Below are 46,381 nucleotides of genomic sequence, written 5' to 3'. Positions count from 1 at the left end.
AGCGCAACAAGTCCGTTCTGGAGATACAGTGACGATGGAACCCCCGTTTATTGTCAAAGCCAACTCCGAAGATAATTCCTTAGGCTTAACTTTAGTAAAAACCAAAGATCAAATTGCAGCAGCGTTACAGACAGGCTTTGCTTATGATGATACCCTACTCATCGAAGATTATATTCCCGGACGAGAACTGCGTGTGGGTGTGATTGAACGCGGAAATGGATTATATGTTCCCTCGATGATTGAATACTTATTTCCTAAAGACCACACTATTCGCACCACTCAGGATAAGTATGACCTACAAGCCGATGGAACGCCCGGAAAACAACCAGACCAACCTGTTGCGAAACCCCAATGTCCGGCAGCAGTTACGCCAGAATTATTTGAGAAACTCGCAGATGCAGCGAGAAAAGCCCATATCGCCCTAGGCTGTCGCGATTATTCCCTATTTGATTTTCGCGTTCATGAAGAAACCGGCGAACCTTATCTTTTAGAAGCGGGTCTGTTTTGGTCATTCGGAGAAATTAGCATGATTTCTCGGATGCTACTTGCAGATGGAGAGGTATTAGAAAATGTGGTAACTGAAGTTTGGCGTAGTGCTTCTCAACGGTCTCAGGCAAAACGTTTGGATGAGTCGATTATTTAATTGACTCGTTCAGCAAAACCCTGACCCTTTGGAAAATACTTTTAGCAGGTTTTTACAGTAGCAGTTAGCGCGATTCTTGAAATCATCATCCCTGTATTGGACTGTTAGCGCGTACGGCTTTGCTCGTATCGCAGACATCGCGCAACTCGTTTAATTCACTCTTGACCAAGCCTTTTCCGCGATTAATCATTACCAGAGACCACTTGCTTAAAGCATACAGAATCGTAGTTGCAATCAGTGTTAACTTAACTGGGGAAATCTCTTATTCCTGCTAGGTATTTATGAGTCAATCACCTTCTCCAAACTCTTCTCTAAGCAAGGGGTTTACTGCCATTCTTAACTCAATTGAACGCATTGGCAATCGTTTGCCGGATCCTTTAACTCTATTTGCCCTCCTTGCCTTATTGACGATTTTTGCGAGCGCGATCGCGTCTTGGAGTAATTTGGCAGTGGTTAATCCTGCGAAAAACGAAACAGTAGAAGCAGTGTCTTTACTAACAGCAGATGGCATCCGCCGCATTGTCAGTGAAGCGGTGCCAAATTTTGTGCAATTTCCCCCTTTAGGCACTGTATTAGTAGCGTTATTAGGTGTAGGGGTCGCACAAGAAAGTGGATTGTTAGCAACCGCATTACGCCGCTTAGTTCTCATGGCCCCTGCTCGTTTTGCCTCTCCCATGGTTGTCTTTGCCGGGGTTCTCTCGAATTTAGCAGCAGATGCCGGCTACGTGATTTTAGTCCCTTTGTCGGCTGTTGTCTTTCGTGCTTTTGGACGTCATCCCATTGCCGGGTTAGTCGCGGGCTTTGCGGGAGTATCGGGTGGTTTTAGTGCCAATTTAATTATTAACCCTCTCGATCCCTTATTAGCAGGCTTATCACAAAGTGCCGTCCGTTTAGTCAATGCAGACTATACCGTCAATGCTCTAGCAAACTATTACTTCATGGCCGTTTCTACCGTGTTAATTACACTGATTGGTTGGTATGTGACAGATTGGATTATTGAACCCAAATTAGGAACGGAGCGCGAAACAGAAATCTCTGAACCAGAAGAACTAACCATCTTGCAACGAAAAGGGCTACGTTGGGCAGGATATGCCCTCATTGCTTATTTAGTGTGTCTTGCCCTGTTAACCCTTCCCCCAGAAGCGGTATTGCGCGATCCGCAAACCGCTAACCTCATTTCCTCAATTTCTTCTCCTTTCATGGAAGGGATTGTTTTTCTAGTTGCCCTAGGATTTTTCTTTCCAGGCATTGCCTATGGCAAAGTCGCCGGAACCTTGCGTACAGATCGAGATGTTGCCAGTGCCATGTCAACAGCCATGAGTTCCATGGGATATTATCTCGTACTTGCCTTTATTGCCGCTCAGTTTGTTGCCTATTTTGACTGGAGTAATTTAGGCTTGATTTTTGCCATTAGTGGAGCCCAGTTTTTAGAAGCCACCAGCATTCAAGGATTACCTGCCTTATTCTTGTTTGTCGCTTTCAGCGTTTTCTTAAATTTATTTATTGGTTCCGCTTCAGCAAAATGGGCAGTTTTAGCCCCAGTTTTTGTACCGATGCTAGTGTTGGTGGGGTATTCTCCCGAAGCCATTCAAGCCCTTTATCGCATTGGTGATTCCAGTACTAATATTCTCACCCCACTGATGCCATATTTTCCGGTGGTTATTGCCTTTGGACAACAATATGATCCAGATTTGGGAATCGGGCGTTTAATTGCTTTAATGTTGCCCTATTCTGTGCTGTTTTTAGTCAGTTGGCTCGCCCTGTTTTTGTTATGGACCGTTTTAGGATTACCCCTGGGTCCCAATGCCCCCATCTATCTATCTTGAAAGGCTTCAGGGGCAATGTTTTTTTCAAGAAACCGTCAACCATTGCATAAGGTTTCTTTCTGAATTAGCTTCTTGTAGCACGACCTTTATGACTTGAATGAGGAAGGAATAACTTTATTTATAAAGTTGCCTGATAATTATTTTGATTAAAAAGCATATAGTCAAGTTCTTTTGCAAGCCAATTTTCAAACATTTGGTTCAGTAACATTTGATAAATTTCGTCTGTTAATTCAGCAGGAATAAATTCTTCAACTAAAAACAGATGATATCCTTGTTCAGACGCAAAAGGTGTGATCACTGTATCCTGTTTAGCTTGAAAAACAAGTGTTGCTATATTTTGTTTTAAGTCATAACGATGAACCTTACCGACATAACCACATTGAATTCTACGCTCAGGATCAATATCATATAAATGAGCAGCTTGATAAAAGCTCATTTCTTCTTCTTCTATTTGATAAAAAATTTCCCAAGCTAATTTTTTATCAGAAACAATAATTTGATAAAGTAATATTTTTTCAAAATTATGTTGATTTTGGTTAAAAAAATCTTTTACTGCTTGAGAAAAAAGATGATCAGAAAGTTTATGAGCTGCTAAATGATCGTAAATTCCTGCTTCCCAATCTTCAGGGGTAATTAATTCCTCAGCAAGCCAAGCAAAGGTATCTTCGGCTTGTTCTAAATGCCTTTGTCGTCGTAACCGATCTCCTTGCGCTTGAACTTCTTCAGGTTTAATCTGGACACCATAAGTTTTAAGGGCATGATTAATTATCTTCTGATGTAATATTTTGATACAAGTATCTTTCAGTTTAACTTGTTTCTTTAAAAAATCTATAACTTCATCTGTTTCAATTACTTGCCCTGAAAATTCAACCATAAGATAAGAATTAAAATGTTGAAATCGAGATTCAAGAAATTTTTAATGTATTAGGAAGAAGCTATAAGTTTCTATTCTAGCTTCTTCCATTCTGTTAACAAATTGAATCTAAAGGAAATCTCCAAAACTGACTCAAGAAATAACCATTTCAGCAAGATCAGTTGGTTTATTTATACTAATAATTATTCCTTAATCATTGATCAAATTAGCTTGTGCAACGGCAGCAGATTGAAAATTACCTTGACCTACTTGTATTTGAGTAATATTGGCTATATTAAAACCAACATTAATATCTGGTCCATTAACCACTGTACTAGAACTAGGAAGTGCAATCGAAACACCACCTTCTAAGTTAGTATCTTCAGATATATCTTCTAGGTAACTGAGATTGGAAATAACCATTATCCTCTCCTTAATGTGTGGTAAAAAAACTAGCTTTTAGTTCAGAGACAAAGTTTAATGAAGCAAAATTGGGAAGAAGCTAAAATAGCTTAGCTTCTTTCCCATAAGGAGGATTTAACGTTGTCGTATCCTTAATTTACAGTAGTATCCTACTCTGATGGAGTGAGGAAGATATCGGAGTTCTCAATAACATTGGTTTGCCCAATGGCAACTGATTGGATATTACCTTTTCCAAGTTGCCCTTGGCCTACTGTAGCTAAGTTCAAAGCAGCATTTAAATTGGAAAATCCACCTTGAACTTTAGTATCTTCAGGCATAGCTTCTAGGTAACTGAGATTGGAAATAATCATTGTAGTCTCCTTGATTTCTAGTGAATTGCTGGATTTTTAAATCAATACGTTGTCATTGATACTGTTAATTTGGGCAAGAACAACGCCTTGATTATTCCCTACGCCTGCTTGATCTTGACTTACTTTAGCCAAATTCAAAGCAGCATTTAAATCAGAAAATCCACCTTGAATTGCTTTGTCTTCAGACATAGCTTCTACATGTTCAAGATTGGAAATAATCATTGCAGTCTCCTTAATTTGTAGTGAATTGCTAGCTGTTTAATTAGGAAATTAATTACTCAAAAATCCAACAGCATCATTATCGGTGATACTATTAACTTGCGCAACAACAGCATTTTGAGCATTTGTGTCTCCATTTTGTAATTGAGACACGCTAGCTATATTTGCAGCGATGTTTTGATCAAAAATATTCAATCCACCTTGAATTGCGTTGTCTTCGGAAACAGCTTCTAAATGTTCGAGATTGGAAATAATCATTATTTCCTCCTTCATGATTTCTGCAATTGTGAATTAAGCCATGTGGCTGTTCACATTTAAAACTATAGTAAATTTGAAAGGTTTTGTGTGGTCAGACTGGCATTTTTTCTTTGTTTTTTTGCTGTACTTAAATTAGTTTATTAGTGAATTTTGGAGATTTACTCTACCATTTGAATTGGATTGAATTATTTGCCTAGACTGAGATTTATAGCTTGATGTGCGAGATTTACAGTGCTTCTTTATTAAGCGAGTATACGTCCGATATGGAATATGATTTAAGGGGTTATATCCAGCTGTTTCAAGCATCAATACACAAGCCCAAGAATATTCTCCCTCTGAAATAGCATTAATAATTTCTTCAAATTCATCTTCATTGATGACATTATCAATCTGTTTGTTAGAAAAATCTTTATGATCTGACATAGTTAACCTGTTTTTAATCGTTTTTATTAGGTGTGCATTTTCGCTTAAGTCATAGCTTTAAACTGATTGAGTGTTAACCAAAATAGTATACAGCAAAAATTCTGGAATTTCTGATATTTCGGTTTACGTGCCAAACGTTTATAAATTCAAGCCTCCTTCTTGTAATTTTTTAATTGGATCAAAAATTACATTAGCAATACGGCGACGACGAATTATAATTTCAGCATTAGCACTTTGACCCGCTTTAAATTTAATTTTCTCTTGATTGTGCTTAATGTAGTTGCGGTCTAGACCAATTTCAACTTGATAAAATGTTCCCTTTTTATTGGTATGTGAGTTAGGAGAAATTGATAATACATTGCCTTCAATTACACCGTAGTCTTGGTAAGGATAGGCATTAAATTTAATCTTGACTGACATACCTTTTTCTAAGAAGCCAGCTTCTTGAGCAGGAACTGCAGCATCTAAAACTAAGGGATTATTTTGAGGTGCCAGCTCAGCAATTGTTTGTCCTGGTTTAATCACCTGACCAATATTTTGCAAGTTGAGAGATAAAACTGTACCATTGATCGGTGATTTTAATAGAGTTTCTTTCTGTTTATTCTTGGTAATTGCTAATTCATGTTTAGTATTTTCTATTTTTCCTTTAAGTTGATTTATACTAATTTGAAGTTGCTGGATTTTTTGTTGAGCTTCTAGCTGAAGTTGCTTTTTTTTATCTTTTGCTTGACTGAGATTTACTTGTAAACGCTTGATTTCTTGTTGTGCCGTCTTAACCTCATTTTGAATACGGATTAGTTTCATTCTGCTTCTTTGCAAAGATTGCTGAGCTTGAAATAAATATTCTTGTGAAATTGCCCCATTTTGCTGAAGAGGTTTCAGGCGTTTTACCCGCTTTTGATTTTGGGATACTTCTAATTGTATAGCTTGGAGCTGTCTGGTTTTCGCGGAAATTTTTTCTTTGGTTTGCGCGATCGCGATTTTTTTTGACTCTATTTCAGTCGTGGCAATCTTTTTACTATTTAAAAGTTCTGATTTTTTCGTTTCTAATAAATTTTCTTTTTGTTGTAACTGATTTTCATGATTGGCTAACTTTTCATTTAATTGATTAATATTTTGCGTAATTTTTTCAGCATTTAATTTAGCTAGAGTTTCTCCTTTTTTTACAGTATCTCCTTCTTCAATCAAAAGTTTTTTGATTTTACCATTACGGGTCGGTTCAATTTGATAAGTATCACCTTTAGGGATTAACTTCCCTTGTGCTTGTCCTACTTTATCAATATGCCCGAACCAAGCCCAACTTGCAATAGCAATACAAAAGACCAAACTGCCGAAAATTGAACGTAAGGGAAAAGAAGCCGGGGGTTTATCCAAAAGATTTTGTACAGAAGAAGACCATTCCTCTGAAGGTTGCTCTAAGGATGAAGTATGTGTAGTTGTACTAAGGGCTGAAGAATTAGTTTTATGATCATTCTTATTTGTTAGCTCAGTCTTCTGAGAATCAGTCTGTGACTGATATTTTTCCATAGCAGAAGATGAGTTTTCTGAAGACATAATATCTTGAATAGTCCATCTTCATTTCCATATTTTATTATATTTTTTGAGATTATATTGGCCAAATTGGCATTTTTTTGAAATTAATTTATTTATCTGAACCCTTTCATTTTAATTAGTTAGATGTTGATTAAATATCGAGTTGCTGTTGTGCTAAATGATAGTATAATTTCTGTTCTCCAATCAATTCTTCATGAGTCCCTTTTTCCACTAATAAGCCTTGATCTAACACTAAAATACAATCAGCATTACGGACAGTTGAAAGTCGATGGGCAATAATAAATGTTGTTCGTTCTTGAGAGACCCGTTTTAGGTTATCTTGAAATCGTTGCTCTGACTCAGTATCAAGAGAACTCGTTGCTTCATCGAGAATTAAAATTTTAGGATTATCCAGTAAAGCCCGCGCGATCGCGATCCGTTGTCGCTGTCCTCCTGATAAATTGGCACCCCGTTCTCCGACTTTTGTATTGTAACCAAGCGGCATTGCTTGAATAAAGCTATGAGCTTCAGCCAGTTTCGCGACTTCAATCACTTCTTCTAACGTAAAGTCCGGTCGATAAAGGGTAATATTCTCAAGAATTGTTCCTGAGAAGAGAAAACAATCTTGGGAGACAACACCCAACTGCGAACGCAAAGACTGAGGAGAAACATTGGCTAAATCATGACCATCGATATAAATATGCCCAAAATCTGGTTGATACAAGCCTTGTAGTAGTTTAGCCAATGTTGTTTTGCCCGAACCACTCCGTCCGACTAAAGCAATCGTTTCTCCTGGATTGGCTTGGAAAGTAATGCCATCAACAGCATTACGGTCACTATCAGAACTATAACGAAATGTAACATGGTCAACATTGACTTCACCCATGAGCGAAGGTAAAGCTAACAAATTTTGTTCGGCGGTTTCTTCTGATTGCACTGTAAAGACATCATTAAGTCGTTCAACTGAAATCAGAACTTCTTGTAATTCATCCCAAACATTAGCAAGAGTCAGAATTGGATTAATCACTCTTCCCAATAGCATATTAAATGCCACCAATTGTCCAATACTCAGCTGACCTTGAATCACTAATTTTGCGCCGTACCATAACAAAGCAGTTGTACCAATAACATTGATCAGTTTATTCGCCGCTTCAAGCTTCACGACTAATTTTTGTCTTTGGAAGCGAATATTTAAAAAATCAGTCAGATAATCTTCCCAACGCCAGCGCATTTCTTGTTCTGAAGCCGTAGTCTTAACTGTTTCGATACCAGTCATCGTTTCAACTAAAGCTGAATTTTGCTCTGCCGACTGATTGAAAACTTCTCGCGAAATTTTGCGAATCCAAGGTGTTGCAATTAACGTCAAGATAACAATGGGTGGAATTAGGGCAATAATTAAAAGGGTTAAACGCCAGTTGTAATAAAACATTAACCCTAAATAAACCACACTCATTAGGATATCTAACCACGCAATCATGCCCTTGTTCAGTAAAAAACGTTGAATTTTCCTATTTTCACTGACTCGCGTAATAATATCTCCGACATGACGCGATTCAAAAAACTTTAAAGGCAGTTTCATTGTATGGCGAATAAATCCCCCAATCATGGTCAAGTCCAAGATATTGGATAAATAGCTCAGTAAATACTGCCGAGTTCCGGATAAAATGACCTCTGCCATGCCAAAAAACAATATGCCGAGAGCAAAAACATGCAACATCGTGAGGCTATTATTGACCACGACTTGATCAAGAATAATCTGAGTAAACAGAGGGGTGACTACACCAAACAGTTGAATTAACAGTGAGGCAACAATAACTTGAAACGCAGTAGATTTATAAGGTAAGAGTAACTTAAAGAATTTTCCTAAAGACGGTTTTTCTTCTGGGAATTCTTCTAAATCGGTTGTTGGTTCCAGTAGCAGTGCATATCCAGTCCAACTTTCTAAGAATTGTTTACGAGATAAACGCTGCTTTCCCCGCGCTGGATCAGCAATCAGTACTCTATTTCTATTGACTCGATAGACAACAACATAATGATCCCCTTGCCAATGAGCAATCCAAGGATTATTCTGCGTTGTATTCACCAAAGCCCCTAAACTGGCTCGTACTGGTTTAGTGATATAACCTAGCTTTTCCGCTACTTTCGCAAGAACCGATAAAGAAGCTCCAGAACGACCAATATCACCTAAACGTCGTACCGAGTTAATACTAAACCGTTTCTGCCAATACCGACTAATCATGACTAAGCAAGCCACCCCACAATCGGAACTACTATGTTGCTCGACAAAAGGATAGTGACGCCAAAAGTTCTGCCGTTTTTTTTGCGGTTGGGGAAACTCTACTTCAACCGTTTCTGTTGGCAATAGAGGAGAACTCTCCGTAGGGGAGGGAATATCAGGATTTTTGACAGTAATCGGAGAAGAAGAAGGATTTTCTTTCAAGCTAGTGCTTGTTGCCTCTTCAAAAGTGGGAAGTATCGTCAAATATTCTTTCGGTAAATGATATAACCATAAAGTACTCTGCGCAAACCAATCTGACGGAACAACATCAGGGTATCCCCAAGCCTCTACAGAAGAGGGTTCAATGTGTCCTTGCCTTAACCAAAAACGTCCTGCTTCAGCAGGAGCAGCTTGGGCTAAAGATTGTCCCGCCGGAATTTGTATTTTTTGGATATAAGGTACCAGCTTTTCCAAACGATGACTGGGAAATTTGCGTAATTCAGTTAAAGTTTTCAAAAAAATTAAGGCTTGCCGCTTTTGAGCCGCATTGAGCCACGGTACTTTCAGTTGTGAGTTTTCTTGAAACCAATGTTTTTGTTGGAAAGGAGCAAGACGAGCCACCTGAACTGTTTCGGAACTTTGCGCAGCAACGACCTGATAGGATGAGCAAGTTTCCCTCATCAACGTATCGCCACCAAATAACTCTCCTTTGCCTAAAACTTGGATAGACACTGACCTTTGTTTTTCTGGATCAAAGCTCAGTAATCTCACCTTTCCTCGACACATTAAATAACAATCTGAAAAGTTATTTGCCTCTTGCACTTCACGTCCAGGAGGAGCTGAGAATTCATGAACTAAGTCACCCAGTTGAAAAGAGAAGATTTCAAATCTATCACTAAAAGTAGCAAGCTGCTCCTGATCAATTTCCGTAAAGACTGATTTTTTAGTCAGTAAGCTCTGTAGAATAATGTCTTGGTTAGAAAGGGTTACCGATGCCATTTCCCCATTATTCTCTAGATTTGCCGTCATATTAATTGTAGCTAGTTAATTTTAGCTAGGAACTCTTAATTGAAGAGCCTAACATAACCATTTTGTACCAAATTGCTTTCAAGGCTTGATTTTTCGGAGGCTAAAATGACGGAAATCCCTGAACTTTATCGATAATAACCCAGCAGAATATAGTAGAAATATTTACAAAATTCTGTCATTATATTTATTTTTAAAGTGTTATTTGTTATCAAATAAACTGTAAAAATACCACAATAAATTCAGTATTAATTCTGTTGACAAAATAACAAATAGAGTGGATGTGTAAACTCGCCCGGAGGCTCCCATTTGTTGTCTTGTGCAACAGATGGAGGGCTACTGAAAGCGCACATCTCAGGCGAAGCCGGATGTGCGTAGTTCACTCACTAGGAACGACTCATTGCTAACTCCCGTTGTTTTTGACGAACCGATTCTCCGGTGAGTAATTCCACAACATCCATCCCATTACTAATCACTCCCGGAACACTGGGATAGCCCGCACTCGCCCCCACTAAGAAGAGATTGAGTAATTCCGTTTTATACCCAAGACGATTTAAGCCAATTTGTTGGGGAATCAGATTGGCTCCATACATATTCCCTTCGGGTTGTCCAAGATAATATTCGCTAGTTGTGGGAGTCCCGAAAACTTTCATGCGAATGTATTGATTAATATCAGGGACTAAATCTTGGACGCTCGCCATGACTTGCTGATACGTAGCTCGTTTTTTGGCTTTGTACGCCTTGACATCAGTCTCGTGCAGTTCTTTAAAAGGTTGGTAGGGACAGACAGTGGCAATTTCTAAAACATGATGACCAGCCGGAGCCATACCAGGTTCCTCTGATTTGAGGGTGGGACAGGATAAAAAGAGCCAGGGATGTTCTAAATTCCCTTGCAATTGGTTTTGATAGGCTTGATTGAGGTCGTTATTGGGATAGTACCAAATATTCCAGCTGCCAATTCCATAGCGACTCGGATCAAAGCGGGTATCCAAACCAAGATAAATATTAAACGCACTGGCGGAGTATTCATAATTCGTCAGGCGGTTATACTCCGAGCGGCTGAGTGCTTGCGGTGCGTGCATCAGTTCGACGGTCAGTTTGGGATCAAGGTCGCTGATATAAGCAAGATTGGCGTGATAAATTTCGTCCCCGGCGATAACTCTTTTAATTTGATGATTTTCAACTTCAATGTGCTCGACCGGAGTAGAATAATGGATGCTTCCTCCCGCTTCAGTGATCGCCGAAACGACCGTATCGACTAAGTGTTTGAAATGGTGTTGAGGATAGTAAGCGCCTTCAGCATAGTCAGAAACTAACGAAGCATGAGTGAGCAAAGCAATTTCTGAGGGAGGTAAGCCATAATCTCCACTTTGACCGGCTAATAGAGCTTGCAGTTTCGGAGATAGCCCAATGTGGTCATAAAGGTCTTGTAAGGTCCAGTTCCGTCTCCTAAATAAATGCCAATGCTTCGGTAAGGACAGCCAGTCCAACCAGTTAAAATCGAACCAGCGGATATCGTTGTTTACTTGTTGTATCTCTTGATGAAGTTGTTTAATTTCATCACAGTAAAGATTGATGCCCCGTGCTTCTTCTGGAAAATGAGCCAGGAGACGATCGCGGAATTTTTCCCAATTTAAAGGAATCCGAAAATCGACTTCTGGGGTAATCACCCGGTCAATACAATCCGCAGCCAAGGAATTAAAGGGAACATGGCGACCGATATAGTTGAGAAATTGGGAGACGGTTTGACCTTGGGCACATTGGTAAATATAGTGAACATCGGCACAGAAGCGATACTCGCCATATTCAAAAGTATGACAACACCCGCCCGGAAGGTAGTGCTGTTCTAAGACGGCGACTTGATATCCTTGCTGCGTTAAACAAGCGGCTGCGGACAAACCGCCTAAGCCAGCTCCTAAAATGACATAGTCATACGTTTTCATAGTTTCTCCTCCTGAAGCGCTAAGACAAATGCGTTTTAAATCGTTCTTTTTTCTTCTCCAACCCCTTAAAGCAAAGCAACAGCTTCATCGAATCCTCTTTGTGGGATTACAGCAATTGGTCGTGAGCTAGTGCTCTTTGAGAAACAGAATGGACGCGATGAGGCTAGAAGGGGATGATGACTCGGGACAGTTGATCTCTTTCCTTTATTCCTATCTTAAAATGGATGACTTTTAATCATATTAATAAAGCTCTAATTTCTGTAGATTTTGTTACAAAAAAGGCTGAATTAAGATTAAGAATATTAAACAATAAAGACAAAAAATATAAAATTGTGTTAAAAATCAGACCACTATCCAGCCCTTATCGACCAGTGATGTTGTGAGGAGATGGGCACTTGCGAGGAAAAATTAAAATTAGGTGATCTGAATCTAAAAACCAGTTAAACTCCCTTTAAAATTAAATTATGTTGGGTTTTAGTTAAAAGCGATCTGACAGCAAATGGCAACGCTCTACAGTGAAATTTGCTTGTCGGAGTGATCAACTTGGAGGGAATCATGATGAATGGCAAAGTGTCGAAACAATCAAGAAATATTGCGATTGTCGGTCCGGCGAGCAGTGGTAAAACGACTCTGTTAGAAAGTTTATTGTTTGTCTCGGAAAACATTAAACGTAAAGGCAGTATCAAACAGGGAAATACGGTTGGGGATAATCTTCCCGAAGCGCGCGATCGCGCAATGACCGTTGAAATTAATACTGCTTACACCACCTTTGAAGATTTACAATTCACGTTTCTTGATTGCCCTGGTTCCATTGAGTTTGCTCAAGAAACCCAAAATGCTCTGCTGGGAGTTGATGCAGCCGTTGTTGTCTGTGAGCCTACAGTGGAGCGAGTTTTAACTCTTGCTCCCATCTTAAAATTCCTTGATGAGTGGGAAATTCCCCACTTGGTTTTTCTCAACAAAATGGATCGCGCCAATCATCCCTTTACTGAAATTTTGGCCGCCATTAAAGCCGTTTCCCCGCGCCCCTTACTCCCGCAACAATATCCCCTTTACCAAGGTCAAACCCTCCTCGGTTATATTGATCTAATTACTGAGCAAGCTTATCAATACCATGCCGGAACAGAGGCCGATCCCGTACCGCTACCGGACACAGCCACAGCAGAAGAGAAACTCGCTCGTGACGATCTCTTAGAAGGACTGGCTGAATTTGACGACCACCTCCTGGAAGAACTCCTCGAAGACATTAATCCTTCCCTCGAAGAAATCCGACAAGATCTCAAGCAAGATGTCAGTGCTGATTTAATCGTTCCTGTTTGCTTTGGCATCGCTGAACAAGATTATGGGGTCCGTCCCTTATTATCGGCTTTAATCGCAGAAGTGCCGGCGCCAGAGATCACGGCAAAACGGCGCGGACTCGATCCCGTCGCCACTGAATCCCCCACAATTGCTCAAGTGCTGAAAACTTACTATTCACCGCAAGGGGGAAAACTGTCCCTGATCCGAATTTGGCAAGGACGACTCACTGATAATATGATTCTCAATGGGATACGCCCAGGGGGAATGTATCAACTTCTCGGACAACAACAAACCTCAGTTCCAGAAGCCTTTGCCGGAGAAATCGTTGCTCTCTCTCGCCTAGAAGGGATCCAAACGGGAGATACCCTGAGCAGTGGCGATGCTCAAATCTCGCTTCCGACCCCGGAAAAAATGTCTTTTGTCTATGCTTTGGCAATTACTCCGCAAAACCGCAAAGATGAAGTGAAACTGACCGAAGCGATGGCAAAACTCCTCGAAGAAGACCCTGCTTTGTATTGGGAACAAAAGGGCGATACCCAAGACGTTGTACTGTGGGGACAAGGAGAAATTCATCTGAAAGTCGCGTTAGATCGCTTGCAGCGTAAATATAACTTGTCGATGAAAACCGATTTACCCCGAGTGCCCTATCAAGAAACAATTCGCAAAGGCACTCAGGCGCACGGGCGGTATAAACATCAAACCGGTGGACATGGAGCCTTCGGTGATGTTTATCTCGATATCCAGCCCTTACCCCGCGGGGAAGGCTTTCAGTTTGACGAGACAATTTTTGGGGGAGCGATTCCCAAACAGTATATTCCCGGTGTTGCCGCCGGTGTAGAAGAATACCTCCATCAAGGTCCCCTCGGCTTTCCTGTAGTTGATGTCGCAGTGACGCTGACTGATGGCTCTTATCATTCCGTTGATAGTTCGGAACAAGCGTTTAAGCAAGCTGCCCGCCTCGCCATGAGTGAGGGAATGCTCAATTGTGAACCGATTTTGTTAGAGCCGATTTTAGAAATTCAAGTGTATGCCCCAAGCGATTTTACGGCGAATGTCCTGCAATTGCTCAGTGGACACCGGGGACAGATTATGGGTTATCAAAGCTGTAGCGATTGGCTCAATTGGGATCAAGTGACTGCTTATCTGCCCCAAGCGGAAATGCAGAATTTTATTATCGAGCTGCGATCGCTGACGTTAGGAGTGGGCTTTTTTGACTGGCAACCCCATCATCTACAAGAAGTGCCGGCGAAAATTACACAGGAAGTTCTAGCAGGGATGTAATCGTCATCAATTTAGAGATACCGGATGCTAGCAGATATTACACTGAAAGAATTTTTGCTGTGGTTGCTGAGAAAACGTAAACGGTTTCGTGTGGTTGGCCACTCGATGCTTCCGCTCTTAAAACCGGGAGAAGAAGTCCTAATTGACCCCGCAATCCAAGAAACTCAGCATCTCCAAATTGGAGATCTAGTAGTTGCCCAACATCCGACTCAAGGGAATCTCCAAGTGATTAAACGCGTGAGTTTTATTTCCGCAACCGGCAACTATTTCCTCGTGGGGGATAATCCTCAAGAAAGTACCGATAGCAGAAGTTTTGGCAGTGTGAGCTTAGAGCAAATTGTAGGGCGTGTCACTTGTCGTTTTGGTTAAACCCCGAGTTCGCCCTGTAAAAAGTCGATGAACTGCCTCGCACTGCGCCCAGAACGCCCGTTATGGCGAGTAGCCCACTGTTTGGCTCTAAATTCTAAGTCGTCTGGTTTGAGGGGGATTTGGGCGAATTGAGCCAAATGATGCACAATTTCCAGATAGCGATCTTGGTTAGGCGGTTCAAAGGTGAGGGTTAAACCGAAGCGATCGCTGAACGATAATTTTTCTTGTACTGTATCCCAAGCATGAACTTCGTCTTGATCGCTGGGACGAGGGCGATCCTCGAAAAACTCGCGAATGAGATGACGGCGGTTGGAGGTGGCATAAACGACCACATTGCGCGATCGCGCGGTAATATTTCCTTCTAAAACCACTTTCAATGCTTTAAACGAGTCGTCATCTTCTTCAAAAGACAAATCATCGACAAAAATAATAAACTTCTGGGGTAAGTCCCGTAATTGCTCTAAAATCAAGGGAAGATTGCGCAATTCTGATTTGGGCACCTCTACTAATCGCAAGCCATCACGGGCATATTCATTGAGTAAGCCTTTCACCAAAGAAGATTTTCCCGAGCCACGGCTACCATAAAGGAGAACATTCAGGGCAGAATAGCCTTTCAAAAGGAACTGGGTATTTTGCACCAGCTTTTCTTTCTGCCAGTCATACCCCACAATTTCTGTCATTTGCACGGGATCAGGATGGGCAATGCCTACTAATTGCCCGGCTTGCCAAGTAAATGCTTGATATTGAGCAAAAATCCCACAACCATAAGTTTGATAATGGTTCGCCAGTTCCGGTAATACAGACCGCCAATCCTTGTGGTGATGGAGGAAATGATCGCTGGCAATGGGCTGTTTCCAAGCAATGAGCGGATGATTCAACTGACAACCCGCTTGAACCCACCGACTCAGGGTCGCACTCCCACAGCGATAAAGTTCTTGTAATGCTCTCAGGTCCACTTGCGCTGCTTGAACGAGCGCTGGGGGTAACGCTTCGAGAGAGGTCGATTGCACTTGTTGCGAAAAGGGATTGTCATCATAGAGAATCCGATGGACGAGGTAATCTTCCCAACTTTGTTGGCTGGCGGCGAGAGATTTAAACCAAGTGCCGTAGGCTTGGAGACAAAGGTCGCGATCGCGCTGTTCTTTTAATCTTTGTAATAATTCAAGAAAGGCTTGTCCCACCTCATCTGCTAATACCGACTGATATAGCAATAAAGAGGCAGCTTGTTGGAGCAAAAAACTAGCAGAGGGACGGGACGAAGAGGAAGACATAATTACACTCAAAGGGATATCAGTCAGTTCTCAGCAATGACTCATTTTGATTGCATTTAATAGAACTAACCTGATCGATCATAACGGAGAAAAAGCAATGGCAGTTGATTACGATATCGTTCACGGATCGCGCTTCCTTAACAAATGCGCGGTAGTTGTTCGCCGCTTAACATATCAACGACACGGGTTGTTCCCATCATACTTTTCATGGTCACTAAAGCCTTTTTCTCACTGCTGACTTCTCCAATCACCCTTGCTTCGGGATTGATGTGTTGCAAGATCGAGCAGGCTTTCTCCACATCAGCAGACGGAAGAAAGAGAATAAATCGTCCCTCATTGGCGATATAAAGGGGATCCAGTCCCAGAATTTCACACGCCCCAGCCACATCTTCTCGCACGGGAATTGCAGTTTCAGTGATGGTGCTAGCCAATCTACTGCTGGTGGCAATTTCGTTTAAGGCGCTAGCTAAACCGCCACGGGTTAAATCGCGGGCACAATGAATGTTAATTCCCGCCTCAATCAGTTCTAAAATTGTACTGGCAACCGGTGCAGAATCCGTTGCAATCGGTTCTTCAAACTCCCAGCCTTCGCGCTGTGCCATGATGGCAATACCATGACGGGCTAAATCGCCGTTGAGTAAAATCTGATCGCCAGGTTCAATGGTAGAGGGGTTAATTTGAAGATTATGTTCAATGACGCCAATACCTGCTGTATTGATAAAAATGCCGTCTCCTTTGCCTTGATCCACAACCTTGGTGTCTCCGGTGACGATTTTGACATTCGCCCTTTCTGCAGCCGCTTGCATGGATTGGACAATTTGCCAGAGGGTGGACATGGGGAGTCCTTCTTCTAAAATGAAACTTGCGGTGAGATAAAGGGGTCGCGCCCCGGACATAGCAAGATCATTAACAGTTCCATAAATAGCCATGGAACCAATATCACCACCGGGGAAAAAGAGAGGATTCACCACATAAGAATCAGTCGTGAAGGCAATTTTATTGTGAGGGAGATTTAAGGCTGCTGCATCGTGAGGAATCGCTTGCGGGTCGCCAAACACGGGATGGAACATTTCTGAAATCAATTGATTCATTAGTTTTCCACCGCCACCGTGGGCGAGAAGGATATTGGGATATTGTTGGATCGGAATGGGGCAAGCGTTAAAAGTCACAAGAATTAATAATTAACAGCAATCAATAATGTAGAGACGTTCCATGCTTCGACTCTTCGACAAGCTCAGGGTAAAACAGGCTCATCTCCCCAATCAATTCTATATAAGATGTTGATTATTTCTGATACAGATAGTAAGCAGCACAAGCGCCTTCTGAGGAGACCATGGGCGCACCGAGGGGAGATTCAGGGGTGCAACGGATACCAAAGGCGGGACAATCGAGGGGTTTTTTCTGCCCGCGCATAATTTCCCCACTGATACATTCCGTTTCTGGAGTAGAAGTGGGAAGATCAAGCTGATTTTGGAATTTCTGTTCCGCATCAAACGCGGCATATTTGCTTTTTAGCGCCAGACCACTTTGGGGAATGGCACCAATACCCCGCCACTGACGGGGGACAATTTCAAAAATATCTTGGATGAGTTTTTGAGCGCGATCATTCCCTTGGTAGGAAACGGAACGCAGATATTGATTTTCTACTTCATAGCGCCCGCTTTCCAGTTGTTGAATACACAGGTAAATTCCTTGCAAAATATCCACAGGCTCAAACCCCGTCACGACAATGGGGATTTTGTACCGAGACGCGATCGCACTGTATTCGTGATACCCCATGACGGTACACACATGACCCGCAGCCAGAAAGCCTTGCACCCGACAATCGGGGGCGGATAAAATCGCCTCCATCGCCGGGGGAACAAGGACATGAGACACTAACAAAGAGAAATTTTGTAAGTTTTCTTGCTGGGCTTGATAAACCGCCATTGCCGTCGCTGGGGCGGTGGTTTCAAATCCGATCGCGAAAAAAACCACCTCCCGATCTGGGTTCTCTCTGGCTAGGGCAACCGCTTCCATGGGGGAATACACAATGCGAACATCTCCTCCTTGACTTTTGATCCAAAAGAGGTCTTTTTCACTCCCCGGCACTCGCAACATATCGCCAAAGGAGCAGAAAATCACTTCAGGTAGAGCCGCCAGCGCGATCGCACGATCAATCAGATGCATTGGTGTCACACACACTGGACAGCCCGGACCATGAATCAGCGTTACCTCCGGCGGTAAGAGCTGATTCAGCCCGTATTTAACGATGGCATGGGTTTGTCCCCCACAAATTTCCATCAGGGTCCACGGTTGCGTGACTGTTTGCGCGATCGCGTCCGCACAAGCTTGAGCCAGAGTTGGATTACGATATTCGCTAACGTACTTCACGTTATTTCTCCCACATACGTGCCTAGCGCCCGAGCCGTTTGCACTAAGTTACAGTTGGGGTCAACCAGGATCGGGCTGTTATCTACTACCTCTTGCAAGGGAATGCCAACTGTTTCGCCATCGCGCCAAGCCACCATTTGATCGTATTTTTCTTGAGCAACCAAATCAACGGCAGTTTTCCCTAAGGTTGCCCCGATAATACTGTCAAGAGCCGAAGGCAGTCCACCGCGTTGGACATGACCCAGTACTGTCACCCGACTATCAACATTACCTTTTGTATATTTTGAGATTTGTTGGGCAATCTGTTGAGAAATGCTAATGGCACAATTTTCATTCGCTTCTAGGGGAATATCAACGGGATTTTGCACTCCTTCGGCAACAACAATAATCGCAAACCGTCGTTCCTGTTCTTCTCGCAACCGATCAATATGCCGCACCATACTGGCGATGGAATAGGGAATCTCAGGGATGAGGATAATATCAGCCCCGCCGGCAATGCCAGAATTAAGAGCCAGATGTCCTGCGGTGCGTCCCATGACTTCGATGACGAGAGCGCGATCGTGGCTGGCTGCGGTAAAACTAAGACGTTCTAAAGATTCAGTAACGGTACTCACCGCACTATTAAAGCCTAAAGACTGACCGGCCATGGCAACATCATTATCAATGGTCTTTGGAATGACCACTAAATTCCAGTCTCCCTTACGGGCTAATTCCCGCAAGATAGCCATACTGCCATCTCCGCCAATGGCAATTAGGGCATCTAAGCCTAAATCTTTGTAACCCCCAATAATTTCATCAGCAGAAGCGAGGGTTTCATCATCCCCTTTGTTAATACTGCCCAGAATGGTGCCGCCAACGCAGAGCAATGGATCAATTCCGTGGAGATAACTCACACAATAGGAGGGAAAAGAAATCGCTTTGCGTTCCCGTAAGCCTTCTGTGGCATAAGGAATCCCTAAGACTTCGTAATCATAAGTGAGAGTGGCGTGACTGAGAACGGCGCGGATGGCACAGTTTAATCCGGGACAGTCTCCCCCGCTGGTTAAAATACCAATTCGTTTTTTTCCCATGATAGGCCTCGCTTATGATTGGGATGAAGATAATGTTGCTGTAGTGGAAACAGGATGCCACAAGGGCTGCGTTTCTTGAAGTAACCGCATATACTGCGCTCGTTCGTAAGCTGATTCATCAGCACAATAGAACTGAGACATCGTGCCCTGCATTTCTTTTACAGAGGCATATTCGTGCTCCGTCATCCAATGTTGGAGTTGACGTTCCATGTCTCGAAGGTAGTCAATACCATGCCGTAAGAGCGCTGAACAAATTTGGGTGGTTTTTGCCCCTGCCATCAGTGCTTTAATCACATCGCGCCCTGTATGAATACCACCAGTAGCCGCAAAATCAGTACCAATGCGACCGTAGAGAATGGCAATCCAACGGACTGCCAAGAGGGCATCAGCCGAATGGCTAAGATGCACTTGCGGTTGCACTTCTAATTCTTCGGGGCTGATTTCAGGTTGCAAAAAGCGATTGAATAATACTAAACCATTGGCTCCACTTTCGGCGCAACGTTTTGCCATATAAGCCATGTTGGTAAAGAACGGGCTGAGTTTCATCGCAATGGGAATATTGACCTCTGCTTTGACATCTTGGAGAATATCCAGATAGATTTGTTCTGTGTCACTGGCAGAAAAGTTAAAGTCGGTGGGAACAAAGTAAACATTCAGCTCGATCGCGCTCGCCCCCGCTTCCTCCATCCGTCGGGCATATTCAACCCAGCCGCCGCGAGAATAGCCATTGAGACTGGCAATAATCGGTAACCCGGTCGCTGCTTTGGCGCTGGCAATATGTTCAAGATAGAGTTCCGGTCCCACATGAAATTCATCGGGTTCGGGGAAATAGGTTAATGCTTCGGCAAAACTTTCGGTTCCGTATTCCAGGTGATGATGCAATTCAAATTTCTCTCGCATCAATTGTTCTTCAAAGAGAGAATGAAGGACAATGGCACCCGCCCCGGCATCAGCAAGGCGTTTAATGTTGTCGAGATCTTCTGATAAGGGGGCTGCCGCCGCAGAAATCAGCGGCGATCGCAGCTCAAGTCCGAGATAATTAGTTGTTAGATCCATGGTTCGTTAGTTATTCGTCATTGGTCATTCATCATTTGGAAAAGGGGATTGGGGGATAGGGAAGAGGAAATCAAAGATTCTGCTTGTCTCCCCCTCACTCTCTCTTCCGAACTTCACCGATCAGGGTGAAAGTTCTACCCCTTTAACTGAGTTAGATTACTGCTCACTGCTACCTTGAGAAGCAAGCTGCTGATACCGTTGCCAACGGGCTTCGGCATCTTCTTGGGCTTCTTGCAGTAACTGTTTCGCTGCTTCGGGATTAGTTTTCGTCAGCATTTGGAAGCGATTTTCTTTATACATGGACTGGCTCACCGGTTTTTTCGGGGTTCGCGAATCCATGTGCAACGGATTTTGTCCCTGTGCTTTCAGTTCTGGGTGATAGCGATACAGTAACCAGCGACCACTGTCCACCAAGTCTTTTTGATGACTCATGGCGGTTTTCATATTGATGCCATGAGCAATGCAGTGGGAGTACGCCAGAATTAACGAAGGACCGGGATAGGCTTCCGCTTCTAAAAAGACTTTTAGGGTGTGTTCATCCCGTGCGCCCATCGCGACGCTGCCGACATAGACATTGCCATAGGTCATCGCGATCGCGCCCAAATCTTTCTTCGATGTGGGCTTCCCACCGGCAGCAAATTTGGCAACAGCAGCGCGAGGCGTTGCTTTCGAGGCTTGTCCACCCGTATTGGAATACACTTCTGTATCCAAAACAAGAATATTCACATCGCGACCACTGGCAAGGACATGATCTAATCCGCCAAAGCCAATATCATACGCCCAACCGTCACCGCCAACAATCCAGACAGATTTTTTCACCAGATAATCAGCCAGGTTTAACAGTTGTTTTGCCTCTGGGGAATCGAGATTTGCCAGTTTTTCTTTCAATTGGTCAACCCGTTCCCGTTGTTCCCAAATATCGGCTTCTGAGCGTTGTTCTTGGTTCAGAATCCCCTCAACCAGGTTTTCCCCGATCTCCGCAGCTAGTTTTTTCAGGAGTTCTTTGGCAAAATCGGCTTGTTTATCAATGGAGATCCGGAAACCAAAACCAAATTCCGCATTATCTTCAAACAGACTATTGGACCAGGCGGGACCTCGCCCGTCTGCGTTTTGTGTCCAAGGGGTCGTCGGTAAGTTTCCGCCGTAGATGGAAGAACAACCTGTGGCATTGGCAACCACCATCCGATCCCCGAACAGTTGACTCGCCAATTTCACATAAGGCGTTTCTCCACAACCGGCACAAGCACCCGAGAATTCAAAGAGGGGTTCTTGCCATTGCTGTTGGCGCATCCGTTCCACATTTAACTGTTTGCGGTCAGGATTCGGCAAATTCAAGAAGAAGTCCCAATTTTCCTGTTCCTGATCCCGTATTGGCAACCGTTCTGCCATATTAATGGCTTTCCGTGAGGGCTGGGTTTTATCTTTTGCCGGACAAACATCCACACAAACGGCGCAACCGGTGCAATCTTCTGGCGACACTTGAATCGTAAATTTCTGTCCTTGGAAGGCTTTGTCTTTAATGTCAGTAAACTTAAACTCACTGGGTGCATTCCCTAACTCGCCTTCGTCATAGACTTTCCCCCGAATTACCGCATGGGGACAAACCATGATGCACTTGCCACATTGGACACAAACATCCGGGTCCCAAACCGGGATTTCTTGAGCGACCCCTCGTTTTTCCCATTTGGCGGTTCCAGTGGGATAGGTGCCATCGCAGGGTAAAGCACTCACCGGAAGTTCATCCCCTTGGCGGGCGATCATTTTTCCTAACACATCCTGTACGAAGGGGGGTGCTGTTTCTGGGACAGGCGGTTGACGATGAGTGGGACTGTTAACGGTCTGGACATCAATGCGGTACAGGTTATCGAGCGTATTATCCACCGCCGAGAGATTCATCTGCACAATCTCAGTTCCTTTCTTCCCATAAGTCTTCTCGATCGCGCGTTTGATTTGGGCAATCCCTTCGTCTCGGGGTAACACCCCAGACAGGGCAAAGAAACACGTTTGCATGACGGTATTAATCCGTCCGCCCATGCCGCTTTCGCGGGCAACTCGGTTCGCATCAATGGCGTAAACTTCTAAGCCTTTGCGAACAATTTCTTCTTGCACTTCCAAAGGCAAATGATCCCACACCTGATCGGGCGGATAAGGACTGTTCAATAAGAAGGTTGCCCCTTGGGCTGCCACTTCCAGTACATCCAGTTTTTCTAAGAAGGACCACTGATGACACCCGACAAAGTTCGCTTGATCGATTAAATAGGTGGAACGAATCGGATCGGGACCGAAGCGTAAGTGAGAGACGGTAACGGCGCCCGATTTCTTAGAATCATAGACAAAGTACCCTTGGGCGTAATTTTCGGTTTCGCTACCAATAATTTTGATCGAGTTCTTATTCGCCCCCACGGTTCCATCCGATCCTAAGCCATAGAATACTGCACGGGAGACTGTTTCCGGTTCTGTGGAGAATTCTGGATCATACGTTAAGGAGGTATGGGTGAGGTCATCGTTAATACCAATGGTAAAGTGATTTTTCGGTTTGTCTTGACTGAGATTATCCAGTACCCCTTTCACCATCGCGGGCGTAAACTCTTTTGAGGATAAGCCATAGCGTCCGCCGACGACTTTGGGTAGGGTCCCGGTCCAGGCTTCTTGCACTGCGGTGACCACATCTAAATAGAGGGGTTCACCACTGCTACCGGGTTCTTTGGTACGGTCTAATACCGCGATCGCGCGGGTGGTTTCAGGCAGGGCTTCCACAAAGCGATTCACATCCCACGGACGATACAACCGCACTTTTAAGACCCCAACTTTTTCCCCTTGGGCGGTCAAATAATCCACTGCTTCATGGGCGGTTTCACACCCGGATCCCATTAAAACGACCACGCGCTCAGCATCGGGGGCGCCATGATATTCATACAGTTGATACTGTCGTCCCGTTCGTTCTCCAAACTTGTCCATCATCGCTTGCACAACAGCCGGACAATCGTTATAAAAGGAATTCACACTCTCTCGCGCTTGGAAAAAGACATCGGGATTTTGGGCGGTTCCCCGCAAAACTGGGTGATCAGGGGAGAGGGCGAGTTGGCGATGATCAAAGATATCTGCTTTATCCACGAACGCCTCTAAATCTTCATTTTCGAGGAGTTCTATTTTTTGAATTTCGTGAGAAGTGCGAAACCCATCGCAGAAGTGAAGAAAGGGGATTCGTGTTTTTAGGGTTGCGGCTTGGGCAATCAGGGCTAAATCATGGGCTTCTTGTACAGACGCAGAGGATAAGAAAGCAAACCCGGTTCCCCGTGCTGCCATGACATCACTGTGTTCTCCAAAAATCGAGAGGGCTTGCGCAGCCACTGATCGCGCTGCTACATGAATCACTGCTCGACTTAACTCTCCAGCAATTTTATATAAATTGGGGATCATTAATAATAAGCCTTGGGAGGCGGTAAAGGTGGTGGTCAGTGCCCCTGTTTGCAATGATCCGTGAACTGCCCCGGCAGCCCCGCCTTCACTTTGCATTTCCACAACCGACGGCACGGTTCCCCATAAATTGGGCTGTCCTTGCGATGCCCAGGCATCCGGCCATTCTCCCATTGGAGAGGCGGGAGTAATGGGATAGATGGCAATTACCTCATTGAGGCGATAAGCCACCCGTGCAATGGCTTCGTTTCCATCCAACATTGCTGTTTTTTGAGCAGTCATTATGACAAAACCTCCTCTCGTTTTTTTGACTGTTACCGTCGCTGCTGGAAAGTTTTTGTCACAACCACTTTTTTCTTAATAAAACTTAAAATCTGCTCCTTCCTCGGCAAGGATTGAAGTCATTTTTCAGGAAGTTATCTTAAAACAACGAAAACACTTTCTTGCTGGAATAAGTTACGACTTTTAGTGATTGATTAGACTTTCAAGCTCACGACCCTTGTTTTTTTTATTTTGCAAGTTGTTTTTTAGGACTCAGTATTTATTTGCATCGCTGAAACAACTTTTCTACCTCCTATTTTCTAATAGAAGATTTGATTTTGAGGAATGATTTAACCCTTTTTAAAGAATTGCTTCTAATTCTTGTAAATCTTCCAGGGTTTTTTGTGCAGCTTCTGCATCGATCACGCTGAGGGCAAATCCCACATGAACGACGACATAATCGCCGACTGCAGCCTCTGGGACATAAGCCAGACTGACTTCTTTTGCGACACCGCTAAAGCTCACTTTTGCAGCTTTTAAGAGGGGATCATCCCCGGTTATACTCATTATTTTTCCTGGTATAGCTAGGCACATAATTACCTTTTTTGTATAGAGGTTTACGGTTCAATTTAATTCGTCATGTCTGACTCATTAATCAATGATAAAGTTGCCAAGAGATGGTTTTAATTTTACTTGCTAATTACTTGCAGTAATTAAGGCTTGGGTTATACTTTTTTAAAGAGAAAGTACATTTTCTTTACTTTAGGAAATAAGTCACAACATTAAATTTGATCGAACGAGGAATCACTAGCCTCTAAATTGATCTTAAATCGCTGCCTAAAATTTGTTAGAGAGTTTTAACAAAGTAGCAACAACTTGTCCGAAAGCGATTCCGCCATCGTTTGGAGGCAGGGTTTGACACCAGTAAGGTTGCAGGTTTTCGACTCGTGTGGTTTGCACTGCCTTTTCCAGTAAATATTGATTTTGAAAACAGCCCCCGGTCAAAACAATGGTGGGGGTATTAATCCGATGCGCGATCGCGCTAATGGCAGCAATCAGAGTATTATGAAACTGGGCAGCAATGAGACTGAGGGGGCGCTTGGCTTGAACATCCTTCAAAATGGCACGGACTAGGGGTTCCCAGTCTAGACAATCTGGTTGCTTCCCACGACCGGGGATCAACTGAAATGGATAAGTTTGTTCGGTCAGGTTGCCATTGATTGCAAATTCCAGCGCCATCGCCGCTTCTCCCTCAAAACTAACCGTTGGCGATAACCCGACAAGTGCCGCGATCGCGTCAAAGAGTCGCCCCACACTTGAGGTTCGGGGTGTATTCAACCCTTGCTTCAACATTGAGCGTAGGATTGTTAACTCTTGCGGGCTAAAATCAAATCCTGTAACCGCTGCTTCCCCATATATTTCATACAGTAGTCCTAATGCTGATCGGCGCGGTTCCTTAATCGCTTTTTCGCCACCGGGTAAACGAAATGTCCGCCAGTGGGCAACCCGTTGCCAAGTTTCTGGCGTGACTAAAATAAATTCTCCCCCCCAAATTGAGCGATCTAAGCCATATCCGGTACCATCCCAAGCAATCCCCAAAACCGGCGGTGTAAGGCGATGTTCGGCCATGCCAGCAAGAATATGGGCGAGATGATGCTGTACTGGCATTAGGGGAAGGTCTTTCTCGGTCGCGAGTTGTTGGGCATATTGACTAGAGTAATAATCTGGGTGACGATCACAAGTAATCTGGCTGGGTTGAAAGTCATAGAGATCCGCGAGACTCTGCATAGTTTCGGAGAAGGCTTGGCGCGATCGCGCTGTCTCTAAATCCCCAATATGTTGGGAGAGAACCACTTGTTGGTTTTGATACAGGGCAATGGTATTTTTGAGATGTCCGCCCACTGCCAGAATCGGGGATGAAGGTTGTCGATGGGGGAGTGCTAAACGAGTAGAAAAGGGGGCATATCCCCGCGCCCGTCGTAAGAGAGTTAGCTGATCTAAAATGATGCGAACGACAGAATCATCAACTGGACGCGCGATCGGGCGATTGTGAACTAAAAAGCAGTCGGCAATGCCCTTTAAGCGTTCTCTGGCTTCTGTTTCCTCCGTACAAATCGGTTCGTTCGCAAGATTGCCACTGGTTGCCACAACCGGAAACTGCAATTCTGTTAGTAAGAGGTGATGGAGGGGCGTATAAGGAAGCATCACCCCTAAATTCGGATTATTCGGGGCAACAGAAGGCACAATCGACCTAGTGGTTGGTTTTTGGGTGAGGAGGACAATCGGTGCTGCTGGAGATTGTAAAATCTCAGCTTCGGTGTCTGAAACCTGACAATCGTCTTTCACGCTTTCCAGAGAGGGATACATTACTGCCAAGGGTTTCGTCGGACGCTGTTTCCGTTGTCGCAGTTGAGACACCGCTGACTCATTCCTGGCATCCACCATCAGGTGAAATCCACCCAATCCTTTAACCGCGACAATCTTTCCTTGTCGTAATGCCTCTGCTGTGGCAATTAAAGCTTCATCCCCCTCGACTTTTTCTTGTCCCCAAAACGTTAACTGGGGACCACAATTGGGACAAGCATTGGGTTGGGCATGAAAGCGGCGATCGCGCGGATTTTCATATTCTGCTTGACAGGCGGGACACATCTGGAAGTGTCGCATCGTGGTCGTAGCGCGATCATAAGGTAACCCCTGGATAATCGTATAACGGGGACCGCAGTGGGTACAGTTCGTAAAGGGATAGCGATAGCGACGATGATTGGGATCAAAAATTTCTGCCAGACAATCCGAACAAGTGGCTAAATCTGGTAACACCCCTGCTGATTTCGGATCACGCTCAGTGCTGGGAGACGCTCGAATTTCAAATTCTTGGTACCCAATTGGATCCAGCCATGTTGCCTTCACCTCATCCACGCGCGCAATGGAGGGTTTGTCGGTTAAAAGTCGTTCTTGGAAGGTTTTAAGCGTCTCACCGTTGCCTTCCACTTCAATGAACACCCCACTCACCGTATTGTTGACCCAACCGCAAAGGGCTAACTCTGTCGCAAGACGATAGACAAAAGGACGGAAGCCGACCCCTTGGACGACCCCTTGCAGTTGCAGATAAAGACGAGAATAGGAAGCAGACGGTAATGGACTCACGGTTGTCGTTCAAAGCAAAGCACTGAGTTCAGTAGGGATTCTCTTTTGGTTAAGACCCCATGCTCTAGCTCAATTAAAGCTCTATTATCAGTGTAAACGGAAACCTTTACTGAACCACCGTTCCCTGAAACATGACTGTGAAATTAATTCAGACAAGATGGCAAAGATCGTTGATGACTTAACTTGAACAACAACTATCTCAGATTACACCACAGCGATCAATTCAATGAAGGAATTATCGTGAGTTTACTAGAATAACTGATTCCACCAAGAGGAAGAAGGTTGAATATCAGTATAAATTCGACCGAGCGTTCTTGAATCAAGAGGGGAAGATTGCTTAAAATCGCTACCCAGCATTTCATATAAGGCTTGCCCAGAGCTCTCTCCCTTGTTGAGGGGAAATAAGACATGAGCACTATAGTGGTCGCAACCAATTCCTCTCCGTCCAACGGTGCATACAGCCGGTTGGCCATTAAACTGATCGCCTGTCAAGTAATGGGCATTACCTTCTTCATACAGAGACTGTAAGCGACTTGCTGTCTCCTGACAGTTCTTGAGCGCTTCTGAAGGGGAAAAATATTTAGGGACAAAGTTCAAGACTGGTATATTTTCTGACGAATTTTGTTCTGGCAAAGTAGCCATGACAGTTGGAACGCTATCGTTCACCTCACAGGTGATATTGATGGTATTCGCTGTACTCGGTTTTGCCAAGATTCCTAGCGCTCCTAATGCCAAAAATGGCGTCACTCCCAAGAAAATTTTGCCGACTTGCTTTGTGTTCATAAGTTTGCCCCTCTCTTTAATTTCATCTCTCCTTTCATCTCAATCAGAGTTAAGAATCTTGATGAAGGAACTGCCAGCAGGCTGTCAGCAGCAGCAAAAGTTATGATAACACATAAATAGTTAACTAAGTATAAACTTAAATAGAGTTAATATATCTTTGGCTTCAAAATTTCTGATATTTTATGGAAGGGGCGGTCGTCAATCTTTAATAGTTAGAGTTTTGGGTCGCTCATTGACAGATTGCATGAGGAGATTTATAGATGAAACCGTTTGCCCGCCCAGTTTTAATCGCTGGTGTTGTTTATCTGAGCAGCTTAGCTACTATTAACGCTGCCCAAGCGCAAATCAGAGCTGATGGTACTGTTTCTACTGAAGTGACCCAGTCCGGTAATGTTTTTGAGATCACAGAAGGAAGCCAAGCCGGGGGCAATCTTTTTCATAGTTTCCAAGAGTTTTCTCTCCCGACCGGCAACACAGCCTTCTTTAAAAACGGAGGCAACATTACTAACATCATCAGCCGAGTAACAGGGGGGTCTATTTCCAGTATTGATGGTTTGATTCAAGCAAACGGTGGAGCAAACTTAATTCTAATCAATCCCGAGGGGATTTCTTTTGGTCCCAATGCTCAACTCGATATTGGCGGTTCTTTTTTAGGCAGTACAGCAAATAGCGTTAAATTTAGCGATGGCACAGAATTTAGTGCCACCAACCCGCAAAATCCTTTACTAACAATTGCCGTCCCGGTCGGCTTGCAAATGGGACCAGATGGAGGGGCGATTCGCGTGGAAGGGCAGGGGCATAATTTCACAGTAGCCGATCCGGTCTTTGCCCCAATTATTAGAGAGAATAATCCCAGGGGTCTGTCTGTGAATGCTGGCAATACCTTAGCGCTAGTGGGTAATGGCATTAACCTTGAAGGCGGAGTGCTCACTGCAGAGGGCGGAATGTTCACTGCAGAAGGCGGAAGGATTGAGCTGGGAAGTGTTGCCGAAGGGTTGGTTAACCTTGAGTCGTTGCCAAAAGGGTGGTCATTTAATTATGACAGTGTCTCTGCCTTTGGCAATCTACAGCTGCGATCGCGCGCTTTAGTCGATGCCAGTAGTGCTAGTATTGGATCCACAGCAGGAGCGATTCAGCTGCAGGGAAAAAACCTCTCCATTGCAGAGGGGTCACTGGTATTGATTCAAAATCAAGGCTTTACCACTGCCGGAAACATTACTTTAAATGCGTCAGACTCAATCACCGTGAGCGGGACGAATGCGGACGGGACATTTCGCACGAGCGTGAATAATCAAACTGATCCCCTGAGTGCGGGTCAAGGGGGAGATATTGACATTATTACCGGGCAGTTAGTTGTGGATGGCGGAGCAAGCATTGTCGCGACCACCTTTGGTCTAGGCTCAGGAGGTGATATTGATGTCACGGCGTCGGAATCGATACAAATGCTAGGCGCGAGTCCCCTCACACCACGAGCAGTGAGCTCCATTGCCTCAGCCACTTTGGGCACCGGAGATTCCGGCAATACAAGTGTGTCAACCCAGCGTTTAACAGCGACGGGAGGCGGAATTATTGCCGCTTCCAGTTTGGGCGCGGGTAGTGGCGGCAATCTGGATGTCACCGCTACTGAATCCATTGATATCGTTGGCGTGGAACCCAACCGGCTCATTCCTAGCGGTTTGGCTGTGACTAGCTTTAGTAGCGGTCAAGCAGGCAACTTAACGGTGGATACGTCACAACTCACGATTCTCGATGGCGGGCGAGTCGATGCCTCTGCTCTCGCCACTGGCGAGAGTGGTAGCCTGACCATTAACGCTTCTGAGTTTGTGGAAGTGAAAGGGACCGTTCCCGAATCGATTAATCCCAGTTTAATTTCCTCAGCTGCCAACCAAGTGGATGCCAGCTTACAAGAAGCTTTCCAATTACCTGCCTTGCCTAGTGGAACTTCTGGTAATGTGACGATTAATACTCCCCAATTAACAATCGATCAAGGAGCACAAGTGACCGTCAGAAATGATGGCTTAGGGGATGCGGGAATCCTTCAGGTCAATGCCAATTCTATTTCTTTAGACAATCAAGGGGGAATCAGTGCAGCCACCAACGGCGGCCAAGGGGGAACCATTGATTTACAAGTTCAAGATTCCCTAGAAATGAGCGGTTTTAGCCAGATCTCCAGTGATAATTTTGCTGGCGGAGACAGCGGAATCTTGCGGATTGAAACGGGTAAATTACAGATTGATGAGGGTGCGTTTATCTCGGCTACGACCTTTGGGGAAGGGCAAGGTGCAGATGTTGTTATCCAGGCGACGGAGGCGGTAGAAATCACTGGCACAGGATTTGAGGTGCTGACAGAAACGTTTCAAGCCGGGGTTCTATCCGGCACCCTTGAGGCTAGTCAGCGAGGGACTGGCATTTTTCTGGGGACTGCTCGTAGCGGTCCTTCAGGTCATCTCAGCCTTGAAACCCCTTCCCTACTGATGAATGATGGCGCAGCCATTTTTAGCCCAACTTTTACTGATGGGCAAGGGGGCAATATTCTCATCGAGGCTTCTGAATCAGTGGAACTCAGTGGCTCTGCGGTGCAAGTAGGAACAGCCCCCGCAAGTACGGGACCAGCTGGTAAAATCGAGGTTGATACGGGCCAGTTGGTTGTGCAAGATGGAGCAATAATTATTAATGCAAGCTTTGGGGATGGCCCCGGCGGGGATGTGGAAGTCAGTGCGTTGGAGTCGGTTGAATTAAAAAATTCTCCCCCAGGAGAGTTATTGCTCACAGGTATTTATGCGAACACAACTCTGGGTTCTGGAGAAGGAGGCAATGTCAGGATTGACACAGGACGGCTAAGTATACGAGATGCAGTTATTGTAACGAATACGGGAGCTTCCTTGCCAACAGGGGTGATTCCTTCAGGAGGTCCAGGGGGCAATATCATTGTTAATGCCAGTGAGTCTGTAGAAATTGCAGGCGTACAAACTGATCCCAGATTTCCCAGCGGTTTTGATACAAGATTTCCCAGCGGTTTAGGGACAACCAGTTTTAGCGAGTCTGCTTCAGGAGACTTGACGATCAACACTGAGCGCTTGGTTGTTAAGGAAGGAGCCGATCTCTCAACGGCTGCGTCAGGTTCAGGAGAGGGCGGAACTTTAACGATTAATGCGTCTGAATCCATTGAACTGATTGGGACGACCATTGGAGATTTAACCTTAGGAGGTTTGTTAGCGGCATCGGGACGGGAAAATATACGGGAATTAGAAGCAACGGGTAATGCGGGAGATATTAATGTAAGGACCCAAAATTTAATTGTCCGCGATGGAGCACGGATCGATGTACAAAGTTTAGGTTCTGGGACGGCGGGCAATGTGCAAGTGATCGCTGATTCAATCTTCCTGGATAACCAAGGAACTATCTCCGCAGCCGGTACCTCAGGAGAAGGCGGCAATATTAATCTTGAAACGAATTCCTTGCTGATGCGCCAGAATAGCCAGATCTCTGCTACCGCAGGGGGCACCGGGAATGGAGGCAATATTACGCTTGCTGGCACCAGTCCAGTTGACTTTGTTGTCCTGCTTGAAAATAGCACGATTTCTGCCAATGCCTTCCAGGGCAGGGGGGGGAACATTAATATCGAAACCCAAGCCCTTTTTGTTTGTCCCAATTGTGAGATTACTGCTAGCTCAGAACTGGGAGTCGAGGGTCTTGTCACGATAGATAGGCTACAGCCGAATACAGAGCTGGACGTCATTGATCTGCCCGAAGAGGTAGCTGAATCAGAAGAAGTCGTGGCTCTAGCTTGTTCAACCACTGATGGACAAGAACAGAGCGAGTTTATTATTACGGGACGCGGGGGATTGCCTCCCCGCCCCACTGACCCCCTCAGCAGTGAAAATCTCGTCGATTTTGACGCTTCCTCTACCAGCCCAGACCGTTTATCAGTGTCCGAGATATCGGCAGAGGAAGAAAATTTTGCACAGTTACCAACTCCAGCACAAGGTTGGTATGTTGATTCAGAGGGGGTCTTAATCCTGGCTGCTCAAGCTCCTTCCGCTGCTCCCTACAGTTCTGGCTTAAAGACTCCTGAATGTCATGGTAATTAGACAAAAATCAACAATCATCCTGTTCTATCACGTTTTTTGCTTGATCTTGGTTACTCCTTTGCCTGGAATAGCACAATCGACTTCACCGCAACAACCAGAGCCTGAACCTCTGCCCTCGGAGCAAGCCCCTTTTAAGTTAGATCCAAGTGCTCCGCCAACTGTAGAAGAATCAGTCGATATTCCAGGACAAATTGTTGTCGATCGGTTCAATTTTGTCGGGAGCACTGTGTTTAGCGAGGAGGAGCTCAACGAGGCAACGGCTGAGTTTTTGGGCAAGCCCATTACCTTTTCTCAACTCCTGCAAGCGGCGAATCAAGTTACCGAGCTTTATCTCGAAAAAGGATACATCACCTCCGGTGCTTATATCCCGAGTCAAGCGATTCAATCCGGTGAAATTACGATTCAGGTGGTTGAAGGACGCTTAGAAGAGATTGATGTGACCATTCTCGAGGGGCAACTTAAATCAGATTATGTGCGCGATCGAATTGCGATTGCTAGTTCTCAACCGCTCAACATCAATCGTTTGCAAGAGGCATTGCAATTATTGCAATTCAACCCCCTAATCGAAAACTTGAGTGCAGAACTGAGCGCTGGCACACAACCGGGTACGAATAGTTTGTCAGTGCAAGTGGTTGGTGCGAAAACATTCAGTGCCAGTCTGGATCTTAATAATAACCGTAATTCAAGCATTGGTAGCTTTGAACGTGGCATCAAGCTCTCAGATGCGAATTTGCTGGGACTGGGAGATAAACTGGATTTGAACTATGCCAATACTGATGGCAGCAATCAGTTTGAAGGCAGTTACACCTTACCTGTCAATCCTCGTAACGGAAGTCTTCGCTTCGGCTATCAGGTCTCAAATAACCAGATTATTGAAGATCCTTTTGACGACTTAGATTTGGAAGTCGATTATCGCCAGTACGAGTTAAACTTTCGCCAGCCCGTTCTGGCAAGAGCAACTCCAGAGTATAGTCAAGAACTGGCTTTAAGCTTGGGAATCGTGAGAAAGGAAAGCGATAGTTCCCTGCTTGGGATAGATTTTCCGCTATCTCCAGGAGCCGATGAGCAAGGAGAAGTTCGTATTTCCAAGCTGAATTTTGCTCAAGAATGGCTTCAGCGCAGCCCTCAACAGGTGATTAGAGCTCGCTCCGAGTTTGGGCTAGGGATCGATGCCTTTAATGCAACGGTTAACAACGAGGAGCCAGATGGCGAATTTTTTCTGTGGCGTGGACAACTCCTCTATTTACGCCTTTTGAGTGAAAGAAGCGACAATGATGTCGTGAATCCAACCTTATTAGTTCGTTCCGAATTGCAATTGTCAAGTGCTTCCTTGCTGAATCTTGAGCAGTTTAGTCTCGGCGGTTCGCCAACAGTAAGAGGCTACCGTCAAGATCGGATTCTCAGCGATAATGCTTTTTTTCTCTCAGCAGAAGCGCGACTGCCAATTCTGCGGGTTCCAGAGGTACAAGGAACCTTACAAATCGCACCCTTTATTGACTTTGGCACGGGTTGGAATGTTGATAGCGATCAACTCGATCCGAGCACCCTAGCTGGGGTGGGAGTGGGTTTGCTGTGGCAAATGCAAGAAACACTGAATGCTCGTTTAGACTGGGGGATTCCTCTGCTCGATGGGGACGACCCAAATTCTGACAGCAATACCCTACAACAAAATGGCTTATATTTCCAAATCGAATATACGCCTTTCTAAATTATTGTTACTGATTTTTATTGGGAATGATTGATGATGAATCGGACATATCAAAGTATATTCACTTTTATCCTCTTATTCGGATTGGGATTATTGTCTAGTTGGTGTCTTCCTGTCTGGTCACAACAAGCAACCCAAACCGAGATTGCTCTGGAACTGGTACAAGAAGGTCAACGTTACTACCAAGCGGGACAATTTGACCAGGCGGCTGAGCGCTGGCAGCAAGCTGCTGATACTTATGAGCAAGCGGGTGAAAAGGAGGGGAGGACAAAAAGCCTGATTAATAAAGCGCAAGCGCTGCAAGATTTAGGATTGGTTCCGAAAGCCTGTCAAACTTTACTGGAAGCGTTAGGGGCTGATCATTCCGATTGCTCTCCAGAAAATATTAATCAACTAATAGAAACACAGTCCTCGCAACAAGATGCTCTCGCTCCGTTTCATGCCATTGGCTTACGGAGTCTAGGCGATGTCCTCCGACGACAGGGACTTTTAGAGCAATCTCAGTCCGCTTTAGAGTTGAGTCTTGCTGTGGCAGAAGGCTCCCCCGAAGCCAGTGCCACTTGGCTGAGTTTGGGCAATACGAAACAAGACTTAGGGAACCGAATGCGCGATCGCTGGGACTATGAAGAAATTACAGCAATCATCGATCAAAAATCTTTAGACACTGCTTTAGAAATTTACCAGCCCGCTTTTGATAATTATCGGCAAGCGGCAACCCTGGGGTCTTCCCCTCCCCTACCGCCCATGCAAGCTCAACTGAATCATTTTCAGTTATTGCTCGATGTAGAACAATGGTGGATCACTCAGACCAATCAGCGCATTGCTTCTTGGTCTCGACAAGGGGAAGCTCAGTTAATTAAGCGAGCAGAAGAGTTTTTATCGGCTTTGGAGTTGGACCTCAGTCAAGATCAAACCGCTTTATCCGCTCAAATTGAGTCTAACTTGACCAACCTTCCCCCAAGTCATGGGGCGACCTTTGCCCGCATCAACTTTGCCCATAGCCTTATGGAACTTGAAAAAACCGACAACAAAGTTGAACGTTTGTTGAAAATGGCACGACAACAAGCAAAAACATTAAAAGATCAGCAATCGGAAAGTTATGCTTTGGGTTATCTCGCTCAGCTGTATAACAAGCAAGGTCAATTGAATCAGGCGACTAACTTGACGCGGCAAGCGCTAATGTTAGCTCAAGAACAGAACGTTAACGGCGATGCGCGAGAGATGACTTATCTCTGGCAATCCCAGTTGGGTGAATTACTCAAACAAAAAGGAGATCCCAAAGCCGCGATCGCGGCTTATGCCGCTGCCTTCAATACACTCCAATCTCTCCGGAATGATTTAAATGCGAATGCTAGTGTTGTTCAATTTGACTTTTTGCAGGAGGTTAAACCGGTTTACCTTGAACTGGCAGATTTACTTTTAAAGTTAGACATCAATGAGGAAGAACTCAATGCTCTAGTTTTGTCCAATCCCAATACTGCTACTGAAAAATCTGCAACAAAGATGCCTAAAAGTCGTTTAGCTTTGGCAAGAAGGGTGATGGAATCTCTACAGCTGGCAGAATTGGATAATTTCTTTCAAGATCCCTGTTCTCAAGAAGCTGATGTGGCAGTAGAAGTAGATGATATTGACCCCCAATCTGCTGTTATTTATCCTTTTGTTTTATCGGATCGCTTGGAACTAATCATTTCTCTGCCCGGACAACCCCTACACCAAGCAGCAATTCCCATCGGCGAAACAGAAGTTAACCAGACGCTCGATCAGCTTTATGATGCTTTAGATAATCTCACAGCTAACAACTCTGCTCGTAATATTCTTTCTACCTCTAACCCGAATCCTCAAGAGTTAAAAGAAAATTTGGAGAAGACGCTCCCTCTCTTGTCAAAAATTTATGGTTGGTTCATCCAACCTTTCCAAGCAGAACTAGAAGCCCAGGAAATTAAACACTTAGTCTTTGTGCTGAATGGCAAATTGCAGAGAATTCCTATGGCAGCACTCTATGATGGCGAAAAATATCTGATCGAAGAATATGGGATTAGTCTTGTTCCCAGCCTGCAACTGATCGATCCTCAGCAATTAAAACAGGAACAGATTAAAGTTCTTGCAGCTGGAGTTAGCCAGGAACTGCAGGTGGATGACAAAATTTTTCCGGCTTTAGAAAATGTTCCCCAAGAATTAGCAGAGATTCAGGAAGCGTTCCCAGCCTCAGAAAAGTTTCTCAATGAAGAGTTTACGCCAGCAACAATTAAAACTGAACTGCAAGGCAATTTCCCTGTGGTTCACCTAGCGACTCATGGTCTATTCAGTTCCAATCCCGAAAAGAATTTTATCCTGACTGGGGATGGCAACAAGATCGGGCTTGAGGAGTTGAGCCAATTACTCAAAGCAGGAGCAACAAGCGAGTTGGATTTGCTCGTTTTGAGTGCCTGTGAAACTGCTACAGGTGATGAAAGAGCTGTTTTGGGGCTAGCGGGAATGGCAGTCCGTTCTGGGGCTCGCAGTACATTGGCCACTCTCTGGCCCGTAGAAGATGATTCTGCTGCCCAGGTCATGGGACAATTTTACCAACATTTAAAACAGGGAAAGTCAAAATTAGATGCTTTCAGAACCGCTCAACTAGAGTTGATCGAGTCTTTTAAGGCTAATCCTCCTTTTGAGGAACTGAAGTCGCTTCCTCCTCATCCTTATTACTGGGCACCTTACGTTTTAGTCGGAGATTGGCAATAGGAGGGAGCCAACTCCCCTGGAATGATGGATGGATTTCGCACCGGAAAACGTAGTGCTATCGTTCAAATAATCACTCAACAATAGGGTTATTCATTCCTGGTCAGGCAATTTTGGGTGATCTAATGGGGATTGCTGACAATCCTCTGTTTAGCCTCTGCTGCTGCTTGATAGTCTGGTTTAAGCTTGAGTGCCTCATCAAAAGCAGCGATTGCCTCTTGGTGTTGGGAAAGGTTAATGAGGCTTAAACCTTGATAGAACCAAATTTCAGCTTTTTGGGCAGCCGAGAGTTGTTGATTTTTTAGCATTTGCTGGAAGTTGGCAAGTGCTTCCTCAGAACGCTTGAGTTTTTGTAGTACGATTGCGCGATCGCGCTGAGCAGTGAAGTGATCTGGAGTATAGGTTAATGCTTGATCATAAGCTTGTAGCGCCTTTTCATATTCTTGCTTTTGCCAGAAGGCTTTACCTTGATGAGTAAAAGCGACAGATAGCTTGTGAATTTTTTCTTGTTCTCTGATATCTTGAGTTGATTTCAAAAGACGAATCGCTTTCTCAATCACTGCTAGGGCTTGATCATTTTCTTGGTTAGCCAGCAGAGCATCAGCTTTATTAATCTGGAAAAGCGGATTGTTAGTTTCGAGGGCAATCGCTTGGTTAAAAGCAGCGATCGCGTTGTCATATTGTTTCAAATTATAGAAAGCTTCTCCTTGGCAATTCCAGGCATAAACTGCTTGGTCTTCAATTACAGTTGCCGAAGTACATGATTCAAGCATTTTCTCGTATTCCCTAAGACCAGCAAAAGCATATCCTCGATTGGTCCATGCTTGATAGTAGTTAGCATTAGTCTTTAAGACCTCATTGTATTTGGTAACGGCTTCTTCATAATTTCCTTGAATATACAACTCATTGGCTTCGCGAAAGATTTGGGGATTGCGGCTTTGAGAGATCAATCGAAAACTGAGCACACTTGTACCGAGCAAAACCACTGCAAGGATTATCCATTTCCCTTTTTTCCTGCCTCGCTGGTTCGTGTTCTGGTCTCCTCCGGCAGCTGCTATCGATGAAATCGGTGGTTCTTCAACCACAGGAGGCGTTACCGACTGGTAGGAATGCCTGATTTTAAATAACTCTTCCTCTACCCATGAGGCATTAAAGACGGTTTGGTAAATCCGGTTAGCAATCTTTAACTGGCCTTCTTGTTTTGTGACTAATCCTAAATTAATTAACTCAGTTTCTTCCCAAGAATCCTCCGCAGCCAGTTTGACCTGTTGTAAGATTTGCTGATATCGTTTCAATAGATCAAAAGGGTCACACCGCTGGTTATTGAGCAAGCCATTGCGGATTTCCTTGAGGTGAGCACTAGCTGCCTGAGTTTCCCAATTTTTAATTAGATGAGTTTGTACCAACGCTTGAATCTGTTCCGGTTCTTGTCCGGCTGGAATGAATACTTGAGATTTCTGAAGGATTTGGCTCAGCTTTTGCACAAGAAAGGGTTGATTCCCTGTCCATGAAAGTAACTCTGTCAGTGCCCTGTAGGGTAAACTTGCCTTTTCATCTAATTTCAGCAATTTCAGTCTGATTTTGCTGTAAGGATCTAAACGGGTGAGTTCGCTATCAATCCAAGAGGCATTTAAGAGGACTGGCTCACTTTGGCTGGCAATTTTTAATTTATTCTTATACTGAGCAACCAGACCTAATTTGACTAATTCGGCTTGCTCTTTAGTGTGATCAAACGCGACTTCTCCATGCAGCAAAATTTCTTGGTACAATCGCAATAGATGAATCCCATCGCAATTTTGATTGTTAAGGAGGCTCTCTCCTATCTTTGCTAAACCATGAAGTGACTCGTCGCTAGAAGTGGTCTGGAGAAAAGCATTTTGCTCCACATTAGAGGAGTATTCAGAATCGAAGTAATTCACACTTGGAATTGATCCCTTTCAAAGACTTCTTGCGTAATTATTTTACGTGAGATTATGCAATTTGAAACACTTATGATTCAGTATAAACTTCTAAAACAGCAATTGTCAATTTTCGTGATGGCAAATCCTTCTTAATTGTTAGCCAAAGGATTCAAAACTCCTACGTGATCAAGGAATTACGACAGGCTAGGAATTTTCTGAAATGCTTTCAATATCAAGATAAATAATGAGACAATAATCACCGATTAAAGTCATTATCGGGGAGTGCTCATTTTAACAGGCTTATCCATATTACTGTTTGATAGTAGTCTGACGATGGTAGTGCCAGTACTTTGGACGCGATCGAGCATTTGTCGTCAACTTGCCATTGGTTTGGGGTCGAGATAGGCAGCGGGTTCATCCAGTAACAGCAGGCGAGGACGAATAATCATGACATCCGTGATCGCAACGCGCTTTTTTTGCCCCAAACTCAAATAAAATACATACAAAATCCCATCGCTACCAAACAAAGTTAAATGCCCAATGACGGCAACTCGATCGCGCAACTCAATCGTTTCTTGGATTTCCCAAGGATGACTTAGGGCATATTGATCCAAAATCTGTTGTGCTTCTCACCAGGGCAAATCCTCACGCAATCAGATTTCTAAAGTTTGCGCGATCGTCGCTTGTGGGGGTACGGTGAGTGCTGCTTTCTTTTCCGTAGCCAACTTTTTGCTGAGTGCAAAAGTCTTGACAGTCTCTCAGTCAGAGCTATACACTAACTCGAATTAATTCGCGCCCTCATTACTGACAAAGGACGCGAACAAAATTGGTTAACTTAGCTTTTAACCCCTTTGAGGTAAGCTAACATTGTGTCGGCATCAGATACTTCAAAGGGATCAGTGGGGCAATTGTCTTGGAAGTCTGGCTCAATGAAAATCTTTTCAATTTTACCGTCATCAACAACCATGGAATAGCGCCAGGAACGCATGCCAAAACCAAGATTGTCTTTATCGACCAGCATTCCCATTTTACGCGTAAAATCTCCATTGCCATCAGGTAACATAAATACCTTTTGTACTCCCTGCTGTTTTGACCATTGGAACATAACGAAGGCGTCATTTACAGAGAGACAAATCACTTCGTCAATACCTTGAGCGCGAATTTCATCATACAGCTCTTCGTAGCGAGGTAAGTGAGTCGAGGAACAAGTCGGGGTAAACGCCCCAGGAAGAGCAAAGACAACCACTCTTCTCCCCCCAAAAATATCCTGGGTAGTTTGATTTTGCCAACGGAAAGGGTTATCTCCGCCAACTGATTCATCACGGACTCGTGTCCGGAAAACAACATCAGGAACCGTTTGTTGAACAGCGACACTCATGATTATTTCTCCTTCAAGATGCTAGTACTTAACGAGTGTTAATATATCGTGTTCAGAAGCCCGATTAAAGCAGTGTTAGCAAGAATCATCCTCTAGGAAGAGAAACTTTACATTTGTTCTCTAACCCAATGGCGAAACGCTTTCATGGTTCGATTCCGCCCTTGGGTTTTACACTGACTCAGAAATTTGGGAATCGCATTAATTAAATCAAATTGCGGAAAAATCCGACTCTTAACAGAGCTTTGATAAGTTCCTTCTTGTAAAAGGCAAATGGATAACTGATCTTGTTTGAACTGCCATAATTCTGGCACCCCTAAAGCAGCATAAATTTCAGGATAACTTCGCGATGTTACCTCAATTTCTAATGCTAAATCGGGAGGTGGATCTAGGTTTAAATCGATTCGTTTTTTACCTCGAATTGCTGCTTCCTGCTGAATATAAAAGCAATTATCCGGTTCAATGCCTTGCTGCATTCCTTCATTTTTGAAGGTTGTTGAACCGAGAGGACAAAATTCAATATCGAGTTCTTCTAACAGAATTTCTACAAAATTAGTAATGTAATTTTTATTAATTTCGTGTTCCGGTAAGGGAGTCACAATTTCTAAAATCCCTCGGTTGTAAGCAATGCGAGAAGACCTTTTTTCTCCCCATTCCTTTAAAATTGCTTCTAAAGTGATCCAGTTAATATCTGTCAGTACAACTTTCCCGCCAGGAGAGACTGTCATTTGATTCATCTGCAGTTGTACCATTGTTTTTCTAGAGTTGATTACGAAACAAGGAGATGAGGCGAGAGGGTCATTAAACCCCGACTCCTCAACGTCTCTCTTCCTTTCATCTAACAATTACACCTGACTTAAGGCAGCTTCTAAACGAGGTTGATCGAGTCCTTTTTGGTTGAGTAATAACCAAGACTCCATCAAATCATGTCCTTTCACCTCTCCGGTTAAAGCAGCGCGGAGAGACTTCATCACTAATCCTTTTTTGACGCCGTGTTCTTTAGTCACTTGTTTAACGAGTTGTTTGGCGTCTTCTTCGGTCAGTTGCTCGTGCGGTTTCATGCCCTCGCAAATGCTTGTAATCACTGCTTTCGCACCATCTTGTTGCATTTGCGCTTGGGCATCTGCGTTGAGTTCAACCTTGTCTTGGAAGAAGACTTGGGTTTGTTCAACCGCATCAGTGAGACGGGTTAAACTAGGACCAATCAATGCAGTGACTTGTTCTAACCAGGGACGATTATTTTCTAGGTCAACCTGATATCCCGCTTCTTCCCAGAAGGGAACTAACATTTCTAGCAGCCGACTCGGTTCCATTGTATGGATATACTGGCTGTTAATCCAGTCCAGTTTTGACCAGTCAAATTTGGCAGCGGCTTTACTGACGCGATCAAGCGTAAAAGTTTTAGCGGCTTCTTCTAAGGTGAACAGTTCGGTTGTGGAATCAGGAGGTGTCCAACCGAGAAGGGTCATATAATTGGCCATGGCTTCGGGAACAAAGCCCATTTTATAGAAATCGGAAATGGCAGTGACATTATCTCGTTTTGAGAGTTTTTGTCCCCTTTCGTTGAGAATTAGCGGGGTATGGGCAAATTGTGGAACTGTTCCGCCCAAGGCTTCGTAGAGTAAAATTTGCTTAGCGGTATTGGCAATATGGTCTTCGCCACGAATGACATGACTAATGTTCATATCTATGTCATCAACCACTACCGCCAAGTTATACAGGGGTTGTCCTAAATCTTCGCGACTACTGGCGCGGGCTATGACCATATCACCGCCGAGATCGCTTCCTTTCCAAGTTAGCAATCCTCGAATGTGGTCAGTCCACGTAATTTCGCGAGGATCGTCAATTTTGAAGCGAATCACCGGTTTTCTCCCTTCTGCTTCAAAAGCTTTTTCTTGTTCCGGGGTCAGGTTACGGTGACGGTTATCGTAACGGGGGGCTTGATTGCGCGCTTTTTGCGCTTCTCGGAGTTCGTTGAGTTCTTCTTCTGTGGTGTAGCAACGATAGGCGTAGCCTTTGTCAAGGAGAGTTTGAACGGCTTGCTTGTAGAGGTCGAGCCGTTCCGATTGAAAATAGGGACCTTCATCCCAGTGTAGTCCTAACCAAGCTAGCCCATCTTTAATATTTTGCGTAAATTCCGGGCGCGATCGCGCTTGGTCAGTGTCTTCAATCCGAATAATAAAGGTTCCCCCTTCATGACGGGCAAATAGCCAGTTAAAGACCGCCGTGCGGGCGGTACCAAGGTGTAAATTACCAGTGGGACTTGGTGCAATGCGCACTCTTACTGTCACAGCTTTTCCTCGTTCCTTTTTCCTACAAGTTTGAGTCTTTACTTAATGGGGTGTAATCCTGATTTGGTCAGGCATTAACAGCATTTCATCTATTCTATCAGACCCATTGCGTTCCCGTAGGGTCAAGAATATGGAAGCTAAAAACTCAGTATTAACGTTTCCTTTTTCACTTTAATCTTTTACGCCTTGTGCATGTAATTATGCTGTAGTGCTCTTCTTGCCCTTGAGTTACAGTAGGGCTTAATTATTTCAATACCTAAGGATTTGCTCCATATCTTAAAATCAGACAAGAGTTAATTTCTTAAGAATAATGATCGCGCTGGCCAAGATTGCGTTGATCGAAAACTTTGTATGGTCAAACTCCCGACGCCTGATAAAGATCAACCTGATGCCCTAACTTCTCCTCCCAGTAGTCAAAAACTGGGGACATTTGGTGGCGTTTATACGCCTTCCATTCTTACGATTTTAGGGGTCATTATGTACCTCCGCTTTGGTTGGGTCGTTGGCAATGTCGGCTTATTAGGAACTTTAATTATTGTCACCCTTTCCACCTCAATTACATTTCTTACGGCTTTATCCATTTCCGCGATCGCGACGGATCGAGTGGTTCGGGGGGGTGGTGCTTATTACATGATTAGTCGTTCCCTGGGCATTGAAAGTGGCGGTGCAGTAGGGATTCCCCTTTATTTTGCCCAAGCTTTATCCGTTGCCCTGTATACGTTGGGGTTTGCGGAAAGTGTCGTGGATGTATTTCCCCAGTTCAATCAACTGTATGTGGCATTAGTGGTAACAGTACTGGTGGCAGTGGTGGCATTAGTCTCAGCAGATGCTGCCATTAAAGTCCAGTACATTATCATGGGCGCGATCGCGCTGTCTCTCCTCTCTTTCTTTTTCGGTCAACCCTTAGAACCCACCGAAATTGAGCTTTGGGGGGCATCAGATCGACTCTCAGAACCCTTCTGGCAGGTGTTTGCGGTGTTCTTCCCGGCGGTGACCGGCATTATGGCAGGGGTGAATATGTCGGGAGATTTAAAAAACCCGACCAAAGCGATTCCCATTGGCACCTTAGCTGCCGTGGGAACCGGATATGTCATTTATCTGGTGCTGCCCATTATCATGGCAATGCGAGCGGATGCACGAACCCTTTTAGCTGAACCGCTGATTATGAAAGAGATGTCTTTGTGGGGTCCTGCGATTCTGTTAGGAGTATGGGGGGCAACCCTCAGCAGTGCCTTAGGCAGTATTTTGGGGGCACCAAGAATTTTACAAGCCCTGGCCAGAGATCACGTCTTACCGCGTTGGCTACGGTTTTTAGGCAAAGGGAGTAAAGCCCATGATGAACCCAGAGTGGGAACTGCTGTGACATTGGCAGTGGTCATTGCAACGGTTTGCATTGGCGATTTAAATTTAATTGCACCCGTGCTAACGATGTTTTTTCTCACCACTTACCTGGTTTTAAACGTTTCGGCAGCCATTGAAGCGTTTTTACAGAGTCCCTCTTTTCGACCCCAATTTCGAGTGCATTGGATTTGGTCTCTGCTGGGAGCCATTGGCTGTCTAGTGGTCATGTTTTTAATCAACGCGATCGCGACGGTGGTGGCTGCTATCATTAGTCTCAGCATCTATTTTTGGCTACAACGCCGGGAACTGGAAGTCACTTGGGGCGATGTGCGTCGCGGCTTGTGGATGGCATTACTCCGCATTGGCATTTACCAACTGGATCAAACCTACCGCGAAGAAGATCCGAAAAACTGGCGCCCCCATATTCTTGTTTTATCCGGTGCCCCAACTAAACGCTGGTCGCTGATTGAATTGGCTGATGCGCTGACCCACAAACGAGGTTTAGTCACCGTTTCCACAGTCCTTAAAAATAGCTCTCGCGCCTCTCTCCAACAAGGACCAATGGAACGACGGATTCGCAACTATTTAGAAAAAAAGGGAATGCAAGCCCTTGTTCGTGTAATCACTGCTCATGATATCTTTACTGGCGCACAGCATTTAGTCGAAACTTATGGTTTGGGACCGGTTATTCCCAACACAGTTTTATTAGGTGATAGTGAATCCGTTGAACATCGCACGAATTACTGTCAGATGATTGCGCAAATCCACAAATCTAAGCGCAATTTAGTGATTTTCCGAGAAAATCACGACCGTAATTTTGGTAGACGCCGCCGCATTGATATCTGGTGGGGGGGAAGTATGCAAGCCAATGGGGGGTTGATGTTACTGTTAGCCTATTTACTGCGCAACGATATGCGTTGGCGAGAAGCCAAAATCTATATCAAATTAGTCGTGAATCATCAAACGGCTGTGCCACCGGCACGAAATAATTTGAACCAACTCATAACGGAATTGCGAATGAGTGCTACCCCGCAAGTCATTGTTGCTGATGGTCGTTCCTTCGAGCGGATTTTACGACAAACCTCTCGCAATGCTGACTTAATTTTCTTAGGGATGGCAACTCCTGATGAAAACTTTGTGCGTTACTACGAGGAACTTCAGCAAAAAGTAGCGGGATTACCTTCCACAGCATTTGTTTTAGCAGCTCCCAATTTTTCCTTTTCAGAAGTGTTTAATGATTCGGGAGTGACCAAAGCCTAAAGCAAATTCTAGAAACAATTGCCAAAAAAGACGCCATAGGGAGAGAGTTCGATCAGGGTTTCATACTCCCGTACTGGAAAATCAAGGGCATTGGCATTGACACAATCGCCAAACCCAGAGAGATTAAAATGCACCGGTTTTGGACTTAAATTAAACAAAATGACTAACGTTTGTTCTTGAGACTCCCGCTTGATGCCTAAGATGGGTTCTGGGGTTTCTAATAACACCATCTTCCCTTCTAAAAGAGCAGGTTGTTGTTTTCGCCACTGTAATAAACGGCGATATTTATTGAGCAGGGAATGAGGATTATGATCTTGTTGATCCACTGCGCGATCGAAATGGTCGTCTGGAATGGGTAGCCAAGGTTCATCAGCGTCGGTAAAGCCAGCATGAGGCGTATTTTTTTTCCAAGGCAGCGGCGTGCGAGAACCATCCCGTCCTTTAATATGAGGATAGCCAGCAATCCCAAAGGGATCTTGTAATTTTCCATAGGGAACATCGGCTTGGGTTAAGCCAAGTTCCTCTCCTTGATATAAACAACAACTGCCTTGTAATGAAATAAGAAGGGCAACAAATAAATGATCAAAGGCTTCCTGGGTAAAAACATCATCAATCAAGAAATTACGCCAGCGGGACTTGAGACGGGGAAAATCATGGGTTCCCCCAGTCCAACAAATGACTCCCTCTCCTACTTGTTCTTGCACTTGGGTAATGATTGCTCGTAAACGATGATCGGTCAGGAGTTCATCACTCATCAGCGAAGAATTGTATGCCATGTGCAGACGCTGCTTCCCTCTCACGTATTCACTAGAGGTAAGAATCGTATCTTCAGCTGAACTCACCTCTGCTAGGGTGGTTGTTCCGGGATATTCGTCCATTAAAGCGCGAATTTTTTCCAGAATCTTCAAAGTTTCCGGTTGACAGATGTTATAACGATTGATGTAATCAAAATAAGGATCGTTCGGATCGGCACCAGCCGGCCGTTCTTGCTCCCGAAGGGGATTATCCCGCAAGAGACGATCATGGGTAAAAAAGTTCACTACATCTAAGCGAAAACCATCTACGCCTAGTTCTAGCCAAAAGCGAGCGACCTCTAAAATGGCTTGGATGACTTCGGGGTTATACCAATTCAAGTCTGGTTGTGAGGCTAAAAAGTTGTGCAGATAATACTGTTGCCGTTGTTGGTCCCACGTCCAAGCACTGCCGCCAAATGTGGCTAACCAGTTGTTGGGGGGACTGTCATCAGGCTTGGGATCAGCCCAAACATACCAGTCTGCTTTTGGGTTATCGCGACTGGAACGACTTTCTGTAAACCAAGGATGTTGGTCGGAGGTGTGATTCCAAACTTGGTCAATCAGAACTTTTAAACTGTGGTAGTGGGCTTTGTCAAGTAAGGTTTGAAAGTCTTCTAGCGTGCCAAAAATGGGATCAACGGCACAGTAATCTGAAATATCATAGCCAAAGTCTTTCATCGGTGAGGGAAAAAAAGGCGAGATCCAAAGGGCATCCACATTCAAACTCACCAGATAGTCGAGTTTCTGATTGACATACTCCCCCACTATAGCGTCAGCTTAGTGGGGGATTCTGGGAAATCAGTTACCTGACCTCCTATCCACTCAAACAACGAAAGTTGTTTAGGGTTGCTAGGCTC

32 protein-coding genes are annotated in these 46,381 nt (G+C 44.5%); 8 read left to right on the top strand and 24 right to left on the bottom strand.

The annotated features are described in order from the left end of the window. Both GVY04_21280 and GVY04_21275 read left to right on the top strand, forming a co-directional pair. On the top strand, positions 1-643 hold a 643-nt coding region (locus GVY04_21280), incomplete at its 5' end, for a D-alanine--D-alanine ligase (GenBank protein NBD18564.1). Positions 644-924: 281 nt separating this feature from the next. Beyond that, positions 925-2,469 carry an AbgT family transporter gene (locus tag GVY04_21275; protein ID NBD18563.1) on the top strand — a complete coding sequence of 515 codons (1,545 nt, stop codon included), beginning with the start codon at positions 925-927 and terminating at the stop codon, positions 2,467-2,469. A gap of 118 nt (positions 2,470-2,587) precedes the next feature. Here GVY04_21275 and GVY04_21270 read toward each other — a convergent pair whose 3' ends face one another. From GVY04_21270 to GVY04_21230, 9 genes are all read right to left on the bottom strand, one after another. Beyond that, entirely contained in the window at positions 2,588-3,343 is a 756-nt protein-coding gene (locus GVY04_21270; protein ID NBD18562.1) for a peptidylprolyl isomerase, read from the bottom strand. A gap of 189 nt (positions 3,344-3,532) precedes the next feature. Next, positions 3,533-3,745, bottom strand: coding sequence for a hypothetical protein (locus tag GVY04_21265; protein ID NBD18561.1), 213 nt, complete (start codon positions 3,743-3,745; stop codon positions 3,533-3,535). 149 nt (positions 3,746-3,894) lie between these two features. Then, positions 3,895-4,095: a hypothetical protein gene (locus GVY04_21260; protein ID NBD18560.1), complete on the bottom strand. Its 201-nt coding sequence runs from the start codon at positions 4,093-4,095 to the stop codon at positions 3,895-3,897. 36 nt (positions 4,096-4,131) lie between these two features. After that, on the bottom strand, positions 4,132-4,317 hold the full coding sequence (locus tag GVY04_21255) for a hypothetical protein (protein NBD18559.1): 186 nt from the start codon (positions 4,315-4,317) through the stop codon (positions 4,132-4,134). Between the two features lie 48 nt (positions 4,318-4,365). Beyond that, on the bottom strand, positions 4,366-4,572 hold the full coding sequence (locus tag GVY04_21250; protein ID NBD18558.1) for a hypothetical protein: 207 nt from the start codon (positions 4,570-4,572) through the stop codon (positions 4,366-4,368). Positions 4,573-4,704: 132 nt separating this feature from the next. Then, positions 4,705-4,995 carry a HetP family heterocyst commitment protein gene (locus GVY04_21245; GenBank protein ID NBD18557.1) on the bottom strand — a complete coding sequence of 97 codons (291 nt, stop codon included), beginning with the start codon at positions 4,993-4,995 and terminating at the stop codon, positions 4,705-4,707. Positions 4,996-5,133: 138 nt separating this feature from the next. Then, positions 5,134-6,549, bottom strand: a complete 1,416-nt coding sequence (locus GVY04_21240) for an HlyD family type I secretion periplasmic adaptor subunit (GenBank protein ID NBD18556.1) — start codon at positions 6,547-6,549, stop codon at positions 5,134-5,136. 130 nt (positions 6,550-6,679) lie between these two features. Then, complete coding sequence (locus GVY04_21235) at positions 6,680-9,775, bottom strand: ATP-binding cassette domain-containing protein (GenBank protein NBD18555.1); 3,096 nt, start codon at positions 9,773-9,775, stop codon at positions 6,680-6,682. A gap of 383 nt (positions 9,776-10,158) precedes the next feature. Continuing rightward, complete coding sequence (locus GVY04_21230) at positions 10,159-11,715, bottom strand: FAD-dependent oxidoreductase (GenBank protein NBD18554.1); 1,557 nt, start codon at positions 11,713-11,715, stop codon at positions 10,159-10,161. A 558-nt stretch (positions 11,716-12,273) separates the two neighbouring features. Here GVY04_21230 and GVY04_21225 point away from each other — a divergent pair. Continuing rightward, a complete protein-coding gene (locus GVY04_21225) occupies positions 12,274-14,295 on the top strand; it encodes an elongation factor G (protein NBD18553.1) in 2,022 nt (673 codons plus the stop codon). Between the two features lie 24 nt (positions 14,296-14,319). Further along, entirely contained in the window at positions 14,320-14,664 is a 345-nt protein-coding gene (gene sodX / locus GVY04_21220; protein NBD18552.1) for a nickel-type superoxide dismutase maturation protease, read from the top strand. On the opposite strand, the gene GVY04_21215 is transcribed toward sodX, so the two are convergent. The 9 genes from GVY04_21215 to GVY04_21175 all read right to left on the bottom strand — a co-directional run bounded on the left by GVY04_21215 (position 14,661) and on the right by GVY04_21175 (position 28,039). Beyond that, the gene (locus GVY04_21215; protein NBD18551.1) at positions 14,661-15,935 is read right to left on the bottom strand and encodes a DUF815 domain-containing protein; all 1,275 of its coding nucleotides are present in this window, start codon (positions 15,933-15,935) and stop codon (positions 14,661-14,663) included. The genes sodX and GVY04_21215 overlap by 4 nt on opposite strands. 137 nt (positions 15,936-16,072) lie before the next feature. Further along, on the bottom strand, positions 16,073-17,110 hold the full coding sequence (hypE, locus tag GVY04_21210; GenBank protein ID NBD18550.1) for a hydrogenase expression/formation protein HypE: 1,038 nt from the start codon (positions 17,108-17,110) through the stop codon (positions 16,073-16,075). Positions 17,111-17,219: 109 nt separating this feature from the next. After that, positions 17,220-18,308 carry a hydrogenase formation protein HypD gene (gene hypD / locus GVY04_21205; protein NBD18549.1) on the bottom strand — a complete coding sequence of 363 codons (1,089 nt, stop codon included), beginning with the start codon at positions 18,306-18,308 and terminating at the stop codon, positions 17,220-17,222. Next, positions 18,305-19,378 carry an ATP-dependent 6-phosphofructokinase gene (locus tag GVY04_21200; protein ID NBD18548.1) on the bottom strand — a complete coding sequence of 358 codons (1,074 nt, stop codon included), beginning with the start codon at positions 19,376-19,378 and terminating at the stop codon, positions 18,305-18,307. The genes hypD and GVY04_21200 overlap by 4 nt, the downstream gene beginning before the upstream one ends. Positions 19,379-19,390: 12 nt before the next feature. After that, complete coding sequence (locus GVY04_21195) at positions 19,391-20,434, bottom strand: dihydroorotate dehydrogenase-like protein (protein ID NBD18547.1); 1,044 nt, start codon at positions 20,432-20,434, stop codon at positions 19,391-19,393. Between the two features lie 156 nt (positions 20,435-20,590). Next, entirely contained in the window at positions 20,591-24,133 is a 3,543-nt protein-coding gene (gene nifJ / locus GVY04_21190) for a pyruvate:ferredoxin (flavodoxin) oxidoreductase (protein ID NBD18546.1), read from the bottom strand. Between the two features lie 339 nt (positions 24,134-24,472). Further along, on the bottom strand, positions 24,473-24,706 hold the full coding sequence (gene hypC / locus GVY04_21185) for a HypC/HybG/HupF family hydrogenase formation chaperone (GenBank protein NBD18545.1): 234 nt from the start codon (positions 24,704-24,706) through the stop codon (positions 24,473-24,475). A 243-nt stretch (positions 24,707-24,949) separates the two neighbouring features. Beyond that, positions 24,950-27,256 (bottom strand): carbamoyltransferase HypF, encoded by a 2,307-nt coding sequence (gene hypF, locus GVY04_21180; protein ID NBD18544.1) that lies wholly within the window; start codon positions 27,254-27,256, stop codon positions 24,950-24,952. Between the two features lie 249 nt (positions 27,257-27,505). After that, positions 27,506-28,039, bottom strand: coding sequence for a hypothetical protein (locus GVY04_21175; GenBank protein NBD18543.1), 534 nt, complete (start codon positions 28,037-28,039; stop codon positions 27,506-27,508). Positions 28,040-28,299: 260 nt separating this feature from the next. On the opposite strand from GVY04_21175, the gene GVY04_21170 reads away from it, so the two are divergent. The 3 genes from GVY04_21170 to GVY04_21160 are packed head-to-tail and all read left to right on the top strand — an operon-like array spanning position 28,300 to position 36,565. Next, positions 28,300-32,130, top strand: a complete 3,831-nt coding sequence (locus GVY04_21170; GenBank protein ID NBD18542.1) for a filamentous hemagglutinin N-terminal domain-containing protein — start codon at positions 28,300-28,302, stop codon at positions 32,128-32,130. Continuing rightward, entirely contained in the window at positions 32,120-33,838 is a 1,719-nt protein-coding gene (locus tag GVY04_21165; protein NBD18541.1) for a BamA/TamA family outer membrane protein, read from the top strand. The genes GVY04_21170 and GVY04_21165 overlap by 11 nt, the downstream gene beginning before the upstream one ends. Before the next feature lie 33 nt (positions 33,839-33,871). Further along, on the top strand, positions 33,872-36,565 hold the full coding sequence (locus GVY04_21160; GenBank protein ID NBD18540.1) for a CHAT domain-containing protein: 2,694 nt from the start codon (positions 33,872-33,874) through the stop codon (positions 36,563-36,565). Positions 36,566-36,684: 119 nt separating this feature from the next. Here GVY04_21160 and GVY04_21155 read toward each other — a convergent pair whose 3' ends face one another. The 5 genes from GVY04_21155 to GVY04_21135 form a co-directional block, all read right to left on the bottom strand. Continuing rightward, positions 36,685-38,481: a tetratricopeptide repeat protein gene (locus tag GVY04_21155; protein ID NBD18539.1), complete on the bottom strand. Its 1,797-nt coding sequence runs from the start codon at positions 38,479-38,481 to the stop codon at positions 36,685-36,687. 356 nt (positions 38,482-38,837) lie between these two features. Next, positions 38,838-39,080 carry an ATP-binding cassette domain-containing protein gene (locus tag GVY04_21150; GenBank protein ID NBD18538.1) on the bottom strand — a complete coding sequence of 81 codons (243 nt, stop codon included), beginning with the start codon at positions 39,078-39,080 and terminating at the stop codon, positions 38,838-38,840. Between the two features lie 218 nt (positions 39,081-39,298). After that, positions 39,299-39,841, bottom strand: coding sequence for a redoxin family protein (locus tag GVY04_21145; GenBank protein ID NBD18537.1), 543 nt, complete (start codon positions 39,839-39,841; stop codon positions 39,299-39,301). Between the two features lie 107 nt (positions 39,842-39,948). After that, on the bottom strand, positions 39,949-40,590 hold the full coding sequence (locus GVY04_21140; GenBank protein NBD18536.1) for a Uma2 family endonuclease: 642 nt from the start codon (positions 40,588-40,590) through the stop codon (positions 39,949-39,951). A gap of 93 nt (positions 40,591-40,683) precedes the next feature. Then, positions 40,684-42,129: a glutamate--tRNA ligase gene (locus tag GVY04_21135; protein ID NBD18535.1), complete on the bottom strand. Its 1,446-nt coding sequence runs from the start codon at positions 42,127-42,129 to the stop codon at positions 40,684-40,686. 351 nt (positions 42,130-42,480) lie between these two features. On the opposite strand from GVY04_21135, the gene GVY04_21130 reads away from it, so the two are divergent. Then, complete coding sequence (locus tag GVY04_21130) at positions 42,481-44,730, top strand: Na-K-Cl cotransporter (GenBank protein NBD18534.1); 2,250 nt, start codon at positions 42,481-42,483, stop codon at positions 44,728-44,730. Positions 44,731-44,738: 8 nt separating this feature from the next. Here the strand turns inward: GVY04_21130 and GVY04_21125 are convergent, their stop codons facing one another. Beyond that, entirely contained in the window at positions 44,739-46,292 is a 1,554-nt protein-coding gene (locus tag GVY04_21125) for an alpha-glucosidase (GenBank protein ID NBD18533.1), read from the bottom strand. Positions 46,293-46,381 lie beyond the last annotated feature (89 nt).

This window comes from Cyanobacteria bacterium GSL.Bin1 (assembly GCA_009909085.1).
Classification (GTDB): domain Bacteria; phylum Cyanobacteriota; class Cyanobacteriia; order Cyanobacteriales; family Rubidibacteraceae; genus Halothece.
The sequence above is the reverse complement of the archived record's forward strand: the minus strand, read 5'-3'. Positions and strand labels throughout refer to the sequence as shown.

Bases quoted from the DNA above. Each gene is read 5' to 3' on its own strand.
- GVY04_21175 (NBD18543.1), bottom strand. From the start codon at position 28,039: ATGAACACAAAGCAAGTCGGCAAAATTTTCTTGGGAGTGACGCCATTT.
- GVY04_21200 (NBD18548.1), bottom strand. From the start codon at position 19,378: ATGGGAAAAAAACGAATTGGTATTTTAACCAGCGGGGGAGACTGTCCC.
- GVY04_21260 (NBD18560.1), bottom strand. From the start codon at position 4,095: ATGATTATTTCCAATCTCAGTTACCTAGAAGCTATGCCTGAAGATACT.
- hypC (NBD18545.1), bottom strand. From the start codon at position 24,706: ATGTGCCTAGCTATACCAGGAAAAATAATGAGTATAACCGGGGATGAT.
- GVY04_21270 (NBD18562.1), bottom strand. From the start codon at position 3,343: ATGGTTGAATTTTCAGGGCAAGTAATTGAAACAGATGAAGTTATAGAT.
- GVY04_21235 (NBD18555.1), bottom strand. From the start codon at position 9,775: ATGACGGCAAATCTAGAGAATAATGGGGAAATGGCATCGGTAACCCTT.
- GVY04_21265 (NBD18561.1), bottom strand. From the start codon at position 3,745: ATGGTTATTTCCAATCTCAGTTACCTAGAAGATATATCTGAAGATACT.
- GVY04_21275 (NBD18563.1), top strand. From the start codon at position 925: ATGAGTCAATCACCTTCTCCAAACTCTTCTCTAAGCAAGGGGTTTACT.
- GVY04_21130 (NBD18534.1), top strand. From the start codon at position 42,481: ATGGTCAAACTCCCGACGCCTGATAAAGATCAACCTGATGCCCTAACT.
- GVY04_21245 (NBD18557.1), bottom strand. From the start codon at position 4,995: ATGTCAGATCATAAAGATTTTTCTAACAAACAGATTGATAATGTCATC.
- GVY04_21230 (NBD18554.1), bottom strand. From the start codon at position 11,715: ATGAAAACGTATGACTATGTCATTTTAGGAGCTGGCTTAGGCGGTTTG.
- GVY04_21215 (NBD18551.1), bottom strand. From the start codon at position 15,935: ATGTCTTCCTCTTCGTCCCGTCCCTCTGCTAGTTTTTTGCTCCAACAA.
- GVY04_21165 (NBD18541.1), top strand. From the start codon at position 32,120: ATGGTAATTAGACAAAAATCAACAATCATCCTGTTCTATCACGTTTTT.
- GVY04_21255 (NBD18559.1), bottom strand. From the start codon at position 4,317: ATGATTATTTCCAATCTTGAACATGTAGAAGCTATGTCTGAAGACAAA.
- GVY04_21170 (NBD18542.1), top strand. From the start codon at position 28,300: ATGAAACCGTTTGCCCGCCCAGTTTTAATCGCTGGTGTTGTTTATCTG.
- GVY04_21250 (NBD18558.1), bottom strand. From the start codon at position 4,572: ATGATTATTTCCAATCTCGAACATTTAGAAGCTGTTTCCGAAGACAAC.
- GVY04_21145 (NBD18537.1), bottom strand. From the start codon at position 39,841: ATGAGTGTCGCTGTTCAACAAACGGTTCCTGATGTTGTTTTCCGGACA.
- GVY04_21160 (NBD18540.1), top strand. From the start codon at position 33,872: ATGATGAATCGGACATATCAAAGTATATTCACTTTTATCCTCTTATTC.
- GVY04_21195 (NBD18547.1), bottom strand. From the start codon at position 20,434: ATGGATCTAACAACTAATTATCTCGGACTTGAGCTGCGATCGCCGCTG.
- GVY04_21225 (NBD18553.1), top strand. From the start codon at position 12,274: ATGAATGGCAAAGTGTCGAAACAATCAAGAAATATTGCGATTGTCGGT.
- nifJ (NBD18546.1), bottom strand. From the start codon at position 24,133: ATGACTGCTCAAAAAACAGCAATGTTGGATGGAAACGAAGCCATTGCA.
- GVY04_21140 (NBD18536.1), bottom strand. From the start codon at position 40,590: ATGGTACAACTGCAGATGAATCAAATGACAGTCTCTCCTGGCGGGAAA.
- GVY04_21240 (NBD18556.1), bottom strand. From the start codon at position 6,549: ATGTCTTCAGAAAACTCATCTTCTGCTATGGAAAAATATCAGTCACAG.
- sodX (NBD18552.1), top strand. From the start codon at position 14,320: ATGCTAGCAGATATTACACTGAAAGAATTTTTGCTGTGGTTGCTGAGA.